Annotated in this window: 51 protein-coding genes and 2 pseudogenes (2 of these 53 running past the window's edge); 19 read left to right on the top strand and 34 right to left on the bottom strand. The window is 71.2% G+C overall.

All coding sequences use genetic code 11. The features are described 5' to 3' along the window. Positions 1-144 carry the 5' portion of a 50S ribosomal protein L33 gene (gene rpmG / locus OG206_RS30175; RefSeq protein ID WP_327121684.1) on the bottom strand. It extends 21 nt beyond the left edge of the window, so 144 of the gene's 165 nt are visible here — the first part of the coding sequence; it begins with the start codon at positions 142-144; its stop codon lies beyond the left edge, outside the window. Positions 145-652: 508 nt separating this feature from the next. On the opposite strand from rpmG, the gene OG206_RS30170 reads away from it, so the two are divergent. Then, positions 653-2,086, top strand: coding sequence for a PP2C family protein-serine/threonine phosphatase (locus OG206_RS30170; RefSeq protein ID WP_327121683.1), 1,434 nt, complete (start codon positions 653-655; stop codon positions 2,084-2,086). A gap of 102 nt (positions 2,087-2,188) precedes the next feature. Here the strand turns inward: OG206_RS30170 and OG206_RS30165 are convergent, their stop codons facing one another. After that, positions 2,189-3,682: a DNA-binding protein NsdB gene (locus OG206_RS30165; RefSeq protein ID WP_327121681.1), complete on the bottom strand. Its 1,494-nt coding sequence runs from the start codon at positions 3,680-3,682 to the stop codon at positions 2,189-2,191. 231 nt (positions 3,683-3,913) lie between these two features. Between OG206_RS30165 and OG206_RS30160 the strand changes: the two genes are divergently transcribed. Next, positions 3,914-5,050: an aminoglycoside phosphotransferase family protein gene (locus OG206_RS30160; protein WP_327121678.1), complete on the top strand. Its 1,137-nt coding sequence runs from the start codon at positions 3,914-3,916 to the stop codon at positions 5,048-5,050. 100 nt (positions 5,051-5,150) lie between these two features. Here OG206_RS30160 and OG206_RS30155 read toward each other — a convergent pair whose 3' ends face one another. Further along, the gene (locus OG206_RS30155) at positions 5,151-6,482 is read right to left on the bottom strand and encodes an N-acetylmuramoyl-L-alanine amidase (RefSeq protein ID WP_327121676.1); all 1,332 of its coding nucleotides are present in this window, start codon (positions 6,480-6,482) and stop codon (positions 5,151-5,153) included. 241 nt (positions 6,483-6,723) lie between these two features. On the opposite strand from OG206_RS30155, the gene OG206_RS30150 reads away from it, so the two are divergent. Next, positions 6,724-8,985, top strand: coding sequence for a family 2 encapsulin nanocompartment cargo protein terpene cyclase (locus tag OG206_RS30150; protein WP_327121674.1), 2,262 nt, complete (start codon positions 6,724-6,726; stop codon positions 8,983-8,985). Here the strand turns inward: OG206_RS30150 and OG206_RS30145 are convergent. Both OG206_RS30145 and OG206_RS30140 read right to left on the bottom strand, forming a co-directional pair. Continuing rightward, the gene (locus tag OG206_RS30145) at positions 8,924-9,424 is read right to left on the bottom strand and encodes a hypothetical protein (protein ID WP_325748050.1); all 501 of its coding nucleotides are present in this window, start codon (positions 9,422-9,424) and stop codon (positions 8,924-8,926) included. The two genes, OG206_RS30150 and OG206_RS30145, sit on opposite strands and share 62 nt — an antisense overlap. Positions 9,425-9,470: 46 nt before the next feature. Next, a pseudogene (locus OG206_RS30140) lies at positions 9,471-9,871 on the bottom strand (ACT domain-containing protein). A 298-nt stretch (positions 9,872-10,169) separates the two neighbouring features. Here OG206_RS30140 and OG206_RS30135 point away from each other — a divergent pair. Together OG206_RS30135 and OG206_RS30130 are read left to right on the top strand one after the other, a co-directional pair. Further along, the gene (locus OG206_RS30135; protein WP_327121672.1) at positions 10,170-11,336 is read left to right on the top strand and encodes a right-handed parallel beta-helix repeat-containing protein; all 1,167 of its coding nucleotides are present in this window, start codon (positions 10,170-10,172) and stop codon (positions 11,334-11,336) included. A 34-nt stretch (positions 11,337-11,370) separates the two neighbouring features. Next, complete coding sequence (locus OG206_RS30130; protein WP_327121670.1) at positions 11,371-12,456, top strand: methyltransferase; 1,086 nt, start codon at positions 11,371-11,373, stop codon at positions 12,454-12,456. Positions 12,457-12,529: 73 nt separating this feature from the next. Here OG206_RS30130 and OG206_RS30125 read toward each other — a convergent pair whose 3' ends face one another. The 7 genes from OG206_RS30125 to OG206_RS30095 all read right to left on the bottom strand — a co-directional run bounded on the left by OG206_RS30125 (position 12,530) and on the right by OG206_RS30095 (position 17,780). Continuing rightward, a complete protein-coding gene (locus OG206_RS30125; RefSeq protein ID WP_327121668.1) occupies positions 12,530-12,862 on the bottom strand; it encodes a TcmI family type II polyketide cyclase in 333 nt (110 codons plus the stop codon). Positions 12,863-12,881: 19 nt separating this feature from the next. Further along, the gene (locus OG206_RS30120; protein WP_327121666.1) at positions 12,882-13,361 is read right to left on the bottom strand and encodes an SRPBCC family protein; all 480 of its coding nucleotides are present in this window, start codon (positions 13,359-13,361) and stop codon (positions 12,882-12,884) included. 1 nt (position 13,362) lies between these two features. Then, entirely contained in the window at positions 13,363-13,620 is a 258-nt protein-coding gene (locus OG206_RS30115) for an acyl carrier protein (protein ID WP_327121664.1), read from the bottom strand. A 15-nt stretch (positions 13,621-13,635) separates the two neighbouring features. After that, on the bottom strand, positions 13,636-14,895 hold the full coding sequence (locus OG206_RS30110) for a ketosynthase chain-length factor (protein WP_327121662.1): 1,260 nt from the start codon (positions 14,893-14,895) through the stop codon (positions 13,636-13,638). Next, positions 14,892-16,160 (bottom strand): beta-ketoacyl-[acyl-carrier-protein] synthase family protein, encoded by a 1,269-nt coding sequence (locus OG206_RS30105; protein ID WP_327121660.1) that lies wholly within the window; start codon positions 16,158-16,160, stop codon positions 14,892-14,894. Before OG206_RS30105 ends, OG206_RS30110 begins: the two co-directional genes overlap by 4 nt. Then, on the bottom strand, positions 16,157-16,591 hold the full coding sequence (locus OG206_RS30100) for a cupin domain-containing protein (RefSeq protein WP_327121658.1): 435 nt from the start codon (positions 16,589-16,591) through the stop codon (positions 16,157-16,159). Before OG206_RS30100 ends, OG206_RS30105 begins: the two co-directional genes overlap by 4 nt. A 70-nt stretch (positions 16,592-16,661) precedes the next feature. After that, positions 16,662-17,780 carry a SchA/CurD-like domain-containing protein gene (locus OG206_RS30095; RefSeq protein WP_327121656.1) on the bottom strand — a complete coding sequence of 373 codons (1,119 nt, stop codon included), beginning with the start codon at positions 17,778-17,780 and terminating at the stop codon, positions 16,662-16,664. Positions 17,781-18,052: 272 nt separating this feature from the next. Between OG206_RS30095 and OG206_RS30090 the strand changes: the two genes are divergently transcribed. Together OG206_RS30090 and paaK are read left to right on the top strand one after the other, a co-directional pair. Then, on the top strand, positions 18,053-19,693 hold the full coding sequence (locus OG206_RS30090; protein ID WP_327121654.1) for an FAD-dependent oxidoreductase: 1,641 nt from the start codon (positions 18,053-18,055) through the stop codon (positions 19,691-19,693). Positions 19,694-19,935: 242 nt separating this feature from the next. Further along, positions 19,936-21,225 carry a phenylacetate--CoA ligase PaaK gene (gene paaK, locus OG206_RS30085; RefSeq protein ID WP_327121652.1) on the top strand — a complete coding sequence of 430 codons (1,290 nt, stop codon included), beginning with the start codon at positions 19,936-19,938 and terminating at the stop codon, positions 21,223-21,225. A gap of 122 nt (positions 21,226-21,347) precedes the next feature. Here the strand turns inward: paaK and OG206_RS32650 are convergent, their stop codons facing one another. From OG206_RS32650 to OG206_RS30070, 3 genes are all read right to left on the bottom strand, one after another. Beyond that, a complete protein-coding gene (locus OG206_RS32650) occupies positions 21,348-22,172 on the bottom strand; it encodes a class F sortase (RefSeq protein WP_442805972.1) in 825 nt (274 codons plus the stop codon). Between the two features lie 179 nt (positions 22,173-22,351). Further along, positions 22,352-22,846, bottom strand: a complete 495-nt coding sequence (locus OG206_RS30075; RefSeq protein WP_327121648.1) for a sortase — start codon at positions 22,844-22,846, stop codon at positions 22,352-22,354. A gap of 247 nt (positions 22,847-23,093) precedes the next feature. Further along, positions 23,094-24,605: an acyl-CoA synthetase gene (locus tag OG206_RS30070; protein ID WP_327121646.1), complete on the bottom strand. Its 1,512-nt coding sequence runs from the start codon at positions 24,603-24,605 to the stop codon at positions 23,094-23,096. Positions 24,606-24,953: 348 nt separating this feature from the next. On the opposite strand from OG206_RS30070, the gene OG206_RS30065 reads away from it, so the two are divergent. After that, entirely contained in the window at positions 24,954-26,822 is a 1,869-nt protein-coding gene (locus OG206_RS30065; RefSeq protein ID WP_327121644.1) for a serine hydrolase, read from the top strand. Positions 26,823-26,849: 27 nt separating this feature from the next. Continuing rightward, complete coding sequence (locus OG206_RS30060; RefSeq protein ID WP_327121642.1) at positions 26,850-27,494, top strand: SIMPL domain-containing protein; 645 nt, start codon at positions 26,850-26,852, stop codon at positions 27,492-27,494. 101 nt (positions 27,495-27,595) lie between these two features. Here the strand turns inward: OG206_RS30060 and OG206_RS30055 are convergent, their stop codons facing one another. Then, the gene (locus OG206_RS30055; protein ID WP_327121640.1) at positions 27,596-29,170 is read right to left on the bottom strand and encodes a phytoene desaturase family protein; all 1,575 of its coding nucleotides are present in this window, start codon (positions 29,168-29,170) and stop codon (positions 27,596-27,598) included. Between the two features lie 144 nt (positions 29,171-29,314). On the opposite strand from OG206_RS30055, the gene OG206_RS30050 reads away from it, so the two are divergent. Beyond that, positions 29,315-29,941, top strand: a complete 627-nt coding sequence (locus tag OG206_RS30050) for a DinB family protein (RefSeq protein ID WP_327121638.1) — start codon at positions 29,315-29,317, stop codon at positions 29,939-29,941. 2 nt (positions 29,942-29,943) lie between these two features. On the opposite strand, the gene OG206_RS30045 is transcribed toward OG206_RS30050, so the two are convergent. The 4 genes from OG206_RS30045 to OG206_RS30030 all read right to left on the bottom strand — a co-directional run bounded on the left by OG206_RS30045 (position 29,944) and on the right by OG206_RS30030 (position 34,766). Then, positions 29,944-32,187: a serine/threonine-protein kinase gene (locus OG206_RS30045; RefSeq protein ID WP_327121636.1), complete on the bottom strand. Its 2,244-nt coding sequence runs from the start codon at positions 32,185-32,187 to the stop codon at positions 29,944-29,946. A 111-nt stretch (positions 32,188-32,298) separates the two neighbouring features. Continuing rightward, the gene (locus OG206_RS30040; protein ID WP_327121634.1) at positions 32,299-33,198 is read right to left on the bottom strand and encodes an oxygenase MpaB family protein; all 900 of its coding nucleotides are present in this window, start codon (positions 33,196-33,198) and stop codon (positions 32,299-32,301) included. A 139-nt stretch (positions 33,199-33,337) separates the two neighbouring features. Then, positions 33,338-34,489, bottom strand: a complete 1,152-nt coding sequence (locus OG206_RS30035; RefSeq protein WP_327121632.1) for a methyltransferase — start codon at positions 34,487-34,489, stop codon at positions 33,338-33,340. A gap of 70 nt (positions 34,490-34,559) precedes the next feature. Continuing rightward, positions 34,560-34,766 (bottom strand): hypothetical protein, encoded by a 207-nt coding sequence (locus OG206_RS30030; protein WP_327121630.1) that lies wholly within the window; start codon positions 34,764-34,766, stop codon positions 34,560-34,562. A 211-nt stretch (positions 34,767-34,977) separates the two neighbouring features. Here OG206_RS30030 and OG206_RS30025 point away from each other — a divergent pair, with 211 nt between their 5' ends. Continuing rightward, on the top strand, positions 34,978-35,799 hold the full coding sequence (locus OG206_RS30025) for an endonuclease I family protein (protein WP_327121628.1): 822 nt from the start codon (positions 34,978-34,980) through the stop codon (positions 35,797-35,799). 4 nt (positions 35,800-35,803) lie between these two features. Here the strand turns inward: OG206_RS30025 and glsA are convergent, their stop codons facing one another. Next, positions 35,804-37,156: a glutaminase A gene (gene glsA / locus OG206_RS30020; RefSeq protein ID WP_327121626.1), complete on the bottom strand. Its 1,353-nt coding sequence runs from the start codon at positions 37,154-37,156 to the stop codon at positions 35,804-35,806. 273 nt (positions 37,157-37,429) lie between these two features. Between glsA and OG206_RS30015 the strand changes: the two genes are divergently transcribed. Next, positions 37,430-38,545 (top strand): baeRF3 domain-containing protein, encoded by a 1,116-nt coding sequence (locus tag OG206_RS30015; protein WP_327121624.1) that lies wholly within the window; start codon positions 37,430-37,432, stop codon positions 38,543-38,545. Positions 38,546-38,656: 111 nt separating this feature from the next. Next, positions 38,657-39,064: a hypothetical protein gene (locus OG206_RS30010; RefSeq protein WP_327121622.1), complete on the top strand. Its 408-nt coding sequence runs from the start codon at positions 38,657-38,659 to the stop codon at positions 39,062-39,064. A 78-nt stretch (positions 39,065-39,142) separates the two neighbouring features. On the opposite strand, the gene OG206_RS30005 is transcribed toward OG206_RS30010, so the two are convergent. The 8 genes and pseudogenes from OG206_RS30005 to OG206_RS29970 all read right to left on the bottom strand — a co-directional run. Continuing rightward, the gene (locus tag OG206_RS30005) at positions 39,143-41,530 is read right to left on the bottom strand and encodes a phosphoketolase family protein (protein ID WP_327121620.1); all 2,388 of its coding nucleotides are present in this window, start codon (positions 41,528-41,530) and stop codon (positions 39,143-39,145) included. A gap of 12 nt (positions 41,531-41,542) precedes the next feature. Next, the gene (locus OG206_RS30000; RefSeq protein ID WP_327121618.1) at positions 41,543-42,949 is read right to left on the bottom strand and encodes an NADP-dependent succinic semialdehyde dehydrogenase; all 1,407 of its coding nucleotides are present in this window, start codon (positions 42,947-42,949) and stop codon (positions 41,543-41,545) included. Positions 42,950-43,098: 149 nt separating this feature from the next. After that, the gene (locus tag OG206_RS29995) at positions 43,099-43,560 is read right to left on the bottom strand and encodes an ATP-binding protein (protein WP_327121616.1); all 462 of its coding nucleotides are present in this window, start codon (positions 43,558-43,560) and stop codon (positions 43,099-43,101) included. A gap of 152 nt (positions 43,561-43,712) precedes the next feature. Further along, entirely contained in the window at positions 43,713-45,809 is a 2,097-nt protein-coding gene (locus OG206_RS29990; protein ID WP_327121614.1) for a xanthine dehydrogenase family protein molybdopterin-binding subunit, read from the bottom strand. A gap of 74 nt (positions 45,810-45,883) precedes the next feature. Further along, positions 45,884-46,879: an FAD binding domain-containing protein gene (locus tag OG206_RS29985; protein ID WP_327121612.1), complete on the bottom strand. Its 996-nt coding sequence runs from the start codon at positions 46,877-46,879 to the stop codon at positions 45,884-45,886. Next, positions 46,876-47,460, bottom strand: a complete 585-nt coding sequence (locus tag OG206_RS29980; RefSeq protein WP_327121610.1) for a 2Fe-2S iron-sulfur cluster-binding protein — start codon at positions 47,458-47,460, stop codon at positions 46,876-46,878. Before OG206_RS29980 ends, OG206_RS29985 begins: the two co-directional genes overlap by 4 nt. Positions 47,461-47,495: 35 nt before the next feature. After that, positions 47,496-47,891, bottom strand: coding sequence for a hypothetical protein (locus OG206_RS29975; protein WP_327121608.1), 396 nt, complete (start codon positions 47,889-47,891; stop codon positions 47,496-47,498). Positions 47,892-48,053: 162 nt separating this feature from the next. Further along, positions 48,054-48,343: pseudogene (locus OG206_RS29970) on the bottom strand (LLM class flavin-dependent oxidoreductase); the annotation flags it as partial. A gap of 88 nt (positions 48,344-48,431) precedes the next feature. Here OG206_RS29970 and OG206_RS29965 point away from each other — a divergent pair. The 3 genes from OG206_RS29965 (at position 48,432) to OG206_RS29955 (ending at position 50,633) form a co-directional block, all read left to right on the top strand. Beyond that, positions 48,432-48,767: a DUF6479 family protein gene (locus OG206_RS29965; RefSeq protein ID WP_327121606.1), complete on the top strand. Its 336-nt coding sequence runs from the start codon at positions 48,432-48,434 to the stop codon at positions 48,765-48,767. Between the two features lie 29 nt (positions 48,768-48,796). Continuing rightward, positions 48,797-49,711 (top strand): cation diffusion facilitator family transporter, encoded by a 915-nt coding sequence (locus OG206_RS29960; protein ID WP_327121604.1) that lies wholly within the window; start codon positions 48,797-48,799, stop codon positions 49,709-49,711. Between the two features lie 103 nt (positions 49,712-49,814). Further along, positions 49,815-50,633: a VOC family protein gene (locus tag OG206_RS29955; protein WP_327121602.1), complete on the top strand. Its 819-nt coding sequence runs from the start codon at positions 49,815-49,817 to the stop codon at positions 50,631-50,633. A 21-nt stretch (positions 50,634-50,654) separates the two neighbouring features. Here the strand turns inward: OG206_RS29955 and OG206_RS29950 are convergent, their stop codons facing one another. Then, on the bottom strand, positions 50,655-51,203 hold the full coding sequence (locus OG206_RS29950) for a DUF6328 family protein (protein WP_327121600.1): 549 nt from the start codon (positions 51,201-51,203) through the stop codon (positions 50,655-50,657). A 294-nt stretch (positions 51,204-51,497) separates the two neighbouring features. Here OG206_RS29950 and OG206_RS29945 point away from each other — a divergent pair, with 294 nt between their 5' ends. Beyond that, positions 51,498-51,884: a VOC family protein gene (locus OG206_RS29945; protein ID WP_327121598.1), complete on the top strand. Its 387-nt coding sequence runs from the start codon at positions 51,498-51,500 to the stop codon at positions 51,882-51,884. Here OG206_RS29945 and OG206_RS29940 read toward each other — a convergent pair whose 3' ends face one another. Then, positions 51,885-52,406, bottom strand: a complete 522-nt coding sequence (locus tag OG206_RS29940) for a GNAT family N-acetyltransferase (RefSeq protein WP_327121596.1) — start codon at positions 52,404-52,406, stop codon at positions 51,885-51,887. 44 nt (positions 52,407-52,450) lie between these two features. After that, positions 52,451-52,855, bottom strand: a complete 405-nt coding sequence (locus OG206_RS29935) for a J-domain-containing protein (RefSeq protein WP_327121594.1) — start codon at positions 52,853-52,855, stop codon at positions 52,451-52,453. Between the two features lie 228 nt (positions 52,856-53,083). Between OG206_RS29935 and OG206_RS29930 the strand changes: the two genes are divergently transcribed. Together OG206_RS29930 and OG206_RS29925 are read left to right on the top strand one after the other, a co-directional pair. After that, a complete protein-coding gene (locus tag OG206_RS29930) occupies positions 53,084-53,659 on the top strand; it encodes a hypothetical protein (RefSeq protein WP_327121592.1) in 576 nt (191 codons plus the stop codon). Beyond that, complete coding sequence (locus OG206_RS29925) at positions 53,656-54,291, top strand: hypothetical protein (protein WP_327121590.1); 636 nt, start codon at positions 53,656-53,658, stop codon at positions 54,289-54,291. The genes OG206_RS29930 and OG206_RS29925 overlap by 4 nt, the downstream gene beginning before the upstream one ends. 82 nt (positions 54,292-54,373) lie before the next feature. Here OG206_RS29925 and OG206_RS29920 read toward each other — a convergent pair whose 3' ends face one another. After that, positions 54,374-55,171, bottom strand: a complete 798-nt coding sequence (locus tag OG206_RS29920) for a tyrosine-protein phosphatase (RefSeq protein ID WP_327121588.1) — start codon at positions 55,169-55,171, stop codon at positions 54,374-54,376. A gap of 106 nt (positions 55,172-55,277) precedes the next feature. Next, positions 55,278-55,615 carry the 3' portion of an SHOCT domain-containing protein gene (locus tag OG206_RS29915; protein WP_327121586.1) on the bottom strand. It continues 157 nt past the right edge of the window, so only the last 338 of its 495 coding nucleotides appear in the window; its start codon lies beyond the right edge, outside the window — the gene reads right to left on this strand; it ends in the stop codon at positions 55,278-55,280.

Here is a 55,615-nt window from a genome sequence, read left to right as displayed (position 1 = left end):
GACGTGGCGCCCGGCGGACGGGTCGAACTTGCGCAGCTCCAGCCGGTCCGGGTCGTTGCGCCGGTTCTTCCGCGTGACGTAGGTGTGGCCGGTTCCGGCCGTCGACCGGAGCTGGACGACGGGCCTGGTCTCACTGCGTGCCATGGGACCTCCAGACGGGGTGCCGACCCCAGTCCCGCATGGGAATGGGTGTCGTTTTCCTTACTGACCCTCACAACACAAGGACGAGCCCCTCCATTCCCGCAGCGCGAGCCGTGGCGCAGCCTTCGGAACCGTCCATGCGAACGAGTGCTCGGTACACATGTGCACGTCCCGTGGAACACGTCATCGATCCGGAGCGCGGCCGACGCTCCCGCACCTTGATCCACCCCACCGCGCAACGCCGCATCACCCCTGCTCGGACGCAGGTGAGCCGCGCGGGAGTCGCGCACGCGGGCGCACACCGGGTTGATCACGCCGGTCGACTTGCGTCAACTACCCGCCAGGAGCAAGGGTGTTCGGCGGACCTCAGCCCCACCCCGCCGATGACATATGCCAGAAGCAACAACCCATCGAGTGTTGCCAAACCCCTTACGGGCTCCCCCGCCCTGTGCGACAGTCGTGTTCGGTCCACCCCCACGAACCGGCCGCACCGCCTGTATCGGAGTACCAGATGCCGTCCCATCTGTTCGCGGACCGCCCCGCCCCACAGCCGCCCGAGCGGCATGCCGTCGACGCTCTCATCAACCGGACCCTGCTGTTGCGCGGGGACGTGGACGCCGTGCGCCGGGACACCTCCGTGATCGACGACGACGACCCCCAGTCGCGCTGGCAGAGAGCACTCTGTGAACTCGCGGTCCACCAGCTCGACGACCTGGGCGAGCACCTGGGACAGCTGCGCGACGGAATTCCGCACCCGACGGACGCCGAGACGGCGGAGGACTCGTACCGCGAATCCGCTGCCGGCCCCCTCGCGGGCTCGCTGCTGAGCCGCGTGGGCAGCGCCGAGTGGAACCTGCTGACGGACGAGGTCAGCTGGTCCGACGAGCTGTACGCGATCTTCGGCAGGGATCCGGGCAAAGGAGCCCTGCCTCTGGACGAGCTGCCTTCCGTGCTCCTCGCCGAGGACCAGCCCCTGCTGACGTCGATGGTCACGGACTGCCTCGTGGACGGCAGACCGATAGACGGCGAATTCCGCATCCTGCTGCCCGGCGGCGGCATGCGCACCCTGCACATGATGGGCGAGCCCGTCCTCGACACGGACGGCTGCACGGCTTCCATGTGGGCCGTGCTGCGCGATGTCAGCCGGCTGCGCCGCAGCCGGCACACCGTGGACAGGACGCAGGAGACGCTACGGCGCCGTGAACAGCGTGCCCGGGCCGAACACCGGATGGCGGTGGAACTCCAGGAGGCCGTTCTGCCGCCCTGGCGCGGCTCCCTGCCGTCATCCGGCCGGGGGGCAGGCGGGCTGGACATCGCCGCCCACTACCTCCCGTCCGGGGCGAGCGACCTCATCGGCGGCGACTGGTACGACGCTCTGCCGCTCCCGGACGGAAAGACCCTCCTCAGCGTGGGGGACCTGACCGGCCACGGCATCCCTGCCACCTCGTCGATGGCGATGCTGCTCGGCGCGCTGCGCGGCATGGCCGTCGCCGGTGTCGACCCCGGCACCCTGATGGGGCACCTGAACCAGCTGATCGAATGTTCGGCGCAGCCCGCCCTCGGCAGCGCCGTGTGCTGCCGCTTCGATCCGGTGACCCGCAGACTCGCCTGGGCGCAGGCGGGGCACCCCGCGCCGCTGCTGTTCCGCAATGGAGTGGGGCGTCCTCTGCCCGCGCCGGACGGGGTGCTGCTCGGTGCCGCGAGCGGGGTCACCTACGAGCAGGACCAGGTGGCCCTGCTACCGGGCGACGTGCTCGTCCTGCACACCGACGGACTGACACGGCACGAGGACCGGAGTGCCCGTCCGGACACGCTGGTGAACCTGGCGCCATGCCTCGCCCGCGCCCGCACGGCACAGGACTGCGTGCGTATCGTCGTCGAGGAGCTCGGTTCGGCTGAACGGCTCGACGACGCATGCGTGTTGGTAGCGCGCGTGACGGCGTGAGGGCACGCCCCGATGACGGTGTGCCCATACGGGATCGCTGTATCCGCGGGCTTTCGCCGGCCCGGGCGCTGACGCCCCGCGCTGCCCGGCGGCCGAGGTGTGTCAGATCTGCGACCCTCTCGTCTTCTTCTTGACCGGGCTCGGCGGCAGAGCGAGCTCGATCTCCTCGCGCAGGTCCTGGATCTTGGCGTACCCCGCGAACTGCCCGGTGAGCCGGTACATCTCGCGCAGCCGGTCCCAGGTGCGGTGCGAGGAGGTCTCCCCCATCGACACCAGGGCGAGGCGCGCGTAGCGGTCGGCCTGCTCCGGGTCGTCGCCGATGAAGCACGCCGAGGCGAGCGAGATGTAGTCGAAGATCTTGGACCGCTGGCGACCGTTTATCCGAAGCTCCAGCGCCTGCTTGGCGTGGCGCTGGGCCGTGCCGGCCGCGCGCGGATCGTGCTCGGCCAGCGTCCGGAAGGCCAGGGCCTGCATCCCGTGCATGTCCGCCTCGTCGAACAGCTGCATCCAGCTGGGCGCCGGCACGTCACGCTTGTCGGACATGAACAGCTCCTCGGCCTCGCCGAGGGTGCGCCGCATGGCCTGCCCGTGGCCCATCGAGGCCTGCGCCCAGGCTTCGATGGTGTGCAGCATGGCCCGGGTGCGCGGCAGGGTCTCCTCCCCGGACCCCGATGTGGCGAGCTTCATGAGATCGAGGGCGTCGTCGGGCCGTCCCAGGTGGACCATCTGGCGGGCGGCGCGCGACAACGCCTCGCCGGCGCGCGGACGGTCGCCGCCCTCGCGTGCCGCGTGGGCCGCGATGATGAAGTACTTCTGGGCGGTGGGCTCCAGACCGACGTCGTGGGACATCCAGCCGGCGAGCACCGCGAGGTTGGCGGCGACGCCCCACAGGCGGCGCTGCAGATGGTCGGGGTGGCGGTAGGCGAGCATGCCGCCCACCTCGTTGAGCTGCCCCACCACGGCCTTGCGCTGGAGTCCGCCGCCCCGGGAGGCGTCCCAGGCCCGGAACACCTCGACCGAGTGCTCGAGGGCCTCGATCTCCTCGGACCCGATGGGGGCGGCCTCGTACCGGTCGAAGCCGGCGTTGTCCGCGTGGAGGAGGTCGCCTGGGCGGGTCCGGGCCGCCGGGGCGGGCTCGGAGTGCAGCCAGTCGTGCATGGCGCCGGTGATGGCTGAGCCGGCGGCGAGCGCGGCGCCCGCGCCCACCAAGCCGCGTCGGTTGAGCATGAGGTCCATTCCCGTGAATTCGGTGAGGACCGCTGCCGTCCGTTCGGGCGCCCACGGCAATCCGTCGGGATTGTTCTCCGTCCCGGCTTTCTGCCGCTTTCCCACACGCCCGCGCCGGCCGAACCCGAGGTCCTCGATGGTCACGACACGGCCGAGCCGCTCGGTGAACAGGGCTGCCAGCACTTCGGGCACGGGATCGCGGGGGGACTCCCCCATGTCGATCCAGCGCCGTACCCGCGAGGTGTCGGTGGCCAGTTGGAGGTGGCCCATGGCCGCCGCCTGCCTGTTCACCATTCTCGCGAGTTCGCCCTTGGACCAGCCGGCCAGGCCGAACAGGTCAGATAGGCGGGTGTTGGGTTCTCCGGTCACGTCAAGCCCCCAGGTTCTCGGCTGACTTGACCCTAGCCCCCCGGCGGATGCCGGGCGAATATTCGCCAGGCTTCGCCAGGGGTCGCCAGATGTTGTGCCACCCGTGCCGCGGTGTCAGGTAGGAAAGCGCCACCCCGCCCGGCAGCCCTAGGTACTCCCCAGGGTGCCGAACGGCCGCCGGCCGGGGCGGCGCACGTGACTTGTCGGCGCACGAAGGGATCTGTCTAGCCCATGTACACAGCATCGTCCTCCGTGTCCGCCCCGCCCCGGCCGCTCCGTCCCGCGGGAGCGGGTGGCGGTCCGTATCTCGACCCCCGTGCCGCGTCACCGGCGTCCGCCGCGGGTCGGACCCGGCGGGCGGCGGGACCGGGCACCCAGTCGCTCAGCGGACGACTCGACCTGTCGGGCCCCCAGGGCGCGCAGTTGAGAATGGCCATCGCCTCGGTGCACCGCATCTGCCCGGAGTTCAACCCGGTGCAGGTGCTGCGCCGCAGCGGACGCTCGGTGCTCATCGTGGGCACCACCGGCCGCGCGACCGCTGTGGCCAAGTGTTTACTGGACCACTCCCCCGCGTGGACGGAGAGGTTCCGGCACGAAATAGCGGCCTACCGCGCGTTCGTCAGGCACCGCCCGCCGGTCCGGGCCCCGCGGCTCATCGCCGCCGACCCGGAGAACTGCACCCTGGTGATCGAGCGGATGCCCGGCCGCGTCGCGGCGCTGACGAGGCACCCTGCGGAGGCGCCGCCCCGCGCGGACCTGCGGGCCGTGCTGGGAGCGATCAGCCGGGTCAACGCGTGGAGGCCGCCGCCGGGCCTGTTCGACGCCCCGCTCGACTATGCCTCGCGCATCGCCCGCTATCACGAGCTGGGCCTCTTCACGGACCGCGACCTGGGCGACCTGCAGAAGCTGCTGCACGGCCTGGCGCATGCCGGCGGCCGTCAGGGAATGGGCCAGTTCTGCCACGGCGACGCGCTTCTCTCCAACATCCTGCTTCCCCCCACGGGTCCGGTGCTCGTCGACTGGGAACACGCCGGCTGGTACCTCCCCGGGTACGACCTCGCGACGCTCTGGGCCGTGCTCGGTGACGCTCCGGCGTCCCGACGGCAGATCAGCCAGCTGGCGCAGGCGTCCGGCGCCGCGGCGCGCGACGCCTTCCTGATCAACCTCATGATCGTCCTGACCCGCGAGATCCGTACGTACGAGACAGCCGTGCAGCGGGCTATGCGCGAGGGCGCTCCGTCCGGGGGCGGCCAGGCACGGCAGGGCGCACTGTCCTCCGGCGAGGAGCAGCGGCTCCTGTTGCGCAGGCTGCACGACGACTGCGCGATGGCCCGGCGGGCCGTGCGCGCAGCGGTGGGGACCCGATGACCACGCCGGGGCGACCGGCCTGACGAACGGGGGAAACGCGCTGCGGGACCGGTGCCGACACACGGGTCCCGCAGCGCGCCTGTGTGCCCTCAGCCGCGGCTCACGAGCGAGCTCGCGTCACATCGACGTCGGACGCCTTGACGAAGCCGATCCGATGGCCGATCTGCACCGTCACGTACTTCTGGGCCCCGGCGAAGTACGTGTGGTCGTACGGCTTCGAGGCGTCGATCGTCGGGGCGTAGTAGTAGCCGGTGGGTGCCTGCCCGCCGCCGGGAAACGCCTGCCCCTCCTTGATGGTGTACACGAGCGGGGTGCCGACGGTCGGCTTCACGAAGTCCGCGGGATACTCACCCTTCTCCGGGTAGGCGACGCCGTACACCGGCACTTCCCCCTTGCCCGCCTTCGGGCGGACGACCGTGCCCGAGGTGGGGACGGTGACCCGGGCCCCGTCGGGGGTGCTGAACCACGCCTTCTGCCCGTACCACCAGATCGCCGTCCAGCCGGGGACGCGGCCGGCGACGACGGCCTGCTGGGTGGCACTGATCTTGCTGCCCCAGTCCGCGGCGCAGTTCGTCCCGGGCGATCCGTCCGGGTGCAGTCCGGGGTCGGAGAAGAGCGGTGAGTCCGCGGACGGCTCCGTGTGCAGGGGCACGGCGCTGCTTCCCTGGCGGGGCAGGTCCACGCTCTTCTCGCAGTCGCGGAACTCCTGCTGGTTCTTGGTGAAGTCCGCGCTGACAGTGACGAGTTCACCGGTCCTGGGCGCACTCGGCACGCTCGGCCTGCCGAGCAGGGCCATGAAGCGGTTCCAGTCCCAGTACGGCCCCGGGTCCCAGTGCATGTTCTTCGTCCCCGCGGCGCTGGTGGGCGGGACGCCGTCGTGTCCGATGATGTGCTGCCGGTCGAGCGGGATGTCGTACTTGGCCGCCAGGTGACGCACCAGACGTGCGGTCGAGCGGTACATCTCGGGGGTGTACCACTTGGCGCCCTCGGCCGCGACTCCCTCCTGTTCGATGCCGATGGAGTGCGTGTTGAGGTACCAGTTGCCCGCCTGCCAGGCGACGTCCTTGTTCTTCACCATCTGTGTGACATGACCGTCGGACGAGCGCACGACGTAGTGCGCCGAGGTCTGGTTGAGCGGGTTCTGGAAGATCTTCAGCGTGGTGTCGAAGTCCTCCTCCGTGTCGTGCAGGACGATGAACTTGACCTGGTTGCCGGCCGGGCGGTCCGCGGTGTCGTAGTTGCCGTACGTGTCCTTGTCAGCGGGGTCACCGGTCTGCTGGTAGGCGGCGGGGACCCAGTCGCAGGACAGGCTGCGGGGACATTCCGGCCGTACGGTGTCCGCGCCGGCGGCCGCCGGGGAGAGGAGCGCCACGCTCAGCGCCCCCGCCGTGGTCAGTGCGAGCGCGAGTCTGGTCCTCTGCTTCGACGTCATGACAACCCTTCTTGGGCCGGGCGGTCGAGAAGCGCCTCGGGAGCGCTCCCCGCGTTCGTTCGTCGGCGCACACTCTGTTGCGCAAGGGGTTGGTGAGTCAAGAGTGCAGTGTGCAACGACACCTGAGCTTGTGTGACTATTTCCCGCTGTGCGTGCCCCGGATGGACGAGGGGTAGTGCTGCCGCCGACAGGACGGATCCAAGTGGATCATGCGGAGTTCTCTGAGAGGCCGGACGTACACATGGCACAGCCCTTCACACTGCCGGACTTCTACGTGCCGTATCCGGCGCGTCTCAATCCGCATCTCGAGGCCGCCCGGAGCCATACCCGGGAGTGGGCACGCGGGATGGGGATGCTGGAGGGCTCAGGAATCTGGGAGGAGAAGGACCTCGAGTCCCACGACTACGCGCTTCTCTGCGCGTACACCCACCCCGACTGCTCGGCCGAGGCGCTGTCCCTCGTCACCGACTGGTACGTGTGGGTCTTCTTCTTCGACGACCACTTCCTGGAGCTGTTCAAGCGCACGCCGGACCGGGAGGGCGGCAAGCGGTATCTGGACCGGCTCCCCGACTTCATGCCGATGCGTCGGGGCGCCGCGACGCCCGAGCCGACGAACCCCGTCGAGGCGGGCCTCGCGGACCTGTGGGCGCGGACCGTGCCGAGCATGTCCGACGCGTGGCGGGCCCGGTTCGCCGAGGCGACGGAGAACCTCCTGAACGAATCCCTCTGGGAGCTCGCGAACATCAACGAGGGGCGTATCGCCAACCCCGTCGAGTACATCGAGATGCGTCGCAAGGTGGGCGGGGCACCGTGGTCCGCGGGGCTCGTGGAGTACGCCGCGAACGCCGAGATCCCCGCATCGGTGGCCGGCGCACGGGCACTGCGGGTCCTGAGCGACGCGTTCTCCGACGCCGTGCATCTGCGCAACGACCTCTTCTCCTACCAGCGGGAGGTCGAGGACGAGGGCGAGAACAGCAACGGCGTACTGGTCCTTGAAAGGTTCCTGGGCTGCTCGACGCAGGAGGCGGCCGAGGCGGTCAACGATCTGCTGACGTCACGCCTCCAGCAGTTCGAGAACACCGCCCTGACCGAACTCGGGCCCCTGTGCGCGGAGAAGGGGCTGGCCCCGGACGAGACGGTGGCGGTCCTGGCCTACGTGAAGGGACTCCAGGACTGGCAGTCCGGCGGCCACGAATGGCACATGCGCTCCAGCCGCTACATGAACGGCGACGCCGCGCGGAGCGTGCCCGCCTTCGGCATGGCCGCGGCCTCGATCCGGCTCACCCCCCGCGCGGAGTCCCTGCGGCGGCGCAGCCACACACACGTGCCCCACCAGCACGTGGGCCCTTCCCTGCTGCCGGACTTCGACATGCCGTTCAGCACGACTCTGAGCCCGCACCTGGACGGCGCGCGGGTCAGGATCGTGGAGTGGTCGCACCGGATGGGACTGCTGGAGGCGCAGCCCGGCGTGCCGGGTTCGCACATCTGGGACGAGGAGCGGCTCGTCGCGACCGATCTGCCTCTGTGCGCGGCCGGGTTGCAGCCCGACGCCACCCCCGACGAGCTCGACCTGTCGTCGGGATGGCTGACCTGGGGGACGTACGGGGACGACTGGTTCCCGGTGGTGCACGGCCGGACGCGTGATCTGGCGGGGGCGAGGCTGGCCAACGAGCGGCTGTCGCAGTTCATGCCGCTGGACCTCGCGTCCGTGCCCGAGCCGGTCAACGCCCTGGAGCGGGGACTCGCGGACCTCTGGCGGAGGACGGCCTGCCCGATGGACGAGAGCGGTCGCCGCACCTTCCGCGAGGCCGTGGAGAAGATGACGGCGAGCTGGCTCTGGGAGCTGGCGAACCAGGCGCAGAACCGGATTCCCGACCCGGTGGACTACATGGAGATGCGCCGGGCGACGTTCGGTTCGGACCTCACGATGAGCCTGTGCCGGCTGGGTCACGGCAGGAAGGTGCCGGACGCCGTCTACCGCAGCGGCCCGATGCGGTCCCTGGAGAACGCGGCCGCCGACTACGCGTGCCTGATGAACGACGTCTTCTCGTACCAGAAGGAGATCGAGTACGAGGGCGAGGTGCACAACGGCGTCCTGGTCGTGCAGAACTTCTTCGGAGTGGACTACCGGACCGGCGTCGCGATCGTGGACGATCTGATGAAGTCGCGGATGCGCCAGTTCCAGCACGTCGCGGAGCGGGAACTCCCCGTGCTGTACGACGACTTCGGCCTGGACGCCGAGGCCAGGGAGATCCTGGCGGGTTACGTCGTGGAGCTCCAGCACTGGATGGCGGGCATCCTCATCTGGCACCGCGACTGCCGGCGCTACCGCGAGGAGGACCTGCGACGGGGCACCGGGACCCCGTGGCACATCAGCGGCCCCACGGGGTTCGGGACGTCGGCGGCGCGGGTGACCCGGCTGCTGACGGCGCAGGGACGTTTCAGCCCTGCTGGAACAGCTCTGCCGGAAGTGGCTTCAGCAGGGCGTACAGGTCGTCCGTGATCGGACGGTCCCAGCTGGCGATGGTGACGAGCACGCCGTCGCTCCTGTCGAACTGGACGCAGGAGATCCGGCTCTCGGAGAGCTTGACCCGGCGCACGATCAGCAGGCTGTCGCCCTGCATCACGGGTACGTCCTCGGTGCCGGTCACCTCGACCGGCTCGTCGTTCTCGAGCGCGAGGAGGAGCTGCGCGACCTCGAAGGGAACCTGCCCCTCCTCGGTCTCGCGGGCCGGTGACCCTTCCGGCAGGTTGCCGATGATCATCGCGGGCCCGCGTCCTCCGAACAGGTCGTAGCGCAGGAACACGCCCTGACAGCTCCCGTCGGGGGCGGGCAGGAGACCGGCGCCGAGGTTGCCGGGCCAGTCGCCGGGGTCCATGGCCAGGACATCGAAGTCCGGACCCGCGGGAGTGGCGGCGCTGCGGCGGCGGAGGAAGGACATGGGGCCATGTTACGTGTCCCGGCTCACGTTGCGGAGCCGGGCACTGCTACCCGGACTCCGCCGCCAGGGCTTCCAGCACCCGGACCGCCTCGGCCGCCCGCTCGTACGGTACGAACAGGTGGTCGTGGTGGAACCCGGCGACCACGTTGCAGCTGATGCCCGCGTCGGTGAGCGCCAGCGAGACCGAAGCGGTGAGCCCGACCGCGTCCAGCGCGGAGTGCACACGCAGGATGATGCGGCCGGCGACGAAGTGGTACTCGAGACCTGCCCGACGGCCTGCGCCTCGGGAAGGACCAGCGTCAGCCCCTCCCGCTCGGAGACGGTGGCGACGGGTGTGACCCCGTCCGGGACTTCACCACCGGCCACGGTGGTGAAGACGTAGCGGCCGCTCTGCAGTTCCGGCCGCATGCTCCGCAGAAGTGTTCGAAGATCCCGCTCGCCTGTCATGGGGCCACGCTACGGGCCCGGGGCCTGCCGGCACGTCCTGTCCGACGCGGGGCTCTCCGTCTGCCGTCCGGTCACCACGGTCCGTGCGCGGTCCGCAGGACTGTCCGCGACGCACCCCGTGATCTGTCCCCGCGCTGGGGCCGGACGCGCGCGACGGTGCCCCCGCAGTGGTGCCGAATCCGCTCGCGCATGCGGTGCGTGACGGGCCGCGCGGGCCGAGTAAGCCATTCAGGCACGCCTTGTATCCATACGGTCACCTTGCGTGGCAACGGCGGTTGATCGCCCATAGCTTCGGCTCATGAGAACAAGACACATGAACAGCCTGGCCGCCGTCACCGTCGTCACGGCCTCCGCTCTGGGCCTCGCGGCCGTCCCCACCGCGGCGTCCGGACACCGGGATCACGTGGTGCATCCGGGCGAATCGATCCAGGGCGCGGTCAACGCGGCGGAGCCGGGCGACACGATCGTCCTCCTGCCCGGCACCTATCGCGAGAGCGTTCTGATCACCACGCCGGGCCTGACCCTGCGCGGAGCCGGGGAGCGCACGGTGATCAGGCCGCCGGCCGCCGAGCCCGCGAAGAGCTCCAAGCCCGCGAAGCCCGCGAAGTCCACGAAGCCCGCCAAGACCACCAAGGGCGCCGAGGCCGCGCGGGGCCCACGGGCCGCCAACGCGTGTGCGGCGGGCGGGAACGGCATCTGTGTCGTCGGGACCAAGGGCCACACCGTCGACGACGTCAGGATCCGTGCGCTGACCGTCTCCGGCTTCAGCAAGAGCGGCGTCTGGGCGTCCTGGACCGACGGGCTCTCCGTCCGCAGGGTGACCGCCTCGAAGAACGGCACCTGGGGCATCGCGCAGGAGCGCTCGACCCGTGGCGACTTCCGGCGCAACACGGCCACCGCGAACGGTGACGCGGGGATCTTCGTCGCCAACTCGGTCAGCGAGGAGGGTGGGGCGACCGACACGGGCGGAACGCTCGTCGTGGACAACTCGGTGACCCGGAACCGCATCGGTGTCACGGCCCGCCGGGTCAGGAACCTGGTGATCGACGGCAACACCATGACCGGCAACTGCAGCGGTGTCTTCGTGGTCGGCGACGAGTCCAAGCCCGCGGCCGGCGCCATGACGATCAGCGGCAACCGGATCACGAAGAACAACAAGTTCTGCGCGGCGACCCCGCGCCTGTCGGCGATCCAGGGGTCGGGCATCGTCCTCACCGGCAGTGAGCGCACGATCGTTCGTTCCAACGTCATCCGGGACAACGTCGGCTCGACCCCCCTCTCCGGAGGCATCCTGCTCTTCAAGAGCTTCGTCGGCGCGCTGAACACCGACAACGAGATCAGCCGCAACCTCGTGCGCGGCAACAAGCCGGCCGACCTCGCCAACCGGGACACCGCGGGCAAGGGCAACACCTTCGTCAGCAACACGTGCGGGACATCCGTCCCGGCCGGCATGTGTGCCGAATGACAGCCGACCACCGCACCAGGAGGAACGAGACGGTATGACCACCGTGAGCCCCACCCCCGAGACCCCCGTCACCTCGCCGCCCGCCACGCACCCGGCGTCCTCCGCCGCTCAGACACCGCCGCCGTCCATGCGTCTGCGTGAGCTCGCGTTCGGAGCGGCCTGCGCCGCGGCCGTACGCGCGGCAGCCAGGCTGGGCGTCGCCGACGCTCTGGGCGAGACGCCCTCGTCGGCCGCGGAGCTGGCCCTGGTCGTGGACGCCGAACCCGTGCCACTGCAGCGGCTGCTGCGTGCGCTGTGCTGCTACGGGATCTTCGCGGAGACCGAGGACGGGAAGTTCGTCCACACCGAAATGTCCCGGCTGCTGCGGGAGGACGACCCCAACAGCCTGCGCTACATCTCCCTGTGGTGCACGGAGCCCTGGACCTGGGAGGTCTGGCCCCGGCTCGAGGACGCCGTGCGCACCGGCACGAGCGTCTTCCCCGAGACGTTCGGCAAGGGCTTCTTCGACTACCTCCACCAGGACGCCGGCGAGTCCGCCCAGGTGTTCAACCGGGCGATGACCACGTCCAGCGTGCAGTCCGCGCGGGACGTCGCCGAGCGGCTCGACCTCACCGGGGTCTCCTCGGTGGCCGACATCGGCGGCGGCCAGGGCCACGTGCTCGCGAGTCTGCTGGAGAAGCACCCCTCGGTCCACGGCACGCTCATGGACCTGCCGGGTGTCGTGGCGCGCGCGGACGCCAGGCTCCGGGACGGCGGCCCGCTCGCGGACCGTGTCCGGATCGTGCCCGGTGACTGCCGCGAGGACATCCCGTTCGAGGTTGATCTCTACATCATCAAGAACATCCTCGAATGGGACGACGAGAGCACCCGCAGGACCCTTGCCAACGTGGTCGCCGCCGCTCGTCCCGGCGCGCGCGTGGTGATCATCGAGAACCTCGTCGACGACACCCCGTCGATGCGGTTCACCACGGCGATGGACCTGCTGCTCCTGCTCAACGTCGGCGGGGCCAAGCACACCCGGGAGAGCCTGGTCACGCGGATGTCCGCCGCGGGTCTGCGCGTGGGCGAGATCCACCCGGTCAACGCGTACCTGCACGCCTTCGAGTGCGTCGTGCCGTAAGCGGAACCCCGGGAAACAGAAATCGCCCCGGGTCCGGCACCAAGGTGCCGGACCCGGGGCGATCGTTGGTGCGTCAGGCCGAGCCGTCCCGCTGCCACGTGTAGAACCGCTGCGCCATCGCGTCCTTCGGGCCGCGCCAGGTCTGCGGGTCGTAGGGGCTCACGAAAGCGGTCAGCCGGTCGCTGATGGCCTTGAACTCGGGGTGTTCCATCACCTTGGCGATCTCCGGGCCCGGGGGGCGCTCGGACTCGATCAGGTGCAGGTAGACGTCGCCGAACTGGAAGAGGCTGCGCCTGTTCACGCCGACGAGGTGGGGCAGTTCGGTGTTGTCGGAGGCCGCGAAGATGTTCGCGATGTCCGGTGCGGACTCGGGGGCCATCCGGGCGACGATCAGTGCGTGGTGCATCCGGCTGCCTTTCCGGGGCTCAGTTGGCGGGGACCGCGGCGGTGCGCCGCTCCCGGTCGCGCTGCTCGATCTTGTCCCGGATGAGCTCCAGCTGCACGCGGGAGTTGCGGTTGATGTTCTCGGTCATCCACGCGTCGTCGACCGGCGCGTCCGGGCGCATCGCGAAGTCCTGCCGCCAGTGCATGCGCGTGCCGCCCGGGACCTCGGAGTACTCCCACCGGATGTCCATGTGCTGGAACGGGCCAGGCTCGACCCGTCGGGCGCGCACGTTCCGGCCCTGGCGGTCCGTGGTGCGCTCCGAGACCCAGCTCCAGACCTTGCCGTTCTCGTCGGGGTGCATCGTGAGGCGGAAGGTCGTCTTCTGCCCCTCACGCTTCATCACCTCGACGGCCGCGTACTCACTGAACAGCTGCGGCCAGTTCTCGAGATCGTTCGTCATCTCCCAGACGAGGTCCAGGGGCGCGGCGATGGTGATCTCGTTCTCGGTGTGTCCGGACACGTCAGGCTCCTGTCACGAGGGTGGTGTTCACGAGGTCGAGGAACTCACGGGGCGTCTTGCACCGGTCGGCGTCGACAGGCAGGGGGTGGCCGTACCGGTTCTCGAGCGCGGCGACGATGCCGAGCAGCCCGAGCGAGTCGAGGCCGTACTCGTCGAAGGCGGAACCGGGGCGGTTCGCCATCTCGGTGGGGTCGACCGTGAGGCCGGCGCCGTTCTTCATGAGTCCGGCCAGTTCCTCGTACGTCAGTTGAGCGGTCATCGGTACTGCTCCTTCTCAGGCAGGGGTGTCGGTGGGGCGTCGCAGCACCAGGGCCGCGTTCGATCCCATGAGTCCTCGGCTCAGCACGAGGGCTGTCCTCAGTTCGGCGGGGCGGGCACGCCCCATGACCAGGTCGAGGTCGTGGCACACGTCGAAGACGTTGGGCGTCGGCGGGATCAGGCCGTGTTCCATGGCGAGTACAGCCGCCGCCGTGTCCAGTACGGGGGCACCGCAGTAGGCGCGGCCGATCCCCGTCTTGGGCGCCGTCACGGGTACGCGCCGTCCGTGCGCGCCGAGGACGTCGGCGATGGCCAGGGCTTCGGCACGGTCCGCCGAGGGCACACCGAGCGCGTCCGCGAAGACCACGTCGATCTCCTCCGGCGCGCAGCCGGCCTCGCGCAGAGCTCCCTCGATCGCGTGGGCGAGTCCTCCGCGTGACTCGTCCCACCGGCCGGCGCCCGTGAACGTGGCCGCGTGTCCGGCCACTTCGGCACGGACCCGGGCCCCGCGTTCGAGGGCCGCCGTCTCCTCCTCGACCACCAGCATGCCACCGCCCTCGGCCGGGACGAATCCGCAGGCCTCAGCGGTGAACGGCCGGTAGGCGCGGGTGGGTTCGTCGCTCAGACTGAGGTCGTCGTAACCGAGCTGGCAGACGACCGAGTACGGTGCGAGCGGCGCCTCGGCCGCACCGACGACGACGGCGTCCGTGCCGCGGCGGATGGAGCGCGCCGCGTGCATGAGCGCGTCCAGCCCGCCGGCCTCGTCGCTGGCCACGACCGCGCACGGCCCCTTGAAGCCGCCCCGGATCGAGATCTGACCGGTGCTGGCAGCGTAGAACCAGGCGATGGACTGGTAGGGGCCGACGAAGCGGGACCCCTGTCCCCACAGCCGTTGCAGCTCGCGCTGGCCGAACTCGCCGCCGCCGGAGCCGGCCGCGGTGACCACACCCACCTTGAACGGCGCGCCCTCGTAGTCGGCGCGGCCGAGCCGGGCGTCGTCGAGTGCGAGATCGGCGGCCGCCATCGCGTAGTGCGTGAAGCGGTCGGTCTGGACGAGGAAGCGCTCCTCGATGAACGCCACCGGGTCGAAGTCCCGGACCTCACCCGCGACGCGCAGCGGGAGGTTCTCGCAGCCCTCGCGGGAGACCAGGTCGAGGACGCTGACGCCTTCCTGGGTCTGCTTCCAGAAGGCGCCGGCGCCGGTCCCGTTGGGGGCGACGACTCCGATACCCGTGATCACGGAACTGCGGCGTGCCGGGGTTGCCGGGGCACTCATGGGTTCCTCCCGCCTGATCGGGTCAGGGCGACGGCGGACTGGAATCCGCCGAAGCCGCTACCGACCGAGAGCACACTGCGCAGCTTGAGGGGCCGGGCGGTGCGCGGTACGTAGTCGAGGTCGCACTCGGGATCAGCGGTCTCGTAGTTGGCCGTCGGCGGCACCGTCTGGTGCTTGAGGGCCAGCACGCACGCGGCGATCTCGATCGCCCCGATGGCGCCCAGGGAATGGCCGACCATCGACTTGATCGAACTCATCGGCACCTTGTACGCGTGGCTGCCCAGCGCGCGCTTCACCGCCGCCGTCTCGTGCCGGTCGTTCTGCTTGGTACCCGAACCGTGCGCGTTGACGTAGTCGACCTGCGAGCCGTCCAGTCCGGCGTGCGCGAGGGCGGTGTTGATGGCCTCGGCCATCTCCAGGCCTTCGCTGGTCAGTCCGGTCATGTGATAGGCGTTGCCGAAGGTGGCATAGCCCGTTATCTCGCAGTAGATGGTGGCCCCGCGGGCCCGTGCGTGCTCGAGTTCCTCGAGCACGAGGACCGCTCCGCCCTCGCCCATCACGAACCCGTCCCGGCGGGCGTCGAACGGCCTGGAGGCGTGCTCCGGGTCGTCGTTGTTCGCCGAGGTGGCCTTGATCGCGTCGAAGCAGGCCACCGTGATGGGGGTGATCGGCGTGTCGGACGCACCCGCGATGCAGACGTCGACCCTGCCCTCCTCGACGGAGTGGAAGGCATAGCCGATCGCGTCGAGTCCGGACGTGCAGCCCGTCGAGACGGTCTGCACCGGTCCGTGGGCACCCACCTCCTCCGCGACGGCGGAGGCGAGGGTGCTCGGCGCGAACGCCCTTTCGAGGTGAGCGCCGGCAGGCCGGTGGTCGACGTCCCAGCGGGCTCCGCTGTCGCTGACGGCGACGTAGTCGTGCTCGAGCCGGGTGGTGCCGCCGACCGCGGTCCCGAGGGAGACCCCGATGCGCCAGGGGTCCTCCCTCTCCAGGTCGAGTCCGGCGTCTCCGAGTGCCTCCCTGGCCGCGACCAGGGCGAACTGGATGTACCGGTCCGAGCGGGCGATCAGCTGCTCGTCCAGGCCGTGGGCCACGGGGTCGAAGTCGCACTCGGCCGCGATGCGCGAGCGGAACTGCGACGGGTCGAACAGGGTGATGCCGCGTGTGGCCGTGCGGCCGTTGGCGAGCAGGTCCCAGAACGCCGGCGCCCCGATACCGCCTGGTGCGACGACACCGACCCCGGTGACGGCGACGCGCCGGGTCATGAGGCGGCCCCCGTTCGTTCCGGCGGGGCTCCGCGCTCGGCCGTCTCCGTGACCTCGGTGTCCACGTGCCCGAGCTCCGGGCGCGGGGCGAGCGGACCGAGGTGGAAGACCATGCGGGCCTCCACGTCACCCACGTTGCGGAAGCGGTGGCGGACGTGTGGCGGGATCAGCAGCCCCTGGTCGGGCCGCATGGCGAACGCCTCGCCGTCCAGATCGACTTCGAGGAGGCCGGCCACGACGTACACGAATTCCTCGGAGTACGGGTGGTAGTGCTCGCCGATGCGGTCGCCGGGCTCGACGAGGGCCAGCCCCATGAAGCCGCTGGTGGCCCCCACCGCCGTGGGTGTGAGCAGTGCACGCAGGTCGCCCCCGCGCCTGCGGTTGGGCTGAGTCTCGCTGAGGTCCACGATGCGAGGCCGGTGGGTGGTCATGGCTGGTCTCCTCCAGGCACGTTGTGCGGTGGGTCGGCGGAGCGGGGTGGGCCCGGTCGCCGGTGACATGTCAGGAATCGGTGGCCCGACGGTCGGTGATCAGGTTCATCTCTGCCTGCGCGAGGAAGCGCGCGGCCTCCTGGTCGGTCGTCGGCATGCCGTTCGCACCGCCGTCCAGCAGCCGGCCGAGCATGGCCGCCTTGCGGTGGCCGCCGATGCCGAGCGCCTGCGTGGGCTGCGCGTCGAGCGGGCCGCTCACCTCGAGGAGCCGCACCACGATGTCGTCGCGCTGGAAGATGGTGCTGCTCTCGATGGGGCTCGTGACGTCGTCCGCCGCCTCCTCGTCCTGGCCGGCGAGCAGCCGGGCCAGGGCCATGCCGCAGCCCTCCTTGCCCTGGTAGAACAGCGCGTGCCGTTCGACCTGGGCCGAGGAGTGCCGCCCGGCCGTCACGTGGTGGACGGTCGGGAGCGCGGCCCGGGTGAAGAACATGCGGGCGGAGTCGGGGTCGCTCAGGTCGCGGTCCTGCTCCAGGTACGGGTTGATGGCCTCTTCCACGGCCCTGACCTCGGGTTGCCGAGAGACGTGGCGCAGTGCCGCCATCAGGTCGCCCTCGACCTCGACGGCCCGCACGACACGGTTGCCGTGCATGAAGAGCGAGGTGCGGCGCAGTCGGGTGTTCTCGTCCACGCGTGCCTGCGGGGATTCGTAGTCGGCGAGGATCTTCGCGACCATCTCCTCCGTGCCCGGCTTGACCGTGAACGTCAGTGCGTGGCGCACGACGCCGTCACCGAGGCGCGGTGCGGACTGAAGACGGCTCTTGGCGGGCTGCGAGGTGCTCTCGAACGCCGCGCCGGTCTCCCGCAGGACGCTGAAGCGAAGGGACCGGGTGTCACGTACGCAACTGTGCAGCGGCTGTACCGTCGCGACGTGCTCCTCGCTGTTGACCCAGGCGAGGAACGGCGGCGCACTCTCCCATTCGCTGGTGATGAGCCACTGCGAGGGGTTCTCGATGGACTGGCACAGCTGGTCGCTGATGTGTCCGGGGATCGAGGCCACCTGGTTGCGCATGTGCTCGTACGCCTCGAGGAACTGGTTCTGGGCGCCGTCGTGCAGGTCCAGCAGCAGTATGACCCGGAGCCTCGAACCGTCGAAGGCGGACTGAGATATACGTTCCGAGAGGGCTGTCATCTTTCGTTCTCCTTCGAGACGATACGGCGGCCACGACACGTGACCCCTCGTCATCAGGCGGTATCGGTGGAAGCGGCACGGGCCGCTGCCCGCTGACGCGTGGCGACGCTCCCGCATCGCGGACATCGCTCCCGCGACTGATCGTGGAACGCAGGCACGGGCGGCGCGAGATTTATGAACCGTTCAGGTGAGGAGCCGTCGGAAGCCCTGCCGAACCGCTCCCGCGAGGGCATGGACACTGCATCCGTCCTGTGTCCGAGCTGGAGCAACAGATGAACGAGAACGTCGACCATCGCGTGCCGGTCCTTGTCGTGGGTGGCTCCCTGGTGGGGCTGTCCACGTCCCTCTTCCTGAGCCGGCTCGGCATCCGCCATCTGCTGGTGGAGAAACACCGCAGCACCTCGACCCACCCCCGCGGGCGTGGCAACAACGTCCGCACCATGGAGGTGTTCCGCACCGCGGGGGCGGAACAGCTGATCCGGGACGCCGCGTCCGTACTGGCGGAGAACCACGGCATCCTGCAGGCCGGCTCGCTCACGGGGGACGACCAGGAGTGGCTGTTCAAGGAGATCGACCCGGGTGGCGGTCTCGCCAGGTTCAGTCCCAGCGGCTGGTGCCTGTGCAGCCAGAACGACCTGGAACCGGTCCTGGTCGATCACGCGAGGGCGCAGGGCAGCGAGCTGTGGTTCTCCACGGAGCTGATCAGCTTCGAGCAGGACGCGGACGGGGTCACCGCCGTGGTGAAGGACCGGGAGACCGGGGTGCACAGCACGGTGCGCGCCGACTATCTCGTCGCGGCCGACGGCCCCCGCAGCCCGATCCGTGAGCAGCTCGGCATCGGCCGGACGGGTCCCGGCGACCTCTTCCACAACGTGAGCATCACCTTCCGCTCCCGGGGCCTCGCCGCGGTGGTCGGTGACCGGCGCTTCATCGTCTGCTACCTGACCAACCCGAAGGCGGACGGCGCGCTCCTGCCGGTGGACAACGAGGAACGCTGGGTCTTCCACGCGCCGTGGCAGCCCGACCGGGGCGAGACACTGGAGGACTTCACCGACGAGCGGTGTGCGGAACACATCCGCCTCGCGGTCGGAGCGCCGGACCTCGACATCGAGATCACGGGCAAGGCCCCGTGGCACGCGGCGGAGCGGGTGGCCGAGCGGTACAGCTCGGGCAGGGTCTTCCTCGCCGGAGACTCGGCCCACGAGATGTCGCCCACCGGGGCCTTCGGGTCCAACACCGGCATCCAGGACGCGCACAACCTGGCGTGGAAGCTGGCCGCCGTGATCGACGGCGCGGCGGAGCCGGGGCTCCTCGACACGTACGAGGCGGAACGGCTTCCCGTGGCGAAGGCCACGAGCGCGCGGGCGTCGGCCCGTTCGAGCGAGCACAGCCACCCGGGGTACGCGGGATCGCCCGGCACCGGTGGCGGAGGCCGCAAGGGCGGCGGCATGCTCGCGGTCGCCCTCGGCTACCGCTATGCGCGGGGGGCGGTCCTGGGCGTCGATCCCGCGACTCCCGTGGTACCCGAGGGCATGGGTCTGACGGGCGAACCGGGCTCCCGCGCGCCGCACATGTGGCTCGGCCGCGACGGGGAGCGCGTGTCGACCCTGGACCTCTACGAGCAGGCGTTCGTCCTGCTCTGCGACGCCCGGCAACAGGATTGGCGTGCGGCCGCCGCCGGGGTGGCGAAGCGTCTCGGTGTCCGTCTGGACGCCTTCGGCATCGGCTCCGGCCCGGGCGCGGACCTGGAGTCGGAGCAGGGGGCCGACTGGGCGGCCGCCCACGGCACCTCGGCCGAGGGCGCCGTGCTGGTGCGCCCCGACGGATTCGTGGCCTGGCGGTCCGAGAACGCGGCGGCGGACCCCGAGGGGACGCTGTACGAGGTGATGGCGACACTGCTGCACCGCGTCTGAACCGGCACGATCGGCCGGCCGTCACCGCCGGCCGGCCTCCGCCCTGCCGCTCCTGAGCCCCGGCTCGGGGGAGGCAGGGCGGAGTCGTGCGGAGCAGGCCGCCGTACCGGCTGGTGAGGCCCCGTCGTCGGGAGTTTTCCACAGGCTGCGCCCGCCCCTTGCCAGATGGCCACGCATCCTGAATTACTGCTCCCAGGGAACGATCAAACGGCCGGTCGTGTGTCGGCGGGAGGATGATCCGTATGACGGCGCTGCTGGACGCCGGGGAGCGGCTCGGCCGCGACGAGCTCGAAGCGCTGCAGTTGCAGCGCCTCCGGGCCACACTGCGGCACGCGTACGAGAACGTCGGCTTCTACCGGACCGCGTTCGACAGGGCCGGCCTGCGGCCCGAGGACTGCCGCACCCTCGCGGACCTCGCCCGCTTCCCGTTCACCGTGAAGGCCGACCTCCGTGACAACTACCCCTTCGGGATGTTCGCCGTCCCGGAGGACCGGGTGCGGCGGATCCACGCCTCCAGCGGCACGACGGGCCGGCCCACGGTGGTCGGGTACACCGCACGCGACCTGGACACCTGGGCGGATGTCGTGGCCCGCTCGATCAGGGCCGCCGGCGGGCGCCCGGGACACAAAGCCCATGTGGCCTACGGATACGGGCTGTTCACGGGTGGCCTCGGCGCACACTACGGTGCCGAGCGGCTCGGCTGCACGGTCATTCCCGCTTCCGGCGGGATGACCGCGCGCCAGGTACAGCTCATCCAGGACTTCAGGCCCGAGATCATCATGATCACGCCCTCGTACATGCTCACCCTCCTGGACGAGTTCGAGCGCCAGGGTGTCGACCCGCGGTCCACGGCATTGAAGGTCGGCATCTTCGGCGCCGAGCCGTGGACCGAGCAGATGCGCCGGGAGATCGAGGAGCGGTTCGCGATCGACGCCGTCGACATATACGGGCTGTCGGAGGTGATGGGGCCGGGCGTGGCGCAGGAGTGCGTCGAGACCAAGGACGGTCTGCACATCTGGGAGGACCACTTCTATCCGGAGGTCGTCGACCCGGTCACCGGGGAGGTCCTGCCGGACGGGGAGGAAGGCGAGCTGGTCTTCACCTCGCTCACGAAGGAGGCCATGCCGGTGATCCGCTACCGGACCCGCGACCTCACGCGCCTGCTGCCGGGGACCGCCCGCGCCTTCCGGCGGATGGAGAAGGTCACCGGGCGCAGCGACGACATGGTGATTCTGCGCGGGGTGAACCTCTTTCCGACGCAGATCGAGGAGATCGTGCTCCGGACACCTGGAGTGGCCCCTCACTTCCAGCTGCGGCTGACCCGCCAGGGGCGTCTGGACGCCCTGACCGTGCGGGCGGAAGCACGGTCGGGTGCCACGACGGACGACCGCGTGGCGGCCGGGCGGTCGATCGCGGCCGCCGTGAAGGACGGGGTCGGCGTGAGCGTCGATGTCGAGATCGTCGACCCCGAGACGCTCGAGCGGTCGGTGGGCAAGATCAGGCGCATCGTCGACCTGCGGGAGGACGGCTGAGGAGGCGCACCGTCCCGCCCCCGTGCGGGCGCGGGACGGCGAGGAGCCGGCGGCCGTGAGCCGGCGTGAGGTGGGCAGGGACGCGGCGGGGGGCGCAGGCAGGCATGCGGTCAGGGACACGGTCAGCGGGTCGCGGTCAGGGACGCGAAGACCACGACGTTGTCCTGGTAGCCGGACTTCCTGTCGTAGTCGCCTCCGCAGGTGATCACCCGTAGCTCGGGCCGGGCCGAGGGCCCGTAGACCTTCTCGTCGGGGAAGTTCTTCTTGTCGTAGGTCTCCACGGCGTAGACCGTGAACACCGCGGTGCTCAGGTCCTCCCGGATGATCTCCACGGTCGCGCCCGTGCGCAGCAGTCCCAACTGCTGGAAGACGCCGGGACCAAGGCGGGTGTCCACATGTCCGGTCGTGACGGCGGTACCCACGGCACCCGGAACCGTGCCTCCGGCGTACCACCCCGTGAGCACCGGATTGTTGTCGGGCGGGGGCTTCAGGGCCCCTGCGGCGTCAAGGCCCAGCTTCATCATGGGCGCGTCCACCCTGAGGCTGGGGATCCGCAGGCGGACTGGGGTCACGGGCGGAAGCGGCGGGACGGCGGGCGGTGCTGCGAAGGGGCTCCGGCCGGGGACAGTACGCGGCGCGTCAGAAGCGGCAACGCCCGGCCGTGCGGGCTCAGGTCCGGTCGGTACGGGGATTCCCGCGGCCGGGAGCAGAGGGGCCGGCCGGACCGGGGGCCGGGGTACGAGTACCGGCGGCGCGGTGGGCCGGCGGACGAGGACGGGATACCGGGGCTCGGGGCGTTCCGCCGCTGTGTACGGCAGCGCGGGCCCTGCCGGTGCGGGACGGGCCGGGCGGCTCTGTGGGGATGGCGCCGGGGCCGCAGGCGGTGCGGGTGCCGCGGTGGCGGCCGGGGGCTGCGGCGGCCTGTCGTCGCGCAGTCCGGTGATCACCAGCACGGTCCCCGCCACCAGTGCCCAGACGAGGTGTTTCACCGCCGGGAACGACTGGGGCGCCGGGCTGCTCGTGGGCACGGTCTCCATCGTGTGCCTCTGATTCACGGGGTAGGTGGGAGTCCGCGGGCCCTGGAGCCGGGAAGGTCCAGGGCCCGCCGACAGGAGCCGCGCGGGGGTCAGCCGCGTGCGGCGGCCCTGCGACGCATCCTGACCACTCCCCCGGCCGCGGCCCCGGCGAGCAGCACGCTCCCCAGGGCGAGCTGGGTGCTCGTGTCGGTGGGTGCCCCGAAGCCCGCGTCCACACCGCCGCTGGGGGCGCGGTCGGTGATCAGGTAGGTGTCCGTGATCTTGATCCGCGGAGGGCACTTCACGGTCACGGTGTCCGTCCCCGGCGCGGTGCCCCGCGGGATCTCGAACACGCCGACGAGCACTCCCTTGCGGTCGCCCTCGAGGAGGTGGAAGGCGCCGCCCGCCTCCGACGTCCCCTTGCCGTAGGTCTCCTTGCCGCAGGCCCTGGTGCTGACGGTGACCTGTGCGCCCGGCGAGGCGTGCGCCGGGCTGATGCGGATGGTCTGTTCACCGGCCGGTTCCGCCGCCTCCGCCACGGGGGCCGCGAGGGCAAGGGAACCTACGGCCAGACAGATACCCGCACCGATGCGTGTGTTGCGCATGAGGATCCTCCAACGGGAGCAGGGTCCGGCCGGACTGCGCGGCGCCTCTGCTGTGCTCCACGTCCGAGGCAACCGACACCCCGTCACCCCCGCAACACGTGGCGCCACCACGTGTGTCACCCGGCCGGGCCCGGAGTTGTGCGTCGAGGTGCTCGTTTGCCCAGGTCATCGATCCCGGCGGAAAACTGAGGAGCAATCATGCCCGCGACGGCGAACGGGCTAAGGCGGTGGACCGCGCGGGCTGAGGTCAGTCGCCCGCCCCGGCGAACCGGTCCCGCAGCTCTCTCTTGAGAATCTTCCCGCTGGCGTTGCGCGGGAGTTCACCGACGAACAGCACCCGCTTCGGGGCCTGGAAATGCGCGAGCCGCTCGCGGACGTGATCGATCAGCTCGGCCTCCGACGCATCGCCCCGGAGCACCACGACGGCGGTGACGGCCTCGATCCAGCGCGGGTCCGGCAGCCCGACCACGGCCGTCTCCGCCACAGCTGGGTGGGTGTAGAGGGCGTCCTCCACCTGCCGGGAGGCGACGAGCACCCCACCCGAGTTGATGACGTCCTTCACCCGGTCGACGACCGTGAAGTAGCCCTCGGCGTCGCGGACCGCGAGATCACCGGAGTGGAACCAGCCGTCGCGGAAGGCCTCGGCGCTCTCCTCCGGTTTGTCCCAGTAGCCCCGGCACAGCTGCGGCGAACGGTAGACGACTTCACCCGCCTCCCCGTCGGGAACCTCCTTGCCGTGCTCGTCGACCACCCTCGCCTCGACGAAGAGCACGGGACGCCCGCAGGAGTCCATCCGGCCCTCGTGTTCGTCGGGGCCCAGCACGGTGGCGAGAGGCCCGATCTCGCTCTGCCCGAAGCAGTTGTAGAAGGCCAGTCCCGGCAGCCGCTCGCGCAGACGCTCCAGAACCGGCACGGGCATGATCGAGGCGCCGTAGTAGGCCTTGCGCAGGGCACCGAGCTCGCGGGTCGCGAAGTCCGGATGGTTGGCGAGTCCGATCCAGACCGTAGGCGGCGCGAAGAGGCTGTCCGCCTGTCCGGCCTCGACCAGGTCGAAGATCCGCCCGGCGTCCGGTGCGTCGAGGATCGTGTTCTCGGCACCCACGGCGAGGTACGGCAGCAGGAACACGTGCATCTGAGCGGAGTGGTAGAGCGGCAGCGAGTGCACGGGCCGGTCGGCCGCCCGGAGGTCGAGGGCCGTGACGGCACTGACGTACTCGTGCACCAGCGCGCCGTGCGTCATCATCGCACCCTTGGGCAGGGCCGTGGTGCCGGAGGTGTAGAGCAGCTGCACCAGGTCGTCGGCGCCGGGTTCGCGCGCGGGGGCGAAGGGGCGCGGTGTGTCCAGTTCGTCCAGCAGGGAGTCCGGGGCGTCCCGCAGCGCCCGTACGGGGTGACCGGCCGGGACGCGGGAGGCGAGGGCGGGGTCGGTGAGGACGAGCGCGCTGCCGGACTGCTCGATGATGTACTCCAGGTCCTCGCCGGTCAGGTTCTGATTGACCGGCACGTGCACCAGCCCGGCCCGGGCGCACGCCAGATAGGCGATCAGATACGCGTCGGAGTTGTGGGCGTACGAGGCCACCCGGTCGCCGGGGCCCAGTCCGTGCTCGGCCGTCAGGACCGCGGCGGCCGTGCTCACCGCCTCGTCCAGCGCGGCGTAGGTCCAGGTCCGCTCGGCGTACCTGATCGCGGTGCGCCCGGGGGTGCGTCGTGCGCTGCGTGCGAGGACACCGTCCACTGTGCTGCTGCGTACACCTGTCATGGCGTGATCCTGGGCGGCGGGGCGGCGGGGGTCAAGGGCCGTGGACGCCGGTATCGGCCGTCCGTGTGCGGGTGCCCCGTGCCGGCAGTGCGGGCAGTCGCGGCGACGTGCGGGGCGGCTCGGGGGTCCCATGAGGGAGCGGTCCCGGGGCGGCCGGGGAGAAGACAGGGCGAAGGAGACGCGACGGGACAAGGCGACTGTCGTCACGTCAGATTGTTTTGTTCTCTCAGGGACACGAGGGGCGGTCGTGACAGTAGCCTCTGGTTCGGCAGGAAGTTTCATCACCGTACGAGATTTCGAAAGTTACTTTCGCGCTGGTGCTTTCGACGTGAGGGGAAGGGGTTCCGGATGGCCGGATACGTGTCGGACCGGGGAATGAGCCGTCGGAGGCTGGGCGGCGGGATACTGGCACTGGGCGGGGCACTCGCCCTGGCTCCGATTCCCCTGGCGGGTGCCGCGGGGCCTGCGCTCGCCGCCGGCCGGGCCACGGAGGGCGACGGGGCTCCGGGGATGACATCGGGAACCGGGACGGTCATGGAACCAGGGCGGAGCCGACCCACTCTGCGCCGCGGCTCGGCCGCGCGGGCCGGCCTGCTGCCGGACCAGCTCGACCAACTGGTCGCGGATGCGGAGAAGTACCTCTCCGACTCCCCCACGCACCCCTGGTACGCGGGCGCGGTCCTGCTCGCCGGCCGCGGCGGCACCGTCGCCCTGCACCGTCCGATCGGCTCGGCCGTGCGCTACGCGGCGTACGACGAGAAGACGGACACCGGGGTGGAGTTCCCTCCGGACCAGCAGATCCCCATGGCCGAGGACACGGTCTTCGACCTGGCGTCGGTGTCGAAGCTGTTCACCTCGATCCTTGCCGTCCAGCAGATCGAGCGCGGGGCGCTGGCACTCGAAGCGCGGGTGGCTTCGTACCTCCCCGAGTTCGCCGGGGGCGGCAAGCAGGACGTGACCGTGCGGCAGCTCCTCACCCACACGTCGGGCTTCCGGGCGTGGATCCCGCTCTACAAGGAGCCGACCCGGGAGGGGCAGCTCCGTCTCCTGTGGGAGGAGGTCCCCGCGTCCACGCCGGGCAGCAAGTACCTCTACTCCGACCTCAATCTGATCTCGCTCCAGCTGATCCTGGAGAAGATCACCAGCCGCACCCAGGACGTCCTGCTCCGCGAGGAGATCACCGATCCGCTCGGGATGCACCGGACGCGGTACAACCCGCCCGCCTCCTGGAAGCCGAAGATCGCGGCCACCGAGGACGCCCGGCTTCCCTGGTCGGGTCTCGAACGCGGGCTCGTCTGGGGAGAGGTCCACGACGAGAACGCCTACGGACTCGGCGGCGTCGCGGGTCACGCGGGTGTCTTCTCCTGCGCCTGGGACCTCGCGATCCTGGCACGCACCCTGCTCAACGGCGGCGTCTACGGCAGGTGCCGGATCCTGTCCGAGGAATCCGTGGAGCTGATGTTCACCGACTTCAACACGGCGTTCCCCGGCGACGAGCACGGCCTGGGCTTCGAGCTCTACCAGCACTGGTACATGGGCGCGATGGCCACACCGCGCACCGCGGGACACACCGGCTTCACCGGTACCAGCCTGGTCCTCGACCCGACCACGGACTCCTTCCTGATCGTCCTGGGCAACTCCGTGCACCCTGTGCGCACCTGGCGCCAGGGAAGCGCTCCTCGGGTGGCCGCGGCCAACCGGATGGCACGCGCCGTACCGGTCCGTCCGGCGCGGGGCGGCACCGCGTGGTTCTCCGGCATGGCGAGCGCCACCACCGCGACCCTGACACTCCCCGCGCTGCGGCCCGCCTCTTCGCGGCCCGCGCTGAGCTGCGGCCTGTGGTGGGACACCGAGCCGGCGTCGGACTCCCTGCGGCTGGAGGCCTCATCGGACTCCGGGGCGACGTGGCAGCCCGTCGCCTTCTCCACGGTTCCCGCCCAGGGAGCGCGGCCCAGGAACTCCAGCGCGCATCCGGACGGCTCGGTCTCGGGGTGGTCGGGACGGGTCTGGCACTCCCTGGAGGCGGACCTGAGTGGCTGGCGTGGCACGGAGGTGCGGCTCCGCTGGCGTTACACGACCGACCAGTTGTACGTCGGACGCGGTGTGTACGTAGACGCGCTGCGTGTCCGGGACGGCCGCCGCACGCTCTTCGACGAGAGGAAGCCGGGCGACGCGGGCCGTATCGAGGCGACCGGGTGGTCCGTTTCCGCGGACTGAGCGGATCCTGCTGGTTGGATGGCCGGCATGAATGGAACCCAGTCCATAGAAGCCCCTTGGGGCGTGTCGGTGTTCGGAGCGGCGAGCGTGGACGCCACTCCCGACCTGGCGCGCCTGCGGGTGGCGATATCCCAGACCAGGAACAAGCCGGGCGAGGCGTTCGCGGCCACGCGGAGCGGGGTGAACCGGATCCGGGAGGTCCTGCGCGGCCACCGGGTGCCGGAGGCAGCGGTCTCCACTTCGCGGCTGAACCTCCACTCGCAGTGGACCTACGGCAGCGAACGCACGTTCCTGGGATACGAGTGCACCGCGTCCTTCGTGATCGAACTCCGCGACCTCGACAGCCTGGAGACCGTGCTCGTCGAGGTCGTCGAGGCCGGGGCCAACGAGGTCAAGGGTGTCGAGTTCGATGTGCGCACGAAGAAGGAGCTTCGTGCCGGGGCTCGCGCGGCTGCCGTGGCCGCGGCGCGGGAGAAGGCCGCCCTGTACGCGGAGGCGGCGGGAGCGCAGCTCGGTCCCGTCGTCCACATCAAGGATGTGGACGCCGAGCAGGTGCAGAGCTACCGCAGTCACGGCAGCCACGACGACGGCAGCGGCGAAGGGGATCTGACGCCCGGCAAGGTGACGGTGTCGGCGGGGGTCGTACTCGGCTTCTCGCTCATCGGCGGCTGAGCGACCGCCTCGGCACGCACATGCGAGCGCGGGCCGCCCGGAGGCGGCCCGCGCCGTGCTCGGCCGCTCGCGAGGGTGCGTCCCTCGCCGACGCGGTGGTTTCACCGGCCCAGCGCCGCCATGGCCGCGTTGTGACCTGGTACACCGCTGACCCCGCCGCCGCGCACCGCGCCCGCGCCGCACAGCAGGACGTTGGCGTGGGAGGTCTCCACACCCCAGCGGCCGGTGTCGGCGCCGGCGTACGGGAAGGAGAGGTCGCGGTGGAAGATGTGTCCGCCGGGCAGCCCCAGTTCGCGCTCCAGGTCGAGCGGCGTCTTCGCCTCGATGCACGGCCTCCCCGCGGCGTCGACGGCGAGGCAGTCGGAGATCGGCTCGTCGAGGTGGGTGTCGAGTTCGGCCAGGGTCGCGTCGAGCAGGGTGGCGCGCGTCGCTTCGTTGTCCGTGTCGAAGAGCCGGGCGGGCGTGTGCAGGCCGAAAAGTGTCAGGGTCTGGTAGCCGCGCGCCGCGAGGTCGGGACCGAGGATCGACGGGTCGGTCAGTGAGTGGCAGTAGATCTCGGAAGGCGGGGCGGCGGGGAGCCGCCCGGACGCCGCCTCGTGGTACGCCGCGGCCAGTTGTTCGTAGCCCTCGGCGACGTGGAACGTCCCGGCGAACGCCTGGCGTGGGTCGACGGAGCGGTCACGCAGCCTCGGCAGCCGTGTGAGCAGCATGTTCACCTTCAGCTGGGAGCCCTCGGCGGCGGGTGGCGGTTTCTCGCCGAGCAGTTCGGCGAGTGCCTGGGGCGACGCGTTGACCAGGACCGTGCGCGCCGCGACGACGTGCTCCCCGTCGGGTGAGCGGACGGTGACCTCCGCGCGGGCGCCGTCCGTCTCGATGCGCGTCGCCTCGTGCAGGACCCGGATCTCGGCACCGGCGGCCGATGCGGCACCGGCCAGCGCGTCGGTGAGTGCGCCCATCCCGCCGACCGGGACGTCCCAGTCGCCGGTGGAGTTGCCGATCACGTGGTACAGGAAGCAGCGGTTCTGGAGGAGGGACGGGTCGTGGGCGTCGGCGAACGTGCCGATGAGCGCGTCGGTGAGCACGACTCCGCGTACGAGGTCGTCGGCGAAGCACTCCTCCACCGCGGCCCCGACAGGTTCCTCGAACAGCATGCGCCAGGCGTCCTCGTCGTCGACGCGGGCCCGCAGGACGTCGCGGGTGACGAGCGGTTCGGTGAGGGTCGGGAAGACGCGCTCGGCGACCTTCCGCGTCATCCCGTAGAACCGCTCCCAGGCGTCGTACTCGCGGTCGCCACCGGTGAGCGCGGCGAAGGAGGCACGCGTCCCGTCTCCGCCGACGAGCAGTCCCGTCGCCCGGCCGCCGCGCACTGCGGGGGTGTAGGAGGAGACGGTGCGCTTGCGTACGGCGAAGTCGAGGCCCAGCTCGCGGATGATCTTCCCCGGGAGGAGCGAGACCAGGTAGGAGTAGCGGGAGAGACGTGCGTCGACGCCTTCGAACGGACGGGTCGACACGGCCGCTCCGCCTGTGCCCGCGAGACGTTCGAGGACGAGGACCGACTGGCCGGCACGGGCGAGGTAGGCGGCGGCGACCAGGCCGTTGTGACCACCACCCACGACGACCGCGTCGTAGGAGGCGCGCGCGGGTGCGCCGGGTGAGGACATCTGCTCTGCGGGCATGTCCCTTCGTAACACGCCCTGATCGCCCGTGGACAGGGGGCGGCGGGCTCGGTGTGGAACCCGAAACCCATGGGCGTCGCGGTGGGGGCTGTGGCAGGGTTCTGGCCCTGACCGCTTCCCCGCCCCGTACACACGAGGAGCCCCATGAACACCCCCGCACGTCTGATTCCGCTGCTGGAACAGTTCGACTGGGCGCGCGAGCGGCTCGTGAACCGGATGGCGGGACCGACGGCCGACAGCGGGAACGGCACCGACGTGGAGGTCACGGTCCTGACCGACGCGGAGTATCTGTGGGAACCGGTGAAGGACTGCTGGTCCGTTCGCCGGCACAGCGCGGGTCCGGGTCCGGGCGCGACGGTCCTGACGGGCTCGGGCGACTGGGGGCGTGACACGGGCCCGTTCCCGCATCCGTCCCCGCCGCCCTTCACGACCCTCGCGTGGCGCCTGAGCCACCTCAGCGAACTGCTTGCCCTGCGCGCCGACCACACGGCGGGGAACCACGACATGACACGGGACGAATACCGGGTGGTGGGCGACGCAGCGGGGGCGGTCGCGGACTTCGAGGCATCGGCGGACGCATGGCGTGCGGCGCTCGTGAGCGCCGACGACACGGCTCTCGACACGGTCGGCCACAGCACCTACCCGTACGGCGGCGACCCGGAGGATCCTTTCATCGACACCGTCTGGTGGGTCAATCAGGAGATCCTGCATCACGGGGCCGAGATCGCCCTGCTCCGCGACCTGTATCGCGCGCGGGGCGCCTCGGCCTGACGTCAGCGCGGGGACGGCCCGCGCTCCCGGCGCAGGTCGGCGACCCGCCGGTAGAGGTCGGCCGCCTCCGCGCCTCGACCGAGCTGCTCCAGGCAGTGCGCCTCGTCGTTGCGGCCCGCGAGGGTGTCGGGATGGTCGGGGCCCAGGACGCGTGCGCGGGCCTCGGCGACCGCCCGGTAGTCGGTCAGCGCCTCCGCCCAGCGGCCGAGCCAGCCCAGGCCGACGGCAACCTCGCGCCGGCTGACGAGCGTGTCGGGGTGGTCGGGCCCCAGCGTGCGGACCCGGATCGCGTACACCTCACGCGACTCGGCGAGCGCTTCCTCCCAGCGCGCCATTCGCCCGAGGTTGACGCACAGGCCGTGCCGGGCACGAAGTGTCTCGGGGTCGGCCGCGCCGCTCACCCGGGCACGGTCCTCGGCCAGCCCCCGGTAGAGCTCCAGGGCCTCGGCGCTGCGGCCGAGCCGGCCGAGGCTGATGCCCACCTCGTAGCGGGCGGAGAGAGTGTCGGGGTGGTCGGCGCCCAGCGTGGCGGTGCGGGCCTCAGCCACCTCGCGGTAGGTCCGCAGGGCCTCGGTCCAGCGGTCCAGGCGGCCCAGGGTGTACGCCACTTCGTACAGGGTGGCCAGGGTGTCCGGGTGCGTCGCGCCGAGGAGCCTGCCCCGGGCGTCGGCAACCTCGCGGGCCATGCGGTACGAGTCCTCGGGGCGGCCGAGCCTGCTGAGATTGAAGGCCAGGTTGTGGCGGCACCGCAGAGTGTCGGGGTGGTCCGGCCCCATGGAACGCTCCCGGGAGGCGAGGACCGCCGCGTACACCTGGTGGGCCTCGAAGTGCCGGCCCATGCGGCCGAGTACGTACGCCGTCTCCTGCCGTGCGGCGAGGGTTTCGGGGTGGTCGGGGCCGAGGACACGCTCCCGGCCGTCGGCGGCCCGGCCGAACTCGCGCAGCGCGTCCTCGGCCGGTCCGGTGCGGTTGAGGGCGTAGCCGAGCTCGTACCTGCTGGTCAGCGTGTCGGGGTGGTCGGGGCCGAGGGCGTTTTCGCGTGCGGCGGCGACCGCGCGGTGCACCTCTGCGGCCTCCTCCCAATGGCCGAGCCGCCCCAGGTTCAGGCCCGCGTGGTGACGGCCGGCCAGGGTGGCGAGCAGCTCGGGCGACGGGGTGGGCCGTCCGTGACCCGCGTGCGGGAACGCACCGGTGAGTACGGATGCGGCCGCCGTGGTCCAGGAGCCCGTCAGGGCGCTCGTGTGGTCGAGGGCAGCCGTCGCGGTCCGGGCTGCGTCACCTGCCGCCTTGGGTCCGGTGGTCATGTGGCGTGTCCAGGACGGCAGTCGGGCCGGTGCGTCCGCGTCCCGCGCCGGTGGCAGGGGCAGGGAGCCGTGCTCGGCGGCCGGCTGCTCGCCCGTGCGGCCGACAGCGATGCGCTGCCTCAGGTCTCCGGCGTCGGCCGGCCTCTCGCCGGGCGCCTTGGCCAGCAGGTCGAGAACGACACGGTCCAGGAATCCGGGGAGTTCGGACCGGCGGGTGCGCGGCGGCTCCGGGACGGTGTCACGGTGTCCGACGAGGACGGCCCAGGCGTCGTCCATGTCGAACGGCGGTGCGCCCGTGGCGATCTCGTACAGCACGCAGCCCAGGGAGTACAGGTCACTGCGGTGGTCGACCTCGCCGCCGCCGATCTGCTCGGGTGACATGTAGTGCGGGGTCCCCATCGCGATCCCGGTGCCGGTGAGGCGTGAGGTGAAGCCGATGTCGTGGCCGAGCCTGGCGATGCCGAAGTCGCAGATCTTCACCGCTCCGTCGTCGAGCCGCATGATGTTGGCGGGCTTGAGGTCACGGTGCACGATGCCTTGCTGGTGGGTGTAGACGAGAGCGTCGGCAACCTGGTCCGCGATGTCGATGACATCGGCCACCGGCAGCGGCTTCTGCGCGTTGTCCTCCAGGAGCTGGCTGAGGTTGCGTCCCTCCAGGAGTTCCATGACGAGATACAGGACGCCGTCCGACTCCCCGAAGTCGTGGACGACGGTGACACCCCGGTGCTGAAGCGCGGCGGCCACCCGCGCCTCGCGGCGGAAACGCTCGCGCAGGACGCGGATGAAGTCCTCGTCGTGCTGCGGCCCCATCGGCTTCAGGCACTTGACCGCCACCTGGCGGCCCAGTGCCTCGTCCCGCGCACGCCACACCTCGCCCATGCCCCCGCGCCCGATGAGATCGAGCAGCCGGTAGCGGTTCTGGATCAGCCTCGAGTCCGCCATCGCCTGTTACCGCCCCCGTCTGCCTCACTGCCCCGCCCGGGCTCCCCGTCCGGACCCTGCCGGGCTCGCGTGTCCCGGTACCCCGCCCCGGCCTGATCCGAACGGCACTCCCTAGCGCTGCGCCCTCCCCGGCCCGTCCAGTATGGCGCCCGGTCTGCGGAGTTCGTTTGGGGCGGGCCTGCTCCCGGGGCCCAGTCGAGCCATCGCCTTCGCGATGTGACGTGGCGGCAGACGACGGCGGAGGCGGGCGGGAACGAGGCGCAGAGCGGCCCCTGTGGCGCGCAGGCGGCGATCGGCCACCGCCGGAGGGGGCGCGGTCCTGCCGTACAGCTCGTGGGCGTACGCGGGCAGGGAGTCGTACGCGAGCGCGGCCACCCGCCGCCACAGCAGGGCGCGCGCCGGAACGAGGAGGGCCGGTACGGGCGGGCTGCGCAGGAAGTCGTCGACCTCCCGCGCCTCGGCGCCCGCTGTCAGCCGGGGGCGGACGCCTTCGAAGTAGGCGGCGAGGGCGGCGGCCGAGCCGGGTACTCCGGACGGGTCGAGGCCCACGAGCCGGGCGGACTCGCGCTGTTCGTCGACGTAGCGGTCGGCCAGGGCGTCGTCGAGCGGGAAGCCGGACCGGCGCTCGACCTGGAGGTAGGAGTCCACCTCCGCGCAGTGCACCCAGAGGAGGAGTTCCGGTTCGTCGATGCCGTAGACCTCGCCGGTCGCCGGGTCGGTGGCCCGCAGGAGCCGGTGGATCCTGCGGACCCTGGCACCGTACTGCTCGGCCGCGCTCGTGGTGCCGTAACTGAGCGTGCCGACGAAGTCCGCCGTGCGCAGCAGCCGCCCCCAGGCGTCCTTGCGGAAATCGCTGTTCTGCATCACGCCCCGGAGGGCACGCGGGTGCAGGGCCTGCAGGTAGAGCGCACGTACCCCGGCCACCCACATCATGGGATCGCTGTGCATCTGCCAGGTGACGGAGCGGGGGCCGAACAGCCCGGGATCCGCGCCGTTCACGGGGCCGTCCATGGGCTCGCCCTTTCCGCTCGGTGGAACCGGGGTGGTCCCGGCGGCGCACCGCGGTCCCGTCGCCCTCGGCCCGCCGTCCTCGTACCGTTCCATGGATACCGCACCCGAGCGCGTTCCGGGGAGGGCGCCGGAAGGGGGATCAGCGCTTGACGGCCCGCAGGACCACGAACTTCGGGTCGCCCGCGACGGTGACGCAGTTGCCGAAGATCCGCCGCAGCTGCGTGTGGTATCCGAGGTGGCGGTTTCCGACCACCCACAGCTCACCGCCCTGCCGCAGCGCGGCGTGCGCTCCGTGGAACATGGTGCGGGCCGTGGCGTCGGTGACCGCCTGGTGCGAGTGGAACGGCGGGTTGGCGAGTACCAGGTCCACGCTTCGCGGTGCCACGTCGGCCATCGCGTCGCCGACCACGAAGGCGGCCTGGGCGTCGGTGTTCGCCCGGAAGGTCGCCTCGGCCGAGGCGACGGCCTGGTAGGACTCGTCGATGAAGGTGACGGACGCCGCGGGATTGGCGAGCGCCGCGGCCGTGCCCACGACGCCGTTCCCGCAGCCGAGGTCGACGACGTGGTCCGGGCCCGACCGTGCGGGGAGGTGCTTCAGGAAGAAGCGGGTGCCGACGTCGAGGCGCTCGGCGCAGAAGATTCCGGCATGGTTGGTGACGGTCCGCCCGGAGGCCACGCCGATGTCGTCGGGCAGGTCGTAGTGGTACGGCCAGGGACTGGGCGTCCTGGGCAGGGAAGGATCCGGCGTGCAGTGGATCAGCCGGGCCTTCTTGACCGCGAGGGACGTGCGGGTGGGCCCGATGATCCGCTCGAACAGCTTCAGCGTGGAGGTGTGGATCTCCTTCACCATGCCGGTGCCGATGACGACGGTCCCGGCGTGCACGGCGGGGGCGAGCCGGTGCAACTGGTCCTCCAGGAGCGCGAGGCTCTTGGGCACGCGTACGAGCAGCAGGTCCACCCGCTCCGGCGGGGTGTCACGGGCCGACAGCATCCGGACCGACTCCGCCGCGGCGTTGTTGCGCTCGAGGTTGGCGACGGTCGCGCGCCGGGTCAGGTAGGAGTCGCTGATCTGCACGGGCCGGTGGGTGGCGAGCGCGGTGGCGAGTGCCCCCCAACGGTCGCCCACGACGGCCACGGTGCCGGACGGACGGACGGGATCACTCCCCTCGTCGCCGTCCAGCCTCCGCAGCAGGTACTCGTCGGCGGCGTCCCACGCACGGAGCGGATCGCGCGGGTTCTCGGGGAAGCGGGCCAGCTCGAATTCGCCCTGTGACGTCGTCAAACGGTTCATATTGCGTTCAGGCTAACCGAGCGGCGGGCGGAGCCCCGCACGCCGCCCGCCCGGAGGTGCCGCTCAGGCGCTACGGCAGCCGTTTGTCCATCGCCGACCGGCCCTCCTCGGACAGCCTGCGCCGGGCCCACTCGAGGTTCTCGGGACTGAGGTCACGCCCCGAGGCGAGGACCAGATCCTCCGCACTGGGCTGATCGTTGCCGCCCGTGTGCAGCAGACGGTCCGGAGTGACGCCCCGGACCTCCGGCCCGGATACGGGTTCGGACTCTTCGCTCATGCCGCCTCCTCGTCCTTGCGGCAATTCTCGCGCCGGGGCGCACTCCGCGCATCCGATGACCCGGCGAGCGCGGATTGGATGTCACTTGACTTGCACATGATAAATACGCAGTGTTCACACGACCGGCACCGTGCGTGTGGAAGGCTCCCGAGCCAGCAGACAGTACCCGGCCTCACTACACCGTTCGCAGCCCCGGAAGGACACCCCCCACATGTCCAGTCGTCGCCTTCTCTACGCGCGTCCACTCCTCGCTACAGCAGCCTCGATCGCCGTACTCACCGGCGTCGCGGCCACCGCCCCCGCCACGACCCCCACGACCGCCGGACCGGCGTCGCCGACCGCAGCACTCGACGACACCTACTACCAGGACGCCCTGGGCAGGACCGGCGCCGCGCTGAAGAGTTCGCTGCACACGATCATCAGCGACCAGACCAAGCTCTCCTACACCCAGGTGTGGGACGCGCTCAAGCTCACCGACCAGGACCCCGCGAACTCCTCCAACGTGATCCTCCTGTACACCGGGCGCTCCCAGGCGAAGACGGGTAACGGCGGCGACGCCGGCGACTGGAACCGTGAGCACGTCTGGGCCAAGTCGCACGGCGACTTCGGCACGGCCACCGGCCCGGGCACCGACATCCACCACCTGCGCCCCGAGGACGTGGGGGTCAACTCGATCCGCGGCAACAAGGACTTCGACAACGGCGGCACGGCGGTCTCGGGAGCGCCCGGCAACCTCACTGACGGCGACTCCTTCGAACCGCGCGACGCGGTCAAGGGCGATGTCGCCCGGATGATCCTCTACATGGCGGTCCGGTACGAAGGCGACGACTCCTTCGCGGACCTCGAGCCGAACGACAGCGTCAGCAACGGCTCGGCCCCGAATATCGGCAGGCTCTCCGTGCTGAAGCAGTGGAACCAGGAGGACCCGCCGGACAGCTTCGAGCAGAACCGCAACGAGGTCATATTCGACCGGTTCCAGCACAACCGGAACCCGTTCATCGACCACCCCGAGTGGGTCGAGGCCATCTGGTAGCGGCTCACGCCGGACCGGCCAGGTCCCGCGCGCAGTGCTCGACCGCCTCCTCGCGGGAGCCGTAGCGCGGCAGGTCCTGGCCGGTCCGCCCGCGGACGAGGGCCGGCGGGCCGAGCCGGCCGCCCGGGTCCACGACGGCCGCGCGCCGCCCTTCGCGCGCGAGCCTCGCGAGTCCGGCGTGCAGCAGAGCGAGGGCGACGCCGTCGGCCCCTGTGACCTCCCGCAGATCGAGCACGACCGGACCGGCGGGCTCGGGGCCCGCCTCGTCCAGGGCGAAGAGCACCCGCTCGACCGCGGTGAAGTCGAGGGCCCCCTGCGCGGCGACGACTCCGACGCGTTCGCGCAGCGCCCTCGCCTCCCTGCCCGTCGGAGCCGACGGGAGGACGTCGGCGGTGGTCGCCAGCGTGACGGTGGACCCGGGAAGTGCGGGGTTCCTCATGAGATGGAGTCCCAGACGTTCCGAGAGGGCGCCGATCGCTTCGCGGCCGCGCACCGAAGTCCCCGTGGCGTCGAGGAGCGGGCTGTAGGTGGCCAGACCGAAGCGGGCGGGGCCGGCCGCGATCAGGCCGCCGGACACACCGCTCTTGGCCGGCAGCCCGACCCGCAGCAGCCATTCGCCCGAGGCGTTGTACATGCCACAGGTGGCCATGACCGCGAGAACCTGGGCCGCGACGTCGGCGGCGACGACAGTCTCACCGCTGACGGGATTGACGCCCCCGTGCGCGAGCGTGGCCGCCATCACCGCGAGGTCCACCGCTGTGACCCGCACCGCGCACTGCCGGAAGTAGATGTCCACGGCGGCGACCGGATCGGCCGGCAGGACGCCGGTGCTGCGGATCAGGTAGGCGAGGGCACGGTTGCGGTCGCCCGTGGCGGCCTCGGAGGCGTACACGTCCTCGTCGATGTCGAGTCTCCGCCCGGCGAAGCGGCTCAGGGTGGTCAGGATGCGGGTGAACGCGGGGACTTCCGGAGTATCGGGGACCAGAGCCGTGGCGACGATGGCGCCTGCGTTGACCATCGCGTTGGCGGGCCGCCCCGTGCGCCGCTCCAGGCTGATGGCGTTGTACGCCTCGCCGCTGGGCTCCGCGCCGACCCAGCGGTCCACCTCGTCGAGGCCGAGCGAGGAGAGCGCGAGGGCGTAGACGAACGGCTTGGAGACGGACTGCAGCGTGAAGGGGGTGTGGGCGGCACCCGCGCTGTAGCAGTGCCCGTCCATGCTGACGAGCGCGAGGCCGAAATCGCGGACGTCGGATCTGGTCAACTCCGGTATGTAGTCGCCGCGTTCCCCCTCGCGGACGTCCACGAACCGCCGGTGGAGATCGCGCAGCGCGTCCGTCACCGCTTCTGTCGCGCTCACTCGTACACCGCCGGCCGCCCGCTCCGGGGCCCTGCGGCGGGTTCCGGCGTCACAGTCGTTCCGCGTCGTGGGCGGCGGCGCCCCGGAGCCGCCTCGCCCTCGACCCCCCGACAGGCCGGCACGGTGAGCGTGGCCATCGCACGTACCTCCGCGGACAGGGGCAACAACTCGCCCATCCTAGGATCAAAAGGTATGAATTGACTCGTTGAACCACCCGCTCCACCGCAGGGGCGGCCCCAGCACCGCGCACCCCGAACCCTCCGGGAGGGAACGATGGATACGGACGCCCTGACCCCCGGCCTGTTGCAGGAATTGCGCAGGACCCGGCCCTACCCGGCCCTGTCCCTCACGATGCCGACCCACCGCAGGGCGCCGGAGAACGCCCAGGACGCCGTACGGCTGCGGAACCTGGTGGCGGAGGCGGGCAACCGGCTGGAGGCCGACCCCCGGGTGAGCCGGGAGACCGCGGCCGCCGTGAAGGCCCAGCTGGACCGGGCAGCGGCAGAGGTCGATCAGCGCCGCGCACTGGACGCCCTGGTCATCTTCGCCGACGCCGACGAGTACCAGATCTGGCAGCTTCCGCGGACCGCCCCCGAGCGCGTGGTGCTCAGCGACAGCTACCTCACCCGCAATCTCGTGTCGGCGAAGGCGCGGTCGCGGCATTTCTGGGTGCTCAGCTTCTCCGCCGAGCACGCCACCCTGTTCTCGGGTACGAACGACGACCTGCGCGCCGAGAGGAAGGGCGGCTTCCCGCTCACCGCCCCGCACGAGGAACCCAATCCGCAGCGCGAGGAACGGATCGGCGACACCCCGAGCACCTACACCAGCGAGGACGCGCGCAACTTCCTGCGCACGGTCGACGAGAAGCTGCGCGGGATCCTGGCCGCCGACCCCCGTCCACTGTTCTTGGTAGGGCCGGCGCCCGCGCTCTCCCTGCTCGACGACGTGGGGGAGAGCGCCAGGACGGCCGTCGGCCGGGTCGCCAAGGGGACCACGGCGGACACGAGTACTCCCGAACTCCTCAAGGAGCTGGAACCGGCACTGGAGGACTGGCGGCAGCAGGCCGCCGCCGGGATCCGGGGCCGGCTCGACAACGCCAAGAGCCGCCACTCCTTCGCCGGCGGACTGGACGAGGTGTGGACGGCCGTACGGGAAGGCCGCGCGGGCCTCGTCACGGCCGAGGAGCACTTCGAGCAGACCGTCAGGGTCACCGACGGTCACCTGGAGCCGGTGGGGCCCGACGTCACGCCGGGCACCGACGGCCAGGTGCGCGAGGACGTCGTCGACGAGCTTGTCGAAGCGGCTCTGGACAACGGCTGCGAGGTCGCTTTCGTGGCCGACGACTCACTGGCCGGGCACGGGCGCGTCGCGGCGGTCCTGCGATTCTGATGGCGTGTCCTGCGTGAGGATTATGTGAAGTATGTCTAGATTTGGCGCTCCTGAAGTCAATCGCACCGCGTCGGTCCCTCCGACCACGCCGTGCACGAAGGAGAGCCACCCATGGACCGATTCAGGCGCGCGTCGGCGGCAGCCCTGCTGACAGCGCTGACACTGGCCGGTGCGGTGGGCGCGGCTGCGGCTGCGTCGGACGTCCCCGCACCGCCGCCCGGGCAGAGCGCCGAGAATCTGATGACCCGGCCGGCCCTGTCGGCGTACGCGACCGCGCGCAGTGTCGTGGCCTGGGAGGAGTTCCGTATCCACGGATCCGCCCGGAACATCGGCTCCGGCACGCCGGTCACCCTCCAGCAGAAGCAGGGCCGGCGCTGGGTCGCCCTGCCGGCCACGATGAAGACGGCCGCCAGTGGCGAGTACAGCCTGCGGGTCAAGCTGGGGATCAAGGGCGAGAACGCCCTCAGGATCGTCGGCGGCGGAGCCGTCTCGCCCGTCGTCCGCACGACCGTCGGCTGACTTCCTCGGCCACGCACTCCGGCCGGCCCGCTTCACCGCGGGCCGGCCGGAGTGCGTGGCCGAGTGAACAGCCGGCGCTCAGCCCTCCCAGACCCAGTCGGCCACCTCGGGCAGGTCGCTGCCGTGCTCGCGGATCCAGTCGTGATGACGGGTCCTGACGTCCGCCATCGCCTGGCGCACGGCGACGGCGCGCACACCGAGTCCCGGCACCCGGTCGATCACGTCCATGACCAGCCGGTAGCGGTCCAGGTCGTTGCGGACCACCATGTCGAACGGTGTGGTGGTGGTCCCCTCCTCCTTGTAGCCCCGGACGTGCAGGTGAGCGTGGCCCGACCGGCGGTAGGCGAGGCGGTGCACCAGCCACGGGTAGCCGTGATACGCGAAGATCACCGGCTTGTCCCGGGTGAAGAGAGAGTCGTACTCCGCGTCCGGCATCCCGTGCGGGTGCTCGTCGCGCGGCAGCAGCCGCGTCATGTCGACCACGTTGACGACGCGCACGGCGAGTTCGGGCAGGTGCTCGCGCAGGAGCTGCGCCGCGGCCATGGTCTCCAGCGTGGGCACGTCCCCGGCACAGGCGAGCACGACGTCGGGCTCCCGGCTGCCGTCCTCGGTGCCCGCCCAGTCCCACGTCCCCGCCCCGCGGGCGCAGTGGGCGCGGGCCTCGTCGAGGGTGAGCCAGTCGAAGCCCGGCTGCTTGCCCGCGACGATCACGTTGACGTAGTCCCTGCTGCGCAGCACGTGATCCGCCGTCGACAGCAGCGTGTTGGCGTCCGGCGGCAGGTAGACCCGGACCACCTCGGGGCTCTTGTTGAGGATGTGGTCGACGAAGCCGGGGTCCTGGTGCGAGAAGCCGTTGTGGTCCTGCCGCCAGACGTGCGACGTGAGCAGGTAGTTCAGCGAGGCGATGGGCGCGCGCCAGTGCAGCCTCCGCGAGGTGCGCAGCCACTTGATGTGCTGGTTGACCATCGAGTCGACGATGTGGGCGAAGGCCTCGTACGAGGAGAACAGCCCGTGCCGGCCGGTGAGGAGGTAGCCCTCCAGCCAGCCCTGGCACAGGTGCTCGGAGAGGACTTCCATCACCCGGCCGTCGCGGACCAGGTGCTCGTCGGTAGCGAGGATCTCCGCCTGCCAGGCCTTGCCGGTGACGTCGTAGAGCGCGCCCAGCCGGTTGGACTCGGTCTCGTCGGGCCCGACCACCCGGAAGTCCCGCCGGCCGGCGGTGGCGGCCATGACGTCCGCGAGCAGCCCGCCCAGCACCCGCGTGGGTTCGTGCTGGACGGTGCCGGGCCTGTCGACCCGCACCGCGTGGTCCTCGAGCGGCGGAAGCGGGAGATCACGCAGGAGCAGGCCACCGTTGGCGTACGGGGTCGACCCCAGGCGCGCCGTGCCCTCGGGAACGCATTCCAGGACCTGGGCCGTCGGCCGGCCGCCCGAGTCGAAGAGTTCGTGCGGCCGGTAGGAGCGCATCCATTCCTCGAGTTGGCGCAGATGGCCGGGATCGTCCCGCACTCCGGGCAGGGGGACCTGGTGGGCGCGCCAGGTGCCCTCGACGGGCAGCCCGTCCACCTCCTCCGGTCCGGTCCATCCCTTGGGGGTGCGCAGCACGATCATCGGCCAGCGGGGCCGATCGGGCGCTCCCCCGTGCCGTGCCAGGCGCTGGAACTCCGCGATGCGGTCCAGGGCGTGGTCCATGGCGGCCGCCATCGCGCGGTGGACGGCGGCGGGGTCGTCGCCCTCGACGTACACCGGATCGTGGCCGTATCCACGCAGGAGCGCGTCGAGTTCGTCCTCGGGCAGCCGGGCGAGGACGGTGGGGTTCGCGATCTTGTACCCGTTGAGGTGGAGGATCGGCAGGACGGCACCGTCGTGCACCGGGTCGAGGAACTTGTTGGAATGCCAGGACGCGGCCAGTGGTCCCGTCTCCGCTTCGCCGTCCCCGACGACGCAGGCGACGAGCAGGTCCGGGTGGTCGAGGGCTGCGCCGTAGGCATGGGCGAGCGCGTACCCCAGCTCACCGCCCTCGTGGATCGAGCCCGGGGTCTCCGGGGCGACGTGGCTGGGCACCCCGCCGGGGAAGGAGAACTGCTTGAACAGCAGGCCCATCCCCTCGCGGTCACGGCTGACATCGGGGTACGTCTGCGAGTAGCTGCCCTCCAGCCACGCGTTGGCGAGGACCGCGGGTCCGCCGTGACCGGGCCCCCAGACGCAGACGGCCTGTTTGCCGCGCGCCTTGACGACCCGGTTGAGGTGGGTGTGGACCAGGTTGAGGCCGGGTGAGGTCCCCCAGTGGCCGAGCAGCCGCGGTTTGATGTGCTCGGGGGCCAGCGGCTCCTCCAGGAGGGGGTTGGCCATCAGATAGATCTGGCCGACCGCGAGGTAGTTGGCCGCCCGCCAGTGCGCGTCGAGTGCCTCCAGCTCGTCGTCGGGCAGGGTGGATGACGCGGGCGGTGTTCGTGCTTCGGTCATGAAGCCTCTCTCCTAGCGGGCGTCCGGGTCGGGGCCGTACCAGACGGTGGTCGCGTTGCAGAACTCGCGGATGCCGTGCCCCGCGAGCTCCCGGCCGTAGCCGGAACGCTTCACCCCGCCGAAGGGCAGAGCGGGATGCGAGGCCGTCATGCCGTTGAAGAAGACGCCCCCTGCCTCCACGTCGCGGACGCAGCGGTCCATCTCCGCCTCGTCACGCGTCCATACGTTGGAACTGAGCCCGAAGGGGGTGTCGTTGGCGAGTTCCACGGCCTCGTCGAGGTCTGCCACGCGGTAGAGGGTCGCCACCGGTCCGAAGGTCTCCTCGCGGTGGATGCGCATCTGGGGGGTGATGCCCGTGAGCACGGTGGGCTCGTAGAACCAGCCGCGGTCCCGGCCCGGCGGCCGCCGCCCCCCGCACAGGGCGGTGGCGCCCTTGGCGAGGGCGTCGCCGACGAGCTCCTCCAGGTCGGTGCGTCCCTGCTCGCTGGAGAGGGGGCCGACGTCGGTGGACTCCTCCAAGGGGTCGCCGACGGTCAGCGCGCGCATTCCGGCGGAGAACCGTTCGGCGAAGGCGTCGTACACGTCCGTGTGCACGATGAAGCGTTTGGCCGCGATGCAGGACTGTCCGTTGTTCTGCACACGGGCGTTCACCGCCGTGTCGGCGGCCTTCTCGACCTCGGCCGATGGCAGCACGATGAAGGGGTCGCTGCCGCCGAGCTCCAGCACCGTCTTCTTCACCTCGTCGCCCGCGACGGCGGCCACCGCCCGGCCGGCCGGCTCGCTGCCGGTCAGCGTCGCGGCGGCGACCCGGGAGTCGCGCAGGACCGCCTCGACTGCGCCCGAGCCGATGAGCAGCGTCTGGAAGCAGCCCTCGGGGAAACCGGCCCGGGTGAACAGGTCCTCGATGTACAGGGCGGTCTGCGGCACGTTCGAGGCGTGCTTGAGCAGACCGGTGTTGCCGGCCATGAGCGCGGGCGCGGCGAAGCGCATGACCTGCCAGAGGGGGAAGTTCCACGGCATCACGGCGAGGACGACACCGAGCGGGCGGTAGTGCACCCGGGCGCGCGAGGCACCGGAGTCCTTGACGTCGGTCTCGTCGGGGTGCTCGTCGGCGAGCAGGCGCTCGGCGTTGGCCGCGTACCAGCGCATCGCCTTGGCGCATTTCGCCGCCTCGGCGCGGGCCGCCCTGACGGGCTTGCCCATCTCCGTGGTCATGGTGCGGGCGATGTCCGGCCGGTCCTCGTCGAGGAGATCCGCGGCCCGGTTCATCAGGCGGGCACGTTCGGCGAAGTCGGTGGTGCGGTAGCGGCGGAACGCCCGGTGCGCGGCCGCGAGCCTCCGCTCGGTCTCCCGCTCGTCCAGTGCGTCGAAAGTCCTGAGCGTCTCGCCGCTCGCGGGATCGACCGTGGCGATGGGCATGGGGGTTCCTCCTTGCATCGTTCTTCGACCGTGCCGCGCCGCGCCGCCGGGCGCAACGCGGCCCCTCGCACACGCGTACCCGGCCGGTGCGGATCATGCGTGCCGGGGGCACGTCGTCCGCACCGGCCGGGCCGGTTCCGGGCCGTTCGTCACACGAGTTCGGCGACCGGGGTGCTGCGGAAGGTACGGCCGCCCGGGAGCGGCGTACGCGGGAGCAGTTCGGTGGTGCAGGGCGACTCGGCGTAGCGCGTGAACCACACGACTTTGCCGTCGGCGGTCCGGCAGGTGCCCCAGCTGTCGCTGAGGGCCATGACGCGGCTGAGACCGCCGCCACCGCCGTCGAGCAGCCGGGGCATCCGGGAGTCGTCGTCGGCCACGGACACCGTCAGGTGCCGGCCGGTCCAGCGCAGCTCGAGGACGCAGCGGTCCTCCTCGCCGACGTGCATCCGGACGTTCGTCAGGAGCTCCTCCGCCGCCCGGCACACCGGCCGGACGTGCAGGTCGAGACTCCAGTGACGAAGGTGTGCGGAGACTATGCGCCGCATCTGGGAAATGCGCTCTGCCGACACCTGCAGTTCGACCGAGCAGTGCCGGTCGAGTGGAACGGTCATCGTCGAGGCTCCTCACCGCGAGGCCCACGTGCTTCACCCGTCTGTACCAACGACCCCCGAACACGAAGCGTGAGCAGTAGTCACTTCTGGGTCACTCCTCAGGGTGAACCCGGATGGCCGTTCGCGCAACCGAAGGACCTGGTCGCCGCGCGTCACGGCAGGTAGGGCAGCAGTTTGTCCGGGGTGAGGGGGAGTTCGCGGAGCCGAGCACCTGTGGCGTGGCGTACGGCGTTCCCGATCGCGGCGGCCGTACCGACGATGCCGATCTCACCGATGCCCTTGCTGCCCATGGGGTTGAGGTGGGGGTCGTCCTCGTCGATCCAGTGCGCCTGGATGTCGGGGACGTCGGCGCAGGACGGCACGTGGTACGAGGCCAGGTCGCTCTCGGTGTAGTCCCCGAAGACCGGGTCCATCGTGCTGCCCTCGGTGAGGGCCATACCGAGCCCCATGACCATGCCGCCGATGAACTGGGACCGTGCCGTGCGGGAGTTGAGGATGCGCCCGGCGGCGTAGACACCGAGCAGTCTGCGCACCCGCACCTCACCGGTGAGGGAGTCGACGGCCACCTCCGCGAAGTGGGCGCCGAAGGCGTGGCGCGAGTACGGGGGCTCCTGCTCCGTCTCCTCGCCGGTGTCGGCGGTGACGGTGATGCCGCCCTGCGGGACCGGTCCGTTGTGCTCCGCCAGCCGCGCCCGCAGGGCGGAGGCCGCCTTGTGCACCGCCGATCCCCAGGAGGCCGTACCCGAGGAACCGCCGGCCAGGGGTGCGGTCGGCAGGTCGCTGTCGCCGATGTCGATCCGTACGTCCTCCGGTGGCGCGTCCAGGACCGAGGCCGCGATCTGCGCGAGGACGGTGCGGGCCCCTGTGCCGATGTCGGTGGCGTTGACGCCGATCCGGTAGGAGCCGTCCGGCGCGGCGTGGGCGGACGCGGCCGACTTCGACACGAGCACGGGATACGTCGCCGACGCGACCCCGGTGCCGATCAGCCACGGCCCTTCCTCGCGGGTCGCGGGCTGCGGGTCCCGGCCGGACCAGTCGAACAGCCGGGCGCCTTCGGTGAGACAGGCCGCGACGTTGCGGCTGCTGAAAGGAAGACCGCTGTCGGGTTCCGTCTGCGGCTCGTTGCGCAGCCGGAGCTCGACCGGATCCATTCCGAGGGCGTTGGCCAGTTCGTCCATGGCCGACTCCAGCGCGTACATCCCGGACGCCTCTCCCGGTGCGCGCATCCAGGAGGGGCTGGGCACGTCGAGGGGCACGACCAGGTGCGCGGTACGGCTGTGGGGCGACGCGTACATGATGCGGGCGGGTACGGCGGCCTGCTCGACGAACTCCTTGATCCGCGAGGTCTGTGTCACGACCTCGTGCGAGACGGAGGTGAGCACGCCGTCGCGGCCGGCTCCCAGCCGCACGCGCTGAAGCGTGGGTGCGCGGTGGCCGACGATCGCGGCCATGTACCGCCGGGGAAGGGCGATCCGGACCGGCAGCCCGGTGTGCCGCGCCGCCATCGCGGCGAGGACGACCTGCGGGCGGGGAGTGCCCTTGGAGCCGAATCCTCCGCCGACGTGTTCGGAGACGACGGTGACGGTGTCCGGGCCGAGGCCCAGTGCCTGTACGAGGGTGTCACGCACCGTGGAGGATCCCTGGCTGGAGTCGTGGACGGTAAGGTGCCCGTCCTCCCACACGGCGGTCGAGGCATGGGGTTCCATCGGGTGGTTGTGCAGACCGCCCAGGGTGTAGGTCGCGTCGATTCGCACGGGTGCGGCGTCGAAGGCCGCCCCGGCGTCACCCCGTTCCCGCAGACCCGGAAAGCCGCCGTTGGCCTCGTCCGGGACGCGGAGGCCCGCGTGGTCCCCGGTGAGGACGACGTCGTGCCCGGTGGTGGAGTACTCGACGTGTACGGCTGCCGCGCCCGCCCTGGCCGCCTCCGTACTCTCCGCGAGGACGAGGGCGACGGGCCAGCCGCGGTGCGGCACCCGGTCGTTCTGGAGCACGGCGAGGATGGCGTCGTCCGGGTCGTTCAGCTTCGGCGCGTTGTCGTGCGTGAGGACCGTGTGCACCCCCGGCAGCGCCAGCGCGTCGGCCGTGCGGATCGCCGTCACGCGTCCGCTCGGGACGGTGGCGGGCACGATCCAGCCGTGGAGGAGCCCGAGCCGGGTGTACTCCGCGGCGTAGCGGGCGCTGCCGGTGACCTTGTCCCGGCCCTCGCGGCGGACGACGGGGGCACCCAGCGGCTGCGGGGAATGGTTCATGGCGTAGGACCTCGGTTCGTCGTGGGCGCGGCCGGGGATCGGGCCGGGTGCGCCCTGAGGTGACCGCGGGGCGATCAGGCGGACGCGCTACGGGAGGTGAGTTCGGTGAGAGCACCCACGGCGAGTCTGCGGGCGAGGTCCACCTTGAACCCGTTGTCGCGCAGGGGCGCGGCGGCCGCGAGCTCGGCGTCGGCGGCCCGGGCGAAGGTCTCCTCGGTCGCGGGCGCACCCCGCAGCACGTCCTCCGCGGCCCATGCGCGCCACGGCCGGTGCGCGACGCCGCCGAATGCCAGCGCGCCGTGCTCGACGTGGCCGTCGCGCACGCTCAGCACAGCGGCGACGGAGACCAGCGCGAAGGCGTACGAGGCGCGGTCCCTCGCCTTGCGGTAGAGGGAGCCCGCCGTGGCGACCGGAGGCGGCAGCACCACCTCGGTGATCAGTTCCCCGGGCCTGATCACCGTGTCCTGGTCGGGATTGTCGCCGGGCAGCCGGTGGAAGTCCGTGACGGGCACGGTCCGCTCCCCCTCGGGCCCGTACAGCCGGATGCCGGCGTCGAGTGCCGCGAGCGCGACGGCCATGTCGGAGGGGTTGGTGGCGACGCAGTCCTGCGAGTGGCCCAGCACCGCGAGGTCGCGGTGCGCCCCCTCGCGCGCGGGGCAGCCGGAGCCGGGGACGCGCTTGTTGCAGGGTTTGGAGACGTCCTGGAAGTACGGGCAGCGGGTGCGCTGCAGCAGGTTCCCGCCGGTGGTCGCGGTGTTGCGGAGCTGGCCGGACGCCCCGGCCAGCAGGGCCTGCGACAGGGCGGGGTAGCCCTTGCGTACGTCGGCGTGGGCGGCCAGGTCGCTGTTGCGCACGGTCGCGCCGATCCGGAGACCGCCGTCGTCCGTCCGGGTCACCAGGTCGAGCGGAAGCCGGCTGACGTCGATGAGGAGTCCGGGCGACTCCACCCCGAGCTTCATCAGGTCGACGAGGTTGGTCCCGCCGCCGAGATAGCGTGCGCCGGGGTGGCCCGTCCCGGCCCGTACGGCTTCGGCCACGGTCGCGGGGCGCTGGTACGCGAAGGGTTTCACGGGGCCACGTCCTCGATCGCCCGGACGATGTGGGGGTAGGCGCCGCACCGGCACAGGTTGCCGCTCATCCGTTCGCGGATCTCGTGGGCGCCGAGGGGTGCGGGCCCGTCATCGGCGAGACCGGCGGGCGGCGTGACGTGGGAGGGGAAGCCGTCCTCGGCCTCGCCGAGCATGCCGACCGCCGAACAGAGCTGCCCGGGGGTGCAGTAGCCGCACTGGAACGCGTCCCGTTCCAGGAAGGCCGTCTGCAGCGGGTGCAGTCGGTCGCCGTCGGCCAGGCCCTCGACCGTGGTGATACGGGCGTCCGACTGGGCGACGGCGAGCAGCAGGCAGCTGTTCGCGCGGCGGCCGTCGACGAGCACGGTGCAGGCACCGCACTGGCCGTGGTCGCAGCCCTTCTTGGCCCCCGTGAGCCCGAGGTGCTCGCGCAGCATGTCCAGCACGGTGGTGCGGTGATCGAGCGTCAGGGTGTGCGACGTGCCGTTGACGTGCAGCGTGAAGGTGGAACGGTCGTCCGGCACCGGCACCGGCACCGGCACCTGTGCCGTGTCCGTGCCGAAGGCCCCGGGAGTGACATCCATGCAGGCGTACCTTCCGTGATCGGGTGGATCGGTGCTCACGCGGCGCGGTGGCTCTCCAGCCGCAGCCGGATCTCCTGCTCCTGGTCTCCGGCCGCTGTCCCGACCAGGCGTACGGCGAACGCGTCCTCGAGGGACCTGCGGAAGCGGTCGACCGCCCAGTAGCCGCCCTGCGCCTCGACCGTCACCGCTCCGGACAGTTGTGCCGGCGCCGGGTCCTCCTTCGTGTCGGACACGTCCACGGTGGCCGTCCACACGGTCGGGCGGGTGTCCGAAGCGGTCTCGGGCGTGTCGCTCGCGGGGCGGTCGGAGACGAAGGAGCGGCGCAGCACCTCGAACACGGTGCTCGCGTCCTGGGTGGGGCAGCCGGTCAGCGTCACCACGACGTCGCCGCTCTCCTGATGCCCCTGCTTCTCTTCCTGTGCGCTGTTCACCCTGGTTTCCTTTCGGTCGGTGCGCTGTAAACGCGCATCGCATTCCTCCAGCGGTCCGGTGAGTCACTCCAGGCTCACCCCGCGGCTGCGTGTCGGCGACACGAGCGCACGCCGGACGGCGACCGCCCCGGCGCCCTCGACGGGCCGCCTACCCGATGGGCCGCCGCGAAACACGGGCTGGAGCGTCGTCGCCTTCTGCGCGACCACGGCCGGGTGGTCCCGGGTGGTCGGGCAGGTCACGTACGTCATCAGCGGGATCGTGGACGTCGCCTGTGCCACGGTTCCGAGCATTGCCCAGGCGTAGGGGTGCGTGCCCCCGGGAAGCCGACCGAGGGGTAGAGGCCGGCGGTGACGGAGAAGTCGAAACCGGCCGCCTGCGCCGCGACCCCATCGGCGACGAGAGCCCGCGGTCCTGCCGGCCCGGTCATCATCGTGTAGCCGATTCGCACCATGTGAAACACATTTACCGGGACATCGTCATAAAACATGAATTCATGTCAATGGCTGTCTGTGATCGATTCTCCGGGGTATGCGCCATGCATGGACGTTACGAACGGAGCAAGCAACTCGCTCGCCGTCATCCTCGCCGACGACGGCCCCGGGGCGGTGGGCGTGATCGTCGGCATCGCGGGACTGGCCGTGGTGGTTCTGCTGATCGGCGGCTTCTGGTGGGGCATGCGGCGCCGGGACAAGGAACTTCCGCCCCCGCGCCCGGAGGAGCAGCCGCAGAGGCCCGAGCACCGCACGGAGATCCGGGAGAGCGGCCAGCACACCTCGGACCACTTCCCGGACAACGGCACCGCCCTCTCGCCGTACGAGCTCGGCGGCCACGGTAACGAGGTGATCCCGCCCGACCCCGAGCGTCCGCGCGACTGACACCAGCACCATCGCATCGGGGGAAACAGATGAACCGGTCGAAGGCCGACGACCGGACCCGGATCACGGTCCTGGTCGCGCTCGCCGCCAACCTCGTCATAGCCGTCGCGAAGGGGGTGGGCGGATTCCTCTCGGGATCCCCCGCCCTCCTCTCCGAGGCCGCCCACTCCGTGGCGGACAGTGTGAACGAGGTCTTCCTGCTGGCCGCTCTGCGGCGCAGCCACCGCCCCGCCGACAGCCGTCACCCCTTCGGCTACGGCAAGGAGCGCTACTTCTGGTCGCTGCTCGCAGCGGTCGGGATCTTCACCGTCGGGGGCTGCTTCTCGTTCTTCCAGGGCTTCGAGGCCCTGAGCGCCGACGACCACGAATCCCCCGAGGGGTACACGGTGGGTCTGGTCGTCCTCGCGTTCGCGCTCCTCGCCGAAGGCGGTTCCCTCGTCCGTGCCCTGATTCAGCTCCGAGGTGAGAAGGGTGCCGCCCGGGACCCGGCCCTGCGGACGGTCGTCGCGGAGGACAGCACCGCGGTCCTCGGTGTCGTCCTGGCCATAGCCGGCATGATCCTCCACCTGATCACGGGCAACGTCGTGTGGGAGGCGTCCGCCTCCCTGGCGATCGGCCTCCTCCTGGTCTACGTCGCCTTCCGGCTCGGCAAGGACGCCCGCGACCGGCTGATCGGGGAGTCGGCCGACCCCGAGCTGCGCAAGGGTGTGCGGGAGCTTCTGACCGCGCAGCCCGAGATAGACAATGTGGCGGCGCTGTTCACGATGGGGCTGGGCCTCGACTCGGTGATGCTGGCGGCCAGGGTGGATCTGGCACCCGGCATCGACAGCGAGGAGATCGAGCGGGTCTCCGTCCGGATCAAGCGCTCGATCACCCGGTCCTGGCCCGAGGCCGAGCACGTGTTCCTGGACATCACGAACGCGCCGCCGAGGGGTGGGGTCTGAGCGCCCCCTCCGCGTGTTGCGGGAGTCGCCGCCACGGATGACGCTGGTCGTGGCCGCGCGGCGCCGGACCGTCCTGCCGCGCAATCGACGAGGCAGAGGGACCATGAGCACTGGCGAACCGCGGACCGCCCACGAACCGGCAGCTCTGACCGGTGCGGGCGCGCCGTGCTGGGTCCACCTGGTGACCCGCGACCTGCTGGACGCCCAGCGTTTCTACGGGGGTGTCTTCGGGTGGACGTTCCGGCCCGGCCCGCTGGGCAGGGAGTTCGTGATGGCCCGGTCGGAGGGTGTGCCCGTGGCGGGCATCGGCGCGGTCGCGTCCGCCTACCAGGTGGCCGTGGCCTGGACGCCCTACTTCTCCGTCCGCGACGCCGATGTGGCGTCGGCACGCATCCGTGAACGCAGCGGCACCGTGGCCGTGGGCCCGCTGGCGATCGGCACCGGCCGCGCGGTGCTGGCCGCCGACCGGGACGGCGCGGCGTTCGGCGTGTGGGAATGGACCGGGCGGGCGGCGTCACTCAGCCCGTCCGGACATCGTGCCCATGCCTGGCTGCGTCTGCGCACCAGGAACGCCTTCGACGCCGCGATCTTCTACGGCGAGGTACTCGACTGGGCGAGCGGCGAGCTGGGCGGCTGCGAGGTGGCGTACGTGAAGGAAGAGGTACTCGTACGCTGCGGCGGTCGCCCGCTGGCCCGGATCAGTTCGGGTGCCGTCGAGTCGGCGCCGGATCCCATGGTGCGTCCGCACTGGCAGGTGCAGTTCCCGGTTTCCGACGTGGAGGCGACGGTCGCCGCCGCCGAGCGGTTCGGGGGCGCCCTCATGGAGCGGCGGCCCGTACCCCACGGCAGCGAGGCGACCCTGCGCGACCCGGACGGCGGGCTGTTCACCGTGACGGATGTGCGCAGCCCCGCCGACGACTGACTCAGCCCCGGGGCGCCGGTGTCAGGACGGCTCACCGGCGTCCCGCTTCCCGTTGTCCCGGGCGATGGCCCAGAGCGGGAAGACGAACCAGCAGACGGCGAACCACAGGGCCATGACGCCCACGAGCCACAGCGCCACGACGTTGTGCAGCGCCACCCGCAGGATGAGCAGCAGGGTGCTGCACATCGTGCAGAAGAGCAGGGCGAGCCCGAGTTTCGTGAGCCGCGAGGCCCAGGTCACCGTCTGTGGTTTCATCCGCCGGCCGGTGAGGAGGCGGTGGTACGACACGGGACCTATCAGTGAGGCCGCGGTCGCGGATCCCAGCATGACCGTCACCACGTAGATGTTGCGGTCGACGGTCGAGAGGTCGGCGAACCTGGGCTGGAAGACCACGGCGAGCAGAAAGCCGAACAGGATCTGGACTCCCGTCTGGGCGACCCGGAGTTCCTGGAGCAGTTCGCCCCACTGCCGGTCGGCCCGCTCGGCCTCGGTCTCGCGCCGGCCGCTGTGCGGGTTGGCCCCGATGCCGCCTCTCTCACCGTCACCCTCGGACGCCGGTGTCAGACCCATTGATGCCTCCCCCAACTCGAACGTATGAGCTGGTACAGCTTCCCCGCGGATCCGCCTCGAATCCTCGGTCACGCGCCCAACCGGGCGGTCGCGGATCCGCTCCTCGGTGACAGCGGCCGGGAAAGCACCACGCCAGGGGCCGATACGGAGGGCCCGGGACCCGTGCGGGCCCGGGGCACAGCCTCGACGCACCGTGATGACTCACTTAGGATCGGGGTACGGCATCGCGCGTCGGTCACCGGCCGGGTGAGGCGTGGAGGTAGCCCGTGAGATGCCTTTTGGAGGCATTCCACAGTGTCAGTCGAGTTGAATCACACCATCGTCCACTGCCGGGACAACCGGGAGTCCGCCGATTTCCTGGCCCATATCCTGGGTCTCACCACCGGAACCGAATGGGGACCCTTCATTCCGGTCGTCCTCGCGAACGGCGTCACGCTGGACTTCGCGACCGTTCCCCCCGAGTCGATCACCGTGCAGCACTACGCGTTCCTCATCTCGGAGGCGGAATTCGACACCGCCTTCGAACGCATCAGAGCGCGGGGCGTCGAGTACTACGCGGACCCGCACAAGAGGCTCCGGGGCGAGATCAACCGTAACGACGGGGGACGCGGGGTCTACTTCCCGGACCCCAGCGGGCACGGACTGGAACTCATCACCCGTCCTTACGGCGGCTGGTCCTAGCTAGGGCCTCTCGTTCGGATCATGCTGGGGTCGCGTGTCCTCGCGCCCGTCGCCGATCCTGAGGACCATGTCCGGCCGGTCCCACATCACGGCGGGCGGCCGGGCCGGGACCGTGCCGGTGCGTTCGGCTCCCATGCTCCGGTAGAAGCCCTCGGCCGGCGGGTGAGCGACCACGCGTACGTCCGCCAGGCCCGCCCGTCGCGCCTCCTCGCACAGATGCCCGACGAGGAGGCGCCCGATACCCCGCCCCTGGGCGTCGTCGGCCACGAACATCAGGTCGAGTTCGGGCGGGGAAAGGATCAGCGAGTAGAAGCCGAGTACCCGGCCGTCCTCATCGACGGCCACATGCACGCCGTGCGTCTCGATGTAATCCGGGCCGACCCTGTACCCGGCGACCATGGGTGCGTACGGGCCCTCGTAGGCACGTGAGGAGGTCACCAGGCGCGTCAGCCGTCTCGCGTCCCGCGCGACGGCTCGCCTGACCCGCACCTCGCTCCGCCGGGCCGTCATGCGCGATCTCATGCAGCGAGTATCACGCACACCCGGCGGCCCGGCACACCTCGCTCTCAGGACCGCTGCCGGCCCGCCCGCCATTCCTCCACCACCGCGTCGGCGTCGAACGGCTTCAGGTTCAGCGGGGGCCCCTCGGGAGGCCTGGCCAGCGCGGCGCGAATCGTCTCGTTCATCTCCTCCAGGATGCGGCGCACCTCGGACTCGGACCGCGCGCGCAGCGCCTCGTGCCGGGCATCCTCGGCGGCCTTGCGCAGGGCGAGGGACGGCGGCAGCACCGACAGGCCCTCGCGCTGCATCTTGGCCTTGATCCACCACTCGGCGTCGTACGGCCTCTCGAGACCGGGGATCGGCTTGCCCAGCCCGGGCAGACCGGCGAAGTCGCCGCGCTGCTCGGCCTCGCGGACCTGCCTGTCCACCCACGTCTCGAAGCTGACACCCGCGGGTTTGCGCTCGGTCACCGGACACCCCTCTCGAAGTCCTGCCGGACCGCCCGGCGTTCGGCCGAGGGCCGCCCGGGAGCCGCCTCTTCCAGGTTAACGGGGATCCGCCTGCTTGAAAGTCGCCCAGGGGGTTACACGGCTGGTGCACGGAGCCCGGGGGGACACCCGGCGGGCCCGATTCCGGAAGGGGTTGACGAGAGTGGAAGAGCACGACGCACCGACCGCGGACCGGCGGGAGCACACATCATGACGACCGTGGTGATCATTGTCGCCGTCGTTCTCGTGGCAGCGCTGGCCTTCTTCCTCGTCCGCGGCCGGCAGACCGGCGGACGTGGTCTGCGGCGCCGGTTCGGGCCTGAATACGAACGCACCGTGGCCCGTCACGACGGGGACACCAAGGCGGCCGAGCACGAGCTGGCCGAGCGGGTGAAGCTGCACGGCTCACTGTCCGAGCAGCCGCTCGCACCCGGAGCGCGCGAGACGTATGTCCGCCGCTGGGCCGAGGTGCAGGAGAAGTTCATCGACTCCCCCAGGGACGCGGTCGTCGAGGCCGACGCGCTTCTCGCGCAGTTGGCCCACGACCGGGGCTTCCCGGACGGCGGCAGCTTCGAGGAGCAGACGGCCGCCCTCTCGGTGCATCACGCCGAGCAGGTCGACGGCTACCGCAGGGTGCACACAGCAGTGCGCGGCCAGGGCGGTACGGAGGAGATGAGGAAGGCCCTGATCGAGTCCAGGGCGCTCTTCGACGTACTTCTCGCGGACGCGCCGGATGAGCCGGCCCGGACGGACCGGCCCGAAACGAAAGGCAGTGCAAACGCATGACCGACCACAGCGACCCCAGGACAGAGCCCGCCTCCCCCACGGAGCCGCGGCGCACGACGGTACCCGGCACCCCGCGTGAGTCCGCGAACGGAGCCGGCACCACCCGCGAACCCGCGGTCTCGCGCGAGACCGCGACCGGGACGGGTCTCACGCCCGGAGTCACACGTGAATCCGCGACCGACGAGAGGCGCACGCCGGAGACCACACCGGACACCCCGGCCGGAACCTCGACGGGCGACGGCAGAGACCGGTCGGTGAAGGACGGAACCCGCGCCGGTCTCGGCACTCCGGTCGCGTCTCGGAAGGCCCCCGGTAAACCGTCGGACGAGCGGAGCGGCCACCGCGAGGACCACGACACCGACCGGCCGCTCGTGTCGCGGGACGATCAGGAGAAGCTGTCCCAGCGCATGCAGCAGGCGGTCAGCGACTTCGTCGAGAGCCCCCGCCGCGCCGTCGAGGAGGCGGACAGCACGTTCGACCAGATCGTCTCCGGCCTGACCGAGGCCCTCACCGAACGCAGGCGGGTGCTGCGGGTCGGCTGGCAGGAGCAGGACACCGAGGCGCAGACGGAGGAATTGCGGATAGCGCTCCAGCGCTACCGCGATCTCAGCGAGCAGCTGCTGAAGATCTGAGCGGTGCGACCCTCGCGAACCGGCCCGGTGCGCGTCCCCCGCGGACGCCGCACCGGGCCGGTTCGCGTATGAAGGACGGCCCTCAGGCCGGTACGGAGAGGTCGGCGCGAAGCCGGTCCGCCACCGCCCGGGGCAGGCGCAGGGCCTTGTCCAGGTAGCCGTCGAGTCCGCCCCACCGCTCGTCCATGGCATCCAGGGCGGCCTCCAGGTAGCGGGGCCTGGCCTCGACGACCGCGGAGGCGATGTCGGGGTCCCCGCCGGCGTCGAGGAAGCCGCGGACTGCGGGGCCGAAGGCGGCCCTGACCGCGAGGTTCACCGCGAGGAACTCCGCGCGTACGACGTCGCGTGAGGCACCCGCCATCATCAGCAGCAGCGCGGTGGCCCAGCCCGTGCGGTCCTTGCCGGTCGCGCAGTGGAACAGGAGCGGGCGCGCCCGGGGGTCCGCGGCGGTGTCCAGGAAGGCGCGGTAGGCGGCCGCCGCCCCCGGGGAGAGGACCATCTTGCGGTAGGTCTGCGCGAACAGTTCCTCCGCCCGGCCTCCGCCGAGCAGCGCCCTTGCTCCGTCCGGGTCACTCAGGAGCGCCCTGAGCCGCGCCGGGGCCACGCCCGGGTTGTCACCGAGGACGTCGGCGACGAACAGCTTCGCGCCCGGGGGCAGACGGTCCGGAGCCCAGTGACGTTCATCGGCGGTGCGCAGGTCGACGACCGTGCGGATGCCGAGCGCTGCCACCGCGATGTCGTGTTCCGCGTCGAAGTCGCTCAGCTGACCGGAGCGCAGCAGGATTCCCTGACGGAGACGGTGGTCGCGGCCCAGGGCGATGCCGCCCAGATCGCGCAGGTTGACGACGGTGGCTGCGGGGACGGCCCGGGCGGTCTGCACGATGAACTGCCTCTTTCCCGACAGACTGCAGGTCGGAATCAACGTCGCACGGCGTGCGCGTATCGACAACGGGAACGCGGACACAGGCGTATCGGCCGACCGGGTGTCAGTCGGCGAGAATCCTCGTCTTCTGGGCCGCGAACTCGGCGTCGGTCAGAACCCCCTGCTTCCTGAGCTCGGCGAGCCTTTCGAGCAGGGTGATGACGTCGTCCCCGCCGTCAGCAGGTACGCGTTCGTGCGACACGAGGTGGCCGCCGGCGGCCTGGACCGCGCGCGTGAGGGGCACGGACCAGAGGTCCTCCCAGGCGATCAGCGCGACGGAACTTCCCTCGGGCAGGCGCTCGACCACGCTGAGGTCCGCGAGTCGCGGCAGGCCGGACGATCCGTCACCCGGCGGTGCGAACGACACCAGCCCCTGGGGGTCCATCTCGCGCAGCTCCACGA

The sequence above is a fragment of the Streptomyces sp. NBC_01341 genome, assembly GCF_035946055.1.
GTDB lineage: Bacteria > Actinomycetota > Actinomycetes > Streptomycetales > Streptomycetaceae > Streptomyces.
Note: the sequence above shows the minus strand (reverse complement) of the source record. Positions and strands in the feature narration are given on the sequence as shown.

What these genes read in the sequence shown, in the direction of transcription:
- OG206_RS30100 (WP_327121658.1), bottom strand. Translation starts at nt 16,591, where the DNA reads ATGACCACCCACCGGCCTCGCATCGTGGACCTCAGCGAGACTCAGCCC.
- OG206_RS30135 (WP_327121672.1), top strand. Translation starts at nt 10,170, where the DNA reads ATGAGAACAAGACACATGAACAGCCTGGCCGCCGTCACCGTCGTCACG.
- OG206_RS30000 (WP_327121618.1), bottom strand. Translation starts at nt 42,949, where the DNA reads ATGCCCATCGCCACGGTCGATCCCGCGAGCGGCGAGACGCTCAGGACT.
- OG206_RS29955 (WP_327121602.1), top strand. Translation starts at nt 49,815, where the DNA reads ATGAGCACTGGCGAACCGCGGACCGCCCACGAACCGGCAGCTCTGACC.
- OG206_RS30155 (WP_327121676.1), bottom strand. Translation starts at nt 6,482, where the DNA reads ATGACGTCGAAGCAGAGGACCAGACTCGCGCTCGCACTGACCACGGCG.
- OG206_RS30110 (WP_327121662.1), bottom strand. Translation starts at nt 14,895, where the DNA reads ATGAGTGCCCCGGCAACCCCGGCACGCCGCAGTTCCGTGATCACGGGT.
- OG206_RS29990 (WP_327121614.1), bottom strand. Translation starts at nt 45,809, where the DNA reads ATGAACCATTCCCCGCAGCCGCTGGGTGCCCCCGTCGTCCGCCGCGAG.
- OG206_RS30040 (WP_327121634.1), bottom strand. Translation starts at nt 33,198, where the DNA reads ATGGACGGCCCCGTGAACGGCGCGGATCCCGGGCTGTTCGGCCCCCGC.
- OG206_RS29950 (WP_327121600.1), bottom strand. Translation starts at nt 51,203, where the DNA reads ATGGGTCTGACACCGGCGTCCGAGGGTGACGGTGAGAGAGGCGGCATC.
- OG206_RS30070 (WP_327121646.1), bottom strand. Translation starts at nt 24,605, where the DNA reads ATGACAGGTGTACGCAGCAGCACAGTGGACGGTGTCCTCGCACGCAGC.
- OG206_RS29960 (WP_327121604.1), top strand. Translation starts at nt 48,797, where the DNA reads ATGAACCGGTCGAAGGCCGACGACCGGACCCGGATCACGGTCCTGGTC.
- OG206_RS30075 (WP_327121648.1), bottom strand. Translation starts at nt 22,846, where the DNA reads ATGCGCAACACACGCATCGGTGCGGGTATCTGTCTGGCCGTAGGTTCC.
- OG206_RS30090 (WP_327121654.1), top strand. Translation starts at nt 18,053, where the DNA reads ATGAACGAGAACGTCGACCATCGCGTGCCGGTCCTTGTCGTGGGTGGC.
- OG206_RS30125 (WP_327121668.1), bottom strand. Translation starts at nt 12,862, where the DNA reads ATGCACCACGCACTGATCGTCGCCCGGATGGCCCCCGAGTCCGCACCG.
- OG206_RS30035 (WP_327121632.1), bottom strand. Translation starts at nt 34,489, where the DNA reads ATGAACCGTTTGACGACGTCACAGGGCGAATTCGAGCTGGCCCGCTTC.
- OG206_RS29980 (WP_327121610.1), bottom strand. Translation starts at nt 47,460, where the DNA reads ATGGATGTCACTCCCGGGGCCTTCGGCACGGACACGGCACAGGTGCCG.
- OG206_RS30105 (WP_327121660.1), bottom strand. Translation starts at nt 16,160, where the DNA reads ATGACCCGGCGCGTCGCCGTCACCGGGGTCGGTGTCGTCGCACCAGGC.
- OG206_RS30115 (WP_327121664.1), bottom strand. Translation starts at nt 13,620, where the DNA reads ATGACCGCTCAACTGACGTACGAGGAACTGGCCGGACTCATGAAGAAC.
- OG206_RS30015 (WP_327121624.1), top strand. Translation starts at nt 37,430, where the DNA reads ATGGATACGGACGCCCTGACCCCCGGCCTGTTGCAGGAATTGCGCAGG.
- OG206_RS30050 (WP_327121638.1), top strand. Translation starts at nt 29,315, where the DNA reads ATGAACACCCCCGCACGTCTGATTCCGCTGCTGGAACAGTTCGACTGG.
- OG206_RS30065 (WP_327121644.1), top strand. Translation starts at nt 24,954, where the DNA reads ATGGCCGGATACGTGTCGGACCGGGGAATGAGCCGTCGGAGGCTGGGC.
- OG206_RS30130 (WP_327121670.1), top strand. Translation starts at nt 11,371, where the DNA reads ATGACCACCGTGAGCCCCACCCCCGAGACCCCCGTCACCTCGCCGCCC.
- OG206_RS30160 (WP_327121678.1), top strand. Translation starts at nt 3,914, where the DNA reads ATGTACACAGCATCGTCCTCCGTGTCCGCCCCGCCCCGGCCGCTCCGT.
- OG206_RS30045 (WP_327121636.1), bottom strand. Translation starts at nt 32,187, where the DNA reads ATGGCGGACTCGAGGCTGATCCAGAACCGCTACCGGCTGCTCGATCTC.
- OG206_RS30030 (WP_327121630.1), bottom strand. Translation starts at nt 34,766, where the DNA reads ATGAGCGAAGAGTCCGAACCCGTATCCGGGCCGGAGGTCCGGGGCGTC.
- OG206_RS29965 (WP_327121606.1), top strand. Translation starts at nt 48,432, where the DNA reads ATGGACGTTACGAACGGAGCAAGCAACTCGCTCGCCGTCATCCTCGCC.
- OG206_RS30025 (WP_327121628.1), top strand. Translation starts at nt 34,978, where the DNA reads ATGTCCAGTCGTCGCCTTCTCTACGCGCGTCCACTCCTCGCTACAGCA.
- OG206_RS30150 (WP_327121674.1), top strand. Translation starts at nt 6,724, where the DNA reads ATGGCACAGCCCTTCACACTGCCGGACTTCTACGTGCCGTATCCGGCG.
- OG206_RS29995 (WP_327121616.1), bottom strand. Translation starts at nt 43,560, where the DNA reads ATGACCGTTCCACTCGACCGGCACTGCTCGGTCGAACTGCAGGTGTCG.
- OG206_RS30010 (WP_327121622.1), top strand. Translation starts at nt 38,657, where the DNA reads ATGGACCGATTCAGGCGCGCGTCGGCGGCAGCCCTGCTGACAGCGCTG.
- OG206_RS30060 (WP_327121642.1), top strand. Translation starts at nt 26,850, where the DNA reads ATGAATGGAACCCAGTCCATAGAAGCCCCTTGGGGCGTGTCGGTGTTC.
- OG206_RS29925 (WP_327121590.1), top strand. Translation starts at nt 53,656, where the DNA reads ATGACCGACCACAGCGACCCCAGGACAGAGCCCGCCTCCCCCACGGAG.
- OG206_RS30005 (WP_327121620.1), bottom strand. Translation starts at nt 41,530, where the DNA reads ATGACCGAAGCACGAACACCGCCCGCGTCATCCACCCTGCCCGACGAC.
- OG206_RS30170 (WP_327121683.1), top strand. Translation starts at nt 653, where the DNA reads ATGCCGTCCCATCTGTTCGCGGACCGCCCCGCCCCACAGCCGCCCGAG.
- OG206_RS30145 (WP_325748050.1), bottom strand. Translation starts at nt 9,424, where the DNA reads ATGTCCTTCCTCCGCCGCCGCAGCGCCGCCACTCCCGCGGGTCCGGAC.
- OG206_RS30095 (WP_327121656.1), bottom strand. Translation starts at nt 17,780, where the DNA reads ATGACAGCCCTCTCGGAACGTATATCTCAGTCCGCCTTCGACGGTTCG.
- paaK (WP_327121652.1), top strand. Translation starts at nt 19,936, where the DNA reads ATGACGGCGCTGCTGGACGCCGGGGAGCGGCTCGGCCGCGACGAGCTC.
- OG206_RS29940 (WP_327121596.1), bottom strand. Translation starts at nt 52,406, where the DNA reads ATGAGATCGCGCATGACGGCCCGGCGGAGCGAGGTGCGGGTCAGGCGA.
- OG206_RS29930 (WP_327121592.1), top strand. Translation starts at nt 53,084, where the DNA reads ATGACGACCGTGGTGATCATTGTCGCCGTCGTTCTCGTGGCAGCGCTG.
- OG206_RS30055 (WP_327121640.1), bottom strand. Translation starts at nt 29,170, where the DNA reads ATGCCCGCAGAGCAGATGTCCTCACCCGGCGCACCCGCGCGCGCCTCC.